Raw genomic sequence first — 57,671 nt, forward strand, 5'->3', positions numbered from 1 at the left:
CGCATGGGCTATGCCAAACGGCTTAGCCCATGCGGCGCGACACAATCAAAGCGTGAAGCGGAGCGGGGCAAAGCGGCTTTGCCCGGCTCAAAACCTCAGTGATAGCGGCGCAGCAGCCCTGCCAGCTTGCCCTGAACCTGCACTTCGGCGGGGGGGTAATATTGCGGCTGATAGGTGGCGTTGGCCGGGTCGAGGCGGATCATGCCGCCCTCACGGCGCAGATATTTCAGCGTCGCTTCCTCGCCGCGCACCAGCGCCACCACGATCTCGCCATCGCGGGCGCTTTCGGTGCGGCGGATCAGCGCCAGATCGCCGTCGAGAATCCCGGCTTCGACCATCGAGTCGCCCGAGACTTCCAGCGCGTAATGGTCGCCCGAGCCCAGCAGGGCGGCGGGCACCGGCAGGGTGGACTGGCCTTCCAGCGCCTCGATCGGCACGCCCGCCGCAATGCGGCCATGCAGCGGGATCTCGATCACATCGTTGGCGGCGCGGGGCGCGGCAACCGGAGCGCCAGTCAAACCTGTGGAGGTCAAAGCGGCGGGGCGGGCGGGCGCTGCAACCGGCGTGCGCGGGGCTGGCGCTGTCCGCGTGCTGCTGACCACGTCCTCGGGCTGGCGCAGCACTTCAAGGGCGCGGGCGCGGTTGGGCAGGCGGCGGATAAAGCCGCGTTCCTCCAGCGCGGAAATCAGCCTGTGCACCCCCGATTTCGACTTGAGGTCGAGCGCTTCCTTCATTTCCTCGAATGAGGGGGAGACGCCATCCTCCTCCAGTCGGACCTGGATGAAGCGGAGCAATTCGTGCTGCTTGCGGGTGAGCATGCGGATGTCCTTCCTGCCGTTCCGTTCCCGAACGAACAAAGAACATTTATGCAACAATGTTGGAGCCGTCAAGCGAGGGAATGCGTGTCCAGCAGATAAATTCCCACCATTGCGCCCATTTCGGCGGCATCGGCATCGATGGGGCGATCGATCAGGCAATTGCTCGCCGCCATCGCCGCCAGAGCGCTGCTGTCACGCATGGGGTTGGGGGTGACGGTTTCGCCATTCCAACTCCCGCGCAGAAATTCCTGACGCTTGCCGCCCGCGGCCACGGGGGCGGTCAGCCGGGCGCTGGCCTTGCGGGGCAGCACAGTGCTGGCGCCCATCATGGCGCGCAACATCGGCAGCAGGAAAAAATATCCGCACACCAGCCCGGAGACCGGATTGCCCGGCAGGCCCAGCACATGGAGCGCGCCGCGCCGCGCATGCATCAGCGGCTTGCCGGGCCGCATCGCCACGCGCCAGAAGGCCAGATCCGCTCCCCATGCTTCCAGCGCCGGGCGGATCAGGTCGTGATCCCCCACCGAGGCGCCGCCCGAGGTGACGATCAGATCGGCGTCCCCGGAGGCCTCCAGAGCGGCGACCAGCGCGGGCAAATCGTCCTGCACGGGGCCGATGCGCGTCACTTCGGCGCCCAAGGCGCTCACCATTGCCGCCAGCATCGCGCCATTGCTGGCGGGGATTTGATGCGGCAGGGGTGTGACGCCGGGCGAGATCAGTTCGTCGCCGCTGTCGATGATGGTGACGCGGGGAAGGCGGCGCAGGCTCACGCTGCCATGGCCGCCCGAGATGGCCAGGGCGATCTGCGCCGGGCCGAGCCGCGTTCCGGCGGGCAGCAACGGCATGCCTTGCGTGAAATCCAGTCCTGCTCGGCGGATATGGCGGCCCGGCGGGTTGGGAGCCTCGCCGGTCAGAGTGAGATGATCGCCATCGCGCGTGACATCTTCCTGAAGCACCATGGCGTCGGCGCCTTGGGGCATCAGCGCGCCGGTGGCGATGCGGATCGCCTCGCCGGGCTGGACGGGGTGAGGCCATGGGTGGCCTGCGGCGCTTTCGCCAACCACGCGCCATGGGCCGGGCAGGTCTTGGGCGCGCATGGCATAGCCGTCCATCGCCGAGAGATCGGCGGCGGGCTGGGTGCGGCGGGCTTCCAAAGGCTCCGCCAGCCAGCGCCCGGCGGCCTGTTCGATGGGGAGGGTTTCGACCGGCAGCGGCGTGACGGTGGAGAGCAGCCTTTGCTGCGCCTCGGCCAGAGGAAGCGGGGGCATCAGGCTTGCCTGCCGGGCGCGTACCAACTGCCCGATTTGCCGCCATGCTTCTCGATCAGGCGGATGCCGGTGATCTCCATCGCTTTGTCGACCGCCTTGGCCATATCGTAGACCGTCAGCAGTGCGACCGAGACGGCGGTCAGCGCCTCCATTTCCACGCCGGTCCTGCCGGTGAGGCTGGCGCTGGCGGTGCAGCGCAAGCCTTGGCCTTCAAAAGTGAAATCCACGCTGACGGCGTCGAGCGCCAGCGGATGACACAGCGGGATCAGATCGCCGGCCTTCTTGGCGGCCATGATCCCCGCGATCCGGGCGGCGGCCAGCACATCGCCTTTGGGGATCGCGCCGTCGCGGATCGCTTCCAGTGCCTCGGCCCCCATCAGGATGCGGCCTTCCGCGATGGCGAGGCGTTTGGTGTCCGCCTTGCCGCCCACATCGACCATGCGGGCATGGCCCTGAGCATCGAGGTGGGTGAGATCGGCCATGGTCAGGCGCCGGTCAGCAGCTGGCGGGTGGCGGCCTCGACATCGGCCTGGCGCATCAGGCTTTCGCCGACCAGGAAGGTGCGGGCGTTGCTCTTGGTCAGACGCACCAGATCTTCATGGCTGTTGATGCCGCTTTCGGCCACCAGCAGCGTGCCTTCGGGCGCCAGCGGGGCGAGGCGTTCGGTGGTGGCGATGTCGGTCTTGAAGCGCTTGAGGTCGCGGTTGTTCACGCCGATGAGGCGCGAGGTGAGGCGCGCGGCGCGCTCCATCTCGGCCTCATTGTGGACCTCCACCAGCACATCCATGCCGCGTTCCAGCGCGGCGGCCTCGATCTCGGCCATCTGGGCGTCTTCCAGCGCGGCGACGATGATCAGGATGGCATCGGCGCCGATCGAGCGCGCCTCGGCCACCTGCCATGGGTCGATCATGAAGTCCTTGCGGATGACGGGCAGGGTGCAGGCGGCGCGGGCGGCGATGAGGAAATCCTCATGGCCCTGAAAATAGGGCGCGTCGGTCAGGATCGAGAGGCAGGCCGCGCCCCCGGCCTGATAGGCGCGGGCGTGGGCTGGCGGATCGAAATCGGCGCGGATCAGGCCCTTGGAGGGGCTGGCCTTCTTGATCTCGGCGATCAGGGCGAAACCATCGGCGGCCTTGGCGCGCAGGGCGGCCTCGAAGCCGCGCGGGGCGGTCTGCTGGGCGGCGCGGGCGTCGAGGTCCGACAGGCTGGCCAGCGGTTTGCGCTGCGCAACTTCTTCAGCCTTGGTGGCGCAGATTTCGGTCAGCTTGTCGGTCATCGTCGTATCCATCTTCGTTGTATCGCTCATCGGACCGCATCGATCCAGCAGTCGAGCAGCGCCTTGGCCAGACCCTTGTCGATCACCTCGGCGGCTTCCTCGACGCCTTCGCGCCAGCTGTCTACCTCGCCCGCCACGCGCAGCGCGGCAGAGGCGTTGAACAGCACGGCATCGCGATAGGGGCCTTCCTCGCCCAGCAACAGGCGCCGCAGGGCATCGGCATTGTAGGCCGCATCGCCGCCGCGCAGGGCGGTGACCGGATGCACCGGCAGGCCAACATCCTCTGCGGACACGCGATGCATGGCGATGGTGCGACCCTGCACTTCGGCGCATTCATTGCCGCCCGCCAGCGAGAGTTCGTCCAGACCCTCGTCGCCCGAGACGATAAAGCTGCGCTGCGTGCCCAAAGCCTCAAATGCCTCGGCGTAGATCGGCACATAGGCGGGGCGGGCGATGCCGACCAGCTGGCGCTGCACATTGGCCGGATTGGCCAGCGGGCCCATCAGATTGAAGATGGTGCGCTTGCCCAAAGCCTTGCGGATCGGCGCGATGGGGCCAAGTTTTGGGTGATGCGTCTGCGCGAAGAGGAAGGCGATGCCGATATCCTCGAGCGTTTCGGCGGCGCGCTCCCCGGCGTTGGCGAGGTTGAGGCCCAACGCCTCCAGCGTATCGGCGGCGCCCGCCTTGGAGCTGGCGGCGCGGTTGCCATGCTTGGCCACCGGCACGCCGCAGGCCGCGACCACCAGCGACACGGCGGTGGAGACGTTGAGCGTATGATGCCCGTCTCCGCCCGTGCCGCAGACGTCGATGGCGCCTTCGGGGCTTTCCACCGGGATCATGCGGGCGCGCATGGCCAGCGCGGCCCCGGCGATCTCGCTGGCGGTTTCGCCCCGGTCGGACAGGTCCGAGAGGAAGGCGGCGATGGTATTGGCATCCACCTGCGCGTCGAGGATGGCGGCGAAGATGGCTTCGGCCTCATCCTGCGCGAAGGGCGCCAACGTCACGGGGGGCAGGGTGCCCTGCGAGAGGATGCTCATGCCGCGCGGATCGGGGTGAGGGTTTCCGGCATGGTCACCGACATACCCGCGCTGCGCAGGAAGTTGGCCAGCATGGCGTGGCCGTGCTCTGTGGCGATGCTCTCGGGGTGGAACTGCACGCCATGGATCGGCAGGGTGGCGTGGCGGAAGCCCATCACATGGCCATCGTCGCTACGGGCGTTGACCTGCAGCGTTTCGGGGATGTCCTCCACGATCAGCGAGTGATAGCGCGTGGCGATAAAGGGCGAGGGCAGGCCGGCGAAGACGCCGGTGTCGTCATGGGTGACGGGGCTGGTCTTGCCATGCATCAGCCCGCCGCGCACCACCTTGCCGCCGAAATACTGCCCGATCGCCTGATGGCCCAGGCACACGCCCAGCAGCGGCTTACCCGCGTCCGCCGCCGCCCCGACCAGATCGAGGCTGATCCCCGCCTCATTGGGGGTGCAGGGGCCGGGCGAGATCAGAAAGCCCTGAGCGCCGGAGGAAATGGCCTGCCCGGCGGAAAGCGCATCGTTGCGCACCACCTCCACCTCGGCGCCCAATTCCAGCAGGTAGTGGACGAGGTTGAAGGTAAAGCTGTCGTAATTGTCGATAACGAGGATCATGACGAAAAACCTAGCAATGGGGGACGCGGGCGGCGATCAGGGCCGACCTCAGCGCGTCGATGATATGGGGAGCGACTTGCGTCTTGGAAATGGCGAAATAGTTGCGCGGCATCAGAACCAGCAGCAGGATGCGGTCATTCTCAAGCCATCGCTCGAACTGGAGCCAGTCCAGATTGGTGGTGGCATGCTGGTTGGCGGTGCGCAGGCCCTGGGCGTCGAAGGTGAACTGTGTGGTCTGCGCCAGCTTGGAGGCTGTGCGGAACAGTTTTCGCACCCGGAACGGCAGCAGAGCGCAGGCCAGCGCCACGCCTATGGCGATCACCGCAAGCGTGATGCCGCTGCCCCATAGCAGGCCATGCTTCACCCATGCGGGGTGCCAGCCATATTGCAGGGCATCGGGAACCACCTCCAACCCGCAATAGAACAGCCAGATCAGCGCAGACACCACGATCAGCCGCTTCCACAGCCAGCGATGCCGCGTCAGCAGCCAGCTCGCCGACAGCCAGTCCTTCTCATCGCTGACGATGGTGAAGGAATGGCTGCCGGCCTGCGGCTCGCTCATTGCCCGAAACCGGCTTCGCTCGCCACGCGCACGGCCTCGCGCGCGGCGGCGAAGAGAGCCCCGGCCTTATGCTCGCATTCGCGCTGTTCGCTGGCCGGATCGCTGTCGGCGACGATGCCCGCACCGGCCTGCACATGCATCACGCCATCCTTCACCACGGCGGTGCGCAGCACGATGCAGCTGTCCAGATTGCCGTCGGGCCCGAAATAGCCGACGCCGCCCGCATAGGCCCCGCGCGTCTCGCTCTCCAGCTCGGCGATGATCTGGCAGGCGCGCACCTTGGGAGCGCCACTGACCGTGCCCGCCGGGAACCCCGCGAAGACCGCATCGATGGCATCGTGCTTCGCCGTATCCAGCTCGCCCACCACATTGGAGACGATGTGCATCACATGGCTGTAACGCTCGATGGTGTAGCTTTCGGTGACCTTCACCGAGCCACGCGAGGCCACCCGGCCCACATCGTTGCGGCCCAGATCGAGCAGCATCAGATGCTCGGCGCGCTCCTTGGGATCGGCCAGCAGGCTGATCTCATTGGCCTTGTCTTCCTCGGCGGTCTTGCCGCGCGGGCGGGTGCCCGCGATGGGGCGGATCGTCACTTCCCCGGCGCGCACGCGCACCAGAATTTCCGGGCTGGAGCCCACCACGGCAAAGCCGGGCAGATCGAGGAAATAGAGGAAAGGCGAGGGGTTCACCCGCCGCAGCGAGCGATAGAGCGCGAAAGGCGGCAGGGTGAAGGGCGCGGTGAAGCGCTGCGCCAGCACCACCTGAAAGATATCGCCCGCCGAGATGTAATCCTTCGCCGCCTTGACCATCTCGCCATAGCGGCCCGGCTGCATCACCGGAGTCAACTGCGGCTCGGGCATCTCGGTGGTGAGATGGGCGGTGTCGGGAGTCGGCCCGGCCAGACGGCGCAGGGCATCGTCGATCCGGTCATGCGCGGCATCCAGCGCGCGTTCGGGCGGGGTGGATGAGGGCCAGATCGGCGCGATCACGAAAAGCTCGTCGCTCAGCCGGTCGAAGACCAGAATGAGGCGCGGGCGCACGAAGAGCATATCGGGCAGATCGAGCTCGCTCTGCGCCGGGCGGGGCAGGTTTTCCACGAGGCCAAAGGTCTCGTAACCGAAATAGCCGACCAGACAGGCCAGCGCCGGAGGCAATTCGGACGGCACATCGATATGGCAGGCCGCCACCAGCGCGCGCAGCTCGGTCAGCGGATCGGCACCCAGCGGCTCGAAAGCGGCGCGGTCATGCTGCCAGATGCGGTTGATCTGCGCCTTCTTGCCGACAGCGCGAAACACCAGATCGGGATCGAGGCCCAGCAGGCTGTAGCGCCCGCGCACCTCGCCGCCCTGCACCGATTCGAGCAGGAAATCGCCGCGACCGCTCTGGATCAGCTTGGCGCCCGCGCCCACCGGCGTTTCGGTATCGGCAATGATGCGACGCCAGACCAGCGCCGGCTTGCCTTCGCGCAGGGCGGCAAGGGCTGCCTCCTGGTTGTCGGGGCGGGCGGTGGTGCTGATCTGGGTCATGGTTCCGTTTTCTTGGGTTGGTGGAGGGAAAAGCGGGCTCAGTTGCCCGCCAGTTGCTTGGCGATGCCGTTGATCGCGGCCTCGTTACGGGTGGCGCCCACATCGGCGCGGATCGCGCGGCGCAGGGAATCGCCATATTCGCGGCCCATCAGGCTGGCCAGTTCGCGCTTGGCGTCGCTCACCAGCTGGTCGTCGGGCTTCACCGGGGTGGTGGTGATGTCCTTCAGCTGCACCACCAGCCAGCCACGGCCGCCCGGCAGTGGCAACAGCTTGGTGCTGCCCTTGGCCATCGAGAAGAACAGGCCCATGGCGGGCGGCAGCTGGCCCTGCTGGGCCTGCAGCTGCTCACGGCCCAGCGAGAGCGCCTGCACCGGAGGCAGCTTGACGCCCAGCCCGGCGACCGTCGCGCCCAGCTCGCCACCATGCTTCACCTTGTCCAGCACGCGCAGCGCGGCATTCTTGGCGGCCTGAGCGCCCTTTTCCATCTGGATCGCGGCGATCACGGCAGGCTTCACGCGGTCGAGCGGCAGCGGGGCGGCCTGCACGATGCTGTCCACATCGAACATCAGGAATTTCTTGCCCGGCTCGATCTCGGCCAGCTGGGGCGCATGGTCACGCTCCATGGCGAAGGCGGCGGCGACAGCCTTGGTCAGCTCGGGCGGGGCCTTCTGCTGGGGGTTGCCGAAGACCGTGCCATCGGCGTTGAGCGCCGGGGTGGCGGTGAGCGTCACGCCCAGCTCCTTGGCGGCATCGCTGAGCGCGCCGCCCTTGGAGAAGCTGTCATCGATCTTCGAGGTCACGCTGGCCAGCGCGGCCTTGCGCTTGTCGGCCAGCAGGGCCGCGGCGATCTCGCCCTTGGCCTGATCCAGCGTGCGTGCGGGCTTCACGATGATCTCGTCCACGCGCACCACGGCATAGCCCAGCAGGCCCTTCACCGGGGCGGGCAGCACGCCCTTGGGCGCGGCAAAAGCGGCGTTGGCGATGTCCTGCGAGGTCTGCGTGGCCAGCGCGGGCTTGGCCACCGGGCCGACATTGGCCACCGAGAGGCCGCGCGCCTTGGCGGCGGCGTCCAGCGTGGTGCCCTTGGCGGTTTCGGCGATCAGCGCCTTGGCGGCGGCCTCGGTCGGCAGGATCAGCTGGCTGATCTTGCGCGTTTCGCTGGCTTCATACTGTGCCTTGTCGGTGTTGTAGCGCTGGGCGATTTCGGCATCGCTCGGCGCGGCCACGTTCTTGGCCACGCTGTCATCGAAGGTGGCATAGCGAATCACGCGGTGTTCGGGCTGGTTGAAGAACAGCTTGTGGTCATTGTACCAGCCGGCCACCTCGGCATCGCTGGGCGGGGTGGTGGGCGCAAAGGCCTGCGAGGGCAGCGCCGCGACCGAGCCGTTGCGATGATCCTTCAGCAGCGTGGCATAGCGCAGCGCGGCTTCCACCGGCGTCACCGTGCCCAGCTGGGCGGGCGAGAGCAGCTCGCGGGCGACCAGACCCTGCGCGATATCCTCACGCACATCCTTGTCGGTCAGATTGCGCTGCTGGAGCATCTGGCGGTAGCTGGCATCGGCGAACTTGCCGTCCGGCCCCTGCAGCGAGGGGATCTTGGCCAGCTCGCTGTCGACCAGACGCTTGCCGGCAACGATGCCGTTCTTCTCGCCGAACGCCAGCAGGGCGGTGCGGTCGACCATCTGGTCGATCACCTGGGTCAGGCCGTTCTGCGCCAGAAAATCGCGCATCGTCACCTTGGGATTGTCCTGACGGGCGATCTCCACGGCCTGCTGGGCCTGTTTCAGCACCTGCGTGCCGGTGATCGTGGTCGAGCCGACCTTGGCGACCGTCTCGCCCGATCCGCCGCCGCTCACCAGATTGCTGGCCACGTCGCTGGCGGCGAAACCGCCCACGATCAGCACCAGAAAGGCGATGGCGATGCCCACACCCAGCGAGGATTTGAAGATGTTGCGAAAGAACTGAAGCATCGGCCAACCTTAATCCAACCGCCCGCCCCGTGCCAGCGGCGCGCGCCCGGCACAGGACGACGCGCCCCGAACCGGGCGAACATATGGCCCGGGGCTTTAGAGCGCCTTGCCCGTTCCCGCAATGGTCTGCCCGCAATGGTCCATTTATGGACTGTGCGCTTGCAGCAAGGACTTGCATTGCGCGCCGTTTGCTGATTATGCATACCTATGCGGAGGCGAATTTCGATGTTATCGCTCCGGACATGCGGTAAATTTTGCGGCAAGGGCCTCACGGCGCTCCACTCTGTGTTGAGCGTTTTCGCCCGCGCCGCGACCACCGGTGTCGGCCAGACCGACGCCCAACCGAGGGAACGACATTCGATGGCGCTCAGGCCGTATATTGTGGGGAACTGGAAGATGAACGGCCTGCGCGGCGCTCTGGCCGAGGCAAGGGCGATCGACCGGCTGGCCCAGCGGCACCCCGGCGTCGAGATCGCCCTCGCGCCGCCTGCCACGCTGCTTTACGCCGTGGCGCATGAGGCGCAGCATATCGGCGTGGGCGCGCAAAATGCCCATACCGGCGAGAGCGGGGCGTTCACCGGTGAGGTCTCCGCCTCCATGCTGGCCGATTCCGGCGCGCGTTTCGTGATCGTGGGCCATTCGGAGCGGCGCTGGCAGCAGGGCGAGGATGATTCGCTGGTGCGCGCCAAGGCCGAGGCGGTGCTGGCTGCCGGCATGCAGGCGGTGGTCTGCGTCGGCGAGAATGAGGACAAGCGGCTCGAAGGTCTGGCCGTGGCGACGGTGACGGCGCAATTGCGCGCCTCGCTGCCGCAGGTGCCCGGGGCCGCGGCGCATCTGGTGATCGGCTATGAGCCGGTCTGGGCCATCGGCACGGGCCGCGTGCCCACGGTGGCGGATGTGGGGGCGATGCACCGCGCCATTCGCGCCACGCTGGTCGAGGTTTATGGCGAAGCGGGGCAGGGCGTGCGCATCCTTTACGGCGGCTCGGTCACGCCCGAGAATGCCGCGCAGCTGCTCGCCGCAGAAGATGTCGGCGGGGCGCTGGTGGGCGGCGCAAGCCTGACGGCGGAGCGTTTTTCCGGCATCATTCTGGCCGCCGCCGCGCTGGTCGAGGCCTGACCGTCACCCGACTGTGCCATAATAGTTGCTAAAATCGCCCGGCCACGCCTTGCGCTTGGTGCGCCGCGCGCCTAGATGCGCCAGCGATTTTAATCCGTTTTTCGCGATGAGAGCCTGTTCATGTCCTCCCTGTTTCTGTTCCTGACGGTCGTGCAGGCCCTGATTACCATTCTGCTGGTCGTCGTGATCCTGATCCAGAAGTCGGAAGGCGGCGGGCTGGGCGTGGGCGGCAGCCCCTCCGGCTTCATGTCGGCACGCGGCGCTGCCGATTTCATGACGCGCATGACCCAGGTGCTGGGCGGCCTGTTCGTGGCGCTCTCGATCATTCTGGCGGCTCTGGCGGTCAAGAGCAGCACGGGCGAGACGGTCGATGATTCGCTCAACCGTGCCGTCCCCACCGCTCCGGTCTCGGCGCCTGCCGATCCGCTGGGCAAGACCCAGCCTTCCGCCACGCCGTCGAGCGCTGCCCCCGCGGCGCCGCTCGATCCGCTGGCCGGCGCGGCCAAAAAGTAAGCATTCCAGCATGATGCCCGCCCGCCCCTCCGACAGTCGGTGGGGCGGGCGGAGCCTTGTGTGCGATACACGGTCCACGCAACTGTGGATTCATTCCCGGGCAGGCGTCGATGGCGCTTGTCTTTCCCCCCTCCTCACGATTAAGGCGCGATTCCCATGACGCGGTATATTTTCATCACCGGCGGTGTGGTTTCCTCGCTCGGCAAAGGCCTTATGGCGGCGAGCCTCGCAGCGCTTCTCCAAGCACGCGGCTTCAAGGTCCGCATTCGCAAGTTCGATCCCTATCTCAACGTCGATCCGGGCACGATGAGCCCGTATCAGCACGGCGAGGTCTTTGTGACCGACGATGGCGCCGAGACGGACCTCGACCTGGGCCATTACGAACGCTTCACGGGGGTTTCGGCCCGCAAGAGCGACAACATCACCTCGGGCCGGATCTATCAGTCCGTCATCGCCAAGGAGCGCCGTGGCGACTATCTGGGCGCGACGGTGCAGGTGATCCCGCATGTGACCGACGCCATCAAGAATTTCGCCCAGGAAGAGACCGAGGGTCTGGACTTCGTGCTCTGCGAGATCGGCGGCACGGTGGGCGACATCGAGGGCCTGCCCTTCATGGAGGCCATCCGCCAGCTGCGCAACGATCTGGGCCGCGAGCAGACCTGCTTTGCCCATGTCACGCTGGTGCCCTACATCGCCGCTGCCGGCGAGCTGAAGACCAAGCCCACGCAGCACAGCGTGCGCGAGCTGACCAGCCTGGGCATTCAGCCCGACATCCTGCTGTGCCGCTGCGAGCATCCGCTGCCCGAGAATGAGCGCGCCAAGATCGCCCTCTTCTGCAACGTGCGCAAGGAAGCGGTGATCCCCGCGCTGGACGCGCCGAACATCTATGCCGTGCCGATCCAGTACCACAATGAGGGTTTGGACGCGGCGGTGCTGCATCACTTCGGCCTGACGGCCCCCACGCCCGATCTGACCGGCTGGGAAGGCATCACCAAGTCCTACGCCAACCCCGAGGGTGAGGTCACCATCGGCGTGGTCGGCAAGTATGTCGTGCTGCAGGACGCCTACAAGAGCCTGAATGAGGCGCTGGTGCATGGTGGTCTGGCCAACAAGGTGAAGGTCCATATCAAGTGGATCGATGCGGAAATCTTCGAGAAGGGTGACGAGGAAATCGCCGCCACTCTGGAGCCGCTTCACGGCGTGCTGGTCCCCGGCGGCTTTGGCGAGCGCGGCACGGAAGGCAAGATCGCGGCGGTGCGCTTCGCCCGTGAGCGCAAGGTGCCCTTCTTCGGCATCTGCCTTGGCATGCAGATGGCCTGCATCGAGGGCGCGCGCAACACGGCGGGCTTCGCTTCGGCCTCCTCGACCGAATTTGGCGAAACGTCCGAGCCGGTCGTCGGCATCATCACCGAATGGATGAGCGAAGAGGGCCTGCAGACCCGCCATGCCGACACCGATCTGGGCGGCACGATGCGTCTGGGCGCCTATGAGGCCAAGCTGGCGGGCAACAGCCATGTCGCCACCATCTATGGCAGCGAGACCATCTCGGAGCGTCACCGCCACCGTTACGAGGTGAACAGCCATTACCGCGAGGCGCTGGAGCAGGGCGGTCTGGTCTTCTCCGGCATGTCGCCCGATGGGCTGCTGCCCGAAATCGTCGAGCGCCCGGATCATCCGTGGTTCGTGGGCGTGCAGTTCCACCCGGAACTCAAGAGCCGCCCTTTCGAGCCGCATCCGCTGTTCGCCGGTTTCATCAGCGCGGCTGTGCGTCAGGCGCGTCTGGTCTGATGGATCGATAAAGGGTTGGGCGTGATCGAAAAAACCTTCGATCGCGCCCATCCGGTCTTTGGCGGCGACGGAACGCGGATCTGCCGCCTTGCCTCACGCCAAAGGCGGCGATAGTTTAGACAAGATATCGCGGGTTTGAGCGGAATTTTCCTGTTCGCTCGTGAAAGAATAAGGCGCATGCAGACGCCGGAAAGATGAAGATCGCCTGGCGATCTTTCGGGAGAGGATGCTTACAAGGTCTGCACCTTCAGCAGGCCGGTGATGAGACGCAATGCGTGGCCACCGCCCGGTTGGCCACGGTTCCATGATATGAGCATTTGAACGGGTTTATGGCTCGTTCCGCGCGAGCGGTCTTTAGCGACCCGGATCGCTCTTGGGGGAACGTGGCGGCGCCAATGCCGTGGGGGTGAGTCTTTCCCGGACTCACCCCCGAATTGTTTCTGGGAAAGATGTAGGGGCCCGAACAGCGCCGGGCCCGGATCGATTTACGCCGCGTCGGCCTCGCTGCTGGCGCCGCCGCCGTCGATCACGCTGAGCGGCTGGGTGCCGCCGATGGCGATCTTGCGGGGCTTCATCGCCTCGGGCACTTCGCGGACCAGGTCGATCACCAGCAGGCCGTCTTCCAGCCCGGCGCTCTCGACGCGGACGAAATCGGCCAGTTCGAAGCGGCGCTCGAAACCGCGCTGGGCGATGCCGAGGTGGAGGAACTGCCCGGTGTTCTGGGCTTCCTCAGCCTTGCGGCCCTGGATCACCAGCAGATTCTGCTGAGCGGTGATATCGATTTCGGCGGATTTGAAACCGGCGACGGCGAGCGTGATGCGATAGGCATCTTCATCGCGGCGCTCGATGTTGAAGGGGGGGTAATTGTCCCCGCTGTTGGCGCGCGCATTGTTTTCCAGCAGGTCGAACAGGCGGTCGAAACCCACGGTGCTGCGGCGATAGGGGGTGAAATCCAGACGGTTCATACGGTAAAATCCTCTTTGCTTTGAGCAATTTCACAAATGTGAGGCCCGAAAGGCGCCTCGATGCTTGTGCCATCCCCGGTGGGCCATGACACACAACGGAAGGTATGATAGCCGCTTGGCATTTCAAGCCCCCCACCTACATGGGGCATGACGATTTTGCTCAAGTGAGGATCTGCCCATGACCGCCAAGGTTGAAATCTACACCCAGTGGGGCTGTGGCTATTGCGTGCGCGCCAAGGCGCTGCTGGACAGCAAGGGCGTTGCCTATACCGAATATGACACCTCGATGGACACGGGCAAGCGCCGCGAGATGGTCGAGCGCAAACCCGATGCGCGCACCGTGCCGCAGATCTTCATCGACGATGCGGCGATTGGCGGATCGGATGATCTCCATGCGCTGGACCGCGCGGGCAAGCTCGACGCGATGCTGGGCCTGTAAGCCATGGCGCGGGTGGCCCTGTTCCAGATGACCTCGGGCATCGACCCGCAGGCCAATGCCGATGCCATCGACCAGGCGGTGGCCGAAGCGAAGGCAGGCGGGGCGGAGATGCTCTTCACCCCCGAGATGTGCGGGTTGATCGACAAGGACCGCACCCGCGCCCGCGCCAGCATCCGCAAGGAAGCCGATGACGTGGTGCTGGCCGCCGCGCGCAAGGCGGCGGCGGAGCATGGGATCTGGGTGGCGCTTGGCTCGCTGGCGATCGACCGCGAGGGTGAGGAAGGCGCGGATGGCCGCTATGCCAACCGCACCTTCGTGATCGACGACAAGGGTGCGATCGCCGCGCGCTATGACAAGATGCATATGTTCGACGTCGATCTCGCCACTGGCGAGCGCTGGCGCGAATCCGCCGCCTATGCTCCGGGCGAGGGGGCCGTGGTGGTGGAGACGCCGCTGGGCCGCCTTGGGCTGGCGATCTGTTACGATCTGCGCTTCCCGGCGCTGTTCGAGGCGCTGGGGCAGGCGCGCTGCGATGTGATCGCCATTCCCGCCGCCTTCACCGTGCCCACGGGTGGGGCCCATTGGCATCTGCTTCAGCGCGCACGCGCGGTGGAGGCCAGCGCCTGGGTGGTCTCGGCGGCTCAGGTGGGCACCCATGAGGATGGGCGCGCCACCTATGGTCACAGCCTGGTGGTCGATCCCTGGGGCGGGGTGGCGCTGGATATGGGCGGAGAGGTGGCGGGCGTCGCCTTTGCCGAAATCGATCCGGCCCGCACCGCCGAGGTGCGCGCGCAACTGCCCAGCCTTGGCAACCGGCGCCCGGTGGGAGCCGCGCAGGTCTCATGATTGTCTACGATCTGCAATGCGAGGATGGCGGCCACAAGTTCGAGGGCTGGTTCGGCTCCTCGGGCGATTTCGACGGGCAGCAGGCGCGCGGGCTGATTGCCTGCCCCGATTGCGGCAGCGCGCGGGTGAGCAAGGCGCTGATGGCGCCCAATCTGGGCCGCAAGGGCAATCAGAAGACCGGGGGCCCCGCAAAGGTTCCTGCCGCGTCTGCTGTGGCGTCGCCGCCCCCTGAGTTGTCGCCCGAAGCCAAGGCCATGCTGCAGGCGGTGGCCGCGCTTCAGGCCGAGGCGATCAAATCCTCGCGCTGGGTGGGCGATGGTTTCGCCAAGGATGCCCGCGCCATGCATTATGGCGAGAAGGAAAGCGCCCCCATCCATGGCCGCGCCAGCGCCGAGGATGTGCAGGAGATGCTTGAGGAAGGCATCGGCATAGCGCCGCTGCTGATCCCGGTCGCGCCGCCGGAAGAGATCAATTGAAACGCCGGGCGGGATCGAAGCGCGACTGAACCGTTGCCATGCGCCTCGCTGATGATTAAGAGGCGCTCAGCGTCCTGCTGTCTGGCAGGGTTAAGCACCCATAGCTCAGCAGGATAGAGCATCAGATTCCTAATCTGGGGGCCACTGGTTCGAATCCAGTTGGGTGCACCAAGCCTTTCAGGGGCTTGGCGGTGATGCGAGGTGGCTCTGGATCGCCGCTTTGCGTTCCAGGCATCTGATAGGCATCAGGCGGAGCAATTTAGCGCGGCTGGGGTGATTCTCTTAAGGCTGCACTCGCACCAGCAGCGTAGCTCTACCTCCGAGCCGGTGCTCGCTACCATGGGATCGATCGATCAGGATCATGCCGGGCACCTGCCCCATCCACATGCCGGCATGTTCCTCGACGCGTGGCAGAGGCCTTCGGGTGATCCCCCTTTCGTCCGCACGGTAGAGCGCATCCTCCCCGACAGCCCACACCACACCATCCTTGGCCTGTTCCATGGCGTATACAGATTCTGTGACGCGCTGGCTGTCTGGCGGCCATCTCGATCCGGCCCAGCCGGCGATGGTTTCCTCAAGCCGCATGATCAGCCGCGTCATCGGGGTAATCGGGGTTTGGGCCGCCACCTCGACCTTTTCGCCGCACAGCCGCAGAATGGCACCATCCATCGGTGACATGGCCCCTGTGGTGGTGGCCAGCACGCAATCGGACCGGCCAGGGTCTTGCGTCATGCCCAAAATGGGGTGGCATGCCCGGTTCAGCGGACCATCGCAAAGGTCCTTGCCGTCGCGTCGCTCGATGGCCTCCACAAGGCCGGTCTGCAGATCGATCCTGTCCGCTCCGCCGAAGAACTCGCCTCCGTCATTGCCGATGTAGAGATGGCGAGGGTCGTTGTGTGGCAGCGCCACGCCGCCGCCTCCCATTTGGGAGAGATCCGCGTTTCCGCTCAAGGGTGTGACCTGCCAATGCCCATCGGGCAGCAAGCGCAGTATCGCGCTCTGGGTGACGATCAAGGGGCGGCCTTGCCAGATCAGCATGCCGAGCGGATAACCACCGGGCTGATAGCGCTGTTTCAGCACAGTCTCTCTTGTTTCACCGCGATAGGAGGCCAACTCCAGCGTGCCGGAAGGCCTTTCGTTCGGGGTTTCGGCATGGGACGGATTTATATCGTAGCGGGCCGACAGAGCCCAGACACGGTCGCCATCCTTCATCAGCACCATGACGTCGCTCTGCGCCATGTCCTGGGCCTGCCAGTTGCTGCGATCATAGCGCAGCAGCGTGTCGTTACGCACCACCCACAGGTTATGCGCATCTGCCACGCCCAGCATCGGCGCGGTGTTGATGGGTGGAAACGCTTCCGGCGGTTTTCGGATGGTGTTCCAGATCAGGCCGGTCAGGGCGGCCATCAGCGTGACGATAATCAGCCAGCCGGCGATTGTGACCCATCGCCGTCTCATTGCCACCACTCGGGAGCGGCGCGCTACAAACCACCAGACCGCGCCCCCAACGCCAGCAGAGAAAATTGCCAGGCCAGTGCCAATGCCGCCGCCTCCCAAGGCAGTCAGAACGGCGAAGACCAGCATGAAGGTGAGAGGATAGGACCACCACTGCTCCCACCGCCGCCAACGCAAGGCGAGCGTGGAAAGCGGAGCCAGCAGCGCCACCACAAGCGCTGCTATGGCCAGATCAAGGTAATGCCCTTCCATGCGCCGGTCATCCAGCGTCAGAAAAAGCCATCCGCTGTCCCACCAGCATAGCAGGATAACCCCGACTATCCCGATTGCAGCTGTAACAGCAGCGCTGGCGATCATGCCCGCCAAAATCCGCAGAAGCGCCAGACCCACCCGGCCCAGCCAATTCAAAATCCGCATTCGATGCCCGCTCCGCCCCTTTCAGGTGAACCTATGGCATAGAGGGCGCCTTCTCAATCGAAACAACGACATCGGACAGGGATCGCCCCACATCAACCTAAGTGCCCGATGAGACAGGATCCAACCTGCGACATCTTGCTCCCAAAGCAAGCGTGCTACCTCGGATGCGTGGTTTTATTGAGCATGCCCGATGCTCTGGCTCGTGCTCTGCTCAAACCCGGTGCGGCAAATCCTGTGGTGGCGACGCGGTTACTGCGGGTTGCCTTATCGACTGGGGCGATTCTGTCGCCTGCTTCAAATTCCCCGTAGAGATCAGAAAGCATCTCTGGTTATACCCTGTCAGATTGTCGCACGGATGGAGGGCGAACTGGTGCTCAATGCGCTGGTGAAGCGCGTGGCCTCGATCAGGCTGGACGGCACGCCGCTGCGTCGCCCCAACAACACCATGTCTTGCATGGCCCATCTGCCGATCGCAATGGAGCCCATCGCCACAAAGGCTCTGGCTGAGCCTGTCTGAACAGGGAGGCGAGAACCGGAACGCCCGGCCACGTTCCGGTTTCTGCCTGACCTTTGATTACGACAGTTCAGGCCGTGCGGCGCTACGCCGGTGGAGCATGGCATTGACGGCCATCGCCACCAGGCCAAGCCCGGCTGCCATGGCGACAGTGCGCGCCGCGCCGAGTGCCGGATCGCCCGACAGGGCGCCGCCCAGCGAACAGATGGCCCCCACCGCCATCTGGGTTGCGCCGTAAATCCCCGAGCCCGAGGCCGTGGCCAAAGGGTTCACGCTGATTGCCAGCGTGAGGGCGGGAGGGCCGGACAGGCCGACGCCGAAGAGAAACAGCCCCATGATGGCGACCAGGGCAGGCACCGTCAGCCAACCCTGGCTGACCAGAAGCAGCAGGCAGAAGGCGCTTGCGCTCACGCACAGGCCTCCGGCCATCAGCAGGCTTTCGGTGCGCAGGCGATGCGCCAGCCGGCTCGCGGCGATGCTGCCGATCCAGATGCCCATGGTGGCAAAGGCCAGCACCGGCCCGATCCGGTCCGCCGTATAGCCGAATTGCCGCACGAGGATGAAGGGCGCCGCCCCGATCAGCGCATACATCGAGGTGGTGAAACATCCCCCCGCCAGCGAATAGGCGACAAAGCGCGGGGTGATGAGCAGGCGCAGATAGTTGCGCAGCACTGTCCTGCCATCCAGGCCGCCGCGATCGCCATCGGGGATCAGCAGCCAGGTCCCGCCCAGATTGAGGCATCCCAGCAGGGCCAGCAGCGCAAAGATCATCCGCCAGCCCCACAGCGATGCGATCATGCCGCCAACCAGCGGAGACAGCGGCGGCCCAAGGGTGATGACGAGGTTCATCATCGCCTGGCGCCTCGTCGCCTCCTGCGGCGCGCAGCCGCGCCGCGCGATGGCGCGGGCCAGCACCAGCCCGCTGCCGCCGCCCAGCGACTGCACCAGCCTGATCGCCACCAGCACCGGCGCCGATGTGGCAAGCCCTGCCGCGATGCTGGCCGCGATGTAGATGGCCAGACCGGCCATCAGGATGCGCCGCTGCCCCAGCCAGTCGGCCAGCGGGCCATAGACCAGCTGCCCGGCGGCCAGACCGGCGATGTAGATGCTGACGGTCAGCTGCATATCCCGCGCGCTGGCCCCCAGCGTATGGGCCGCAAAGGGCAGCGCGGGGATGAAGATATGGGCGGTGACGATCGCGCCCAGCGCGGTGAGCCCCAGCAGCCAGAGCGGGGCAGGCTTCCGCGACCGCTGTCGCCCTATCCGGAAGAGCCCGGGCGCGGCCTGAGGCTGCGCAGCATGGTGCGGCGGGATGCCGGTCAAGATCTTGCTTCTCCGGCTGGGAGGGGGCCTGTGCGATTGGCCGGAACCCCTGGCAGTCTGCCAAAGGCTCCAGCTCAATCCGGTCGTCAGGCGGGGATACGCTGATCCTGTTCGGCTTCCTGGAGGCTGCTCAACAGGCGCCGCGTCTGGTTGACGGCGCCATCGCTGGCAATGCCGACAAAGGCGCGCAGCGGAGCATCGTTGATGCGCAGCTGCTGGGCCTGGAGCGTGACTTCATCCTCGGTGATCGTGTCGAAGAACTGGTCGAACAGCACATCGGGCACGCCGCTTTCCGGCGAGGCGGTGGTGCAGATGGTCCAGAGGTAATGGCTGGTGGTGTCGGTTTCGGGCGTGATGAAATGGTTGTTGGCCAGCATGAAGCCGTTGTCGCGCTTGCCTTCATAGGCCCCGGTGCCCACATCGCAGCCACCGGCATTGACCCGGCAGTTCATGCCGCGCGCGGGTTCAAAGCGCACTTCCTGCCAGCGGTCGACCCGGCCCTTGAAGCCGCCCGCGTCGACATAGGATTTGGGCGGCACCGAATTGGGCATCTTGCGCAGCAGGGTCACCTTGCGGCCGTCGAACTCCACCTTGGTGTCGGCGTTGTAATGCTGTTCCGGATTGCCGCCGATGGTCTTGGCATGGATGTAGGGGACGTGGGTCAGATCCATGATGTTGTCGATGATCAGCTGCCAGTCGGCCTTCACATGGAAGTTGTAGGGGCGCCAGGTCCACTTGGGATCGTCATGCTCGGGATTGTCGATGATCGTGGCGGGATCGGCCAGGGCGGGCTCGCCCATCCAGATCCAGATCAGGTGATCCTTCTCCACCACCGGATAGTGGCGCACATTGGCCGCGGCGGGGATGCGCTGCTGGTTGGGAATGCGCGTGCAGGTCCCCTTGCCGTCGAACTCGACGCCGTGATAGCAGCAGCGGATGATGTTGCCCTCGACATGGCCGGCGCTCAGCGGCATGGCGCGGTGGCTGCAACGGTCTTCCAGCGCGGCGATCTGCCCGTCCTGGGTGCGGAACAGCACGACGGCCTCGTTCAGATATTTGCGGCCCAGCGCCTTGCCGGGGGCGATTTCATCGGCGAAAGCCGCGACATACCACGTGTTGCGAATGAACATGAGGATCTCCCGAATTGATTCTTCAAAGAGGTTTTTGCCCCTTCTGTTGGGGGCGAAAGTATGGCTGGAGGCGGGGGCAGGCCAATTGCAATCACATAAAGCCATAAGAAAAATGGGATGCGATCAGCCCACCCAATGAATGACCCTCAGCGCAGATAAAGCCCGCCGTTCATATCCAGCGTGGCCCCCACGAAGAAACCGCCCCGGTCCGACGCCAGCAGGGCGGTGGCCGCCGCGATCTCACCCACCGCCATAAAGCGGCCGATCGGCACTTCCCCTTCCACGCGGGCGATCTGCTCGGCGCTGAGGCGGGCCTTGGCGGTGTCGATCGGTCCGGGGGCGATGGCGTTCACCGTCACGCCGCTGCCGGCCAGATAGCGGGCGAAATATTTGGTCAGCATGATCGCGCCGGCCTTGGAAGCCGCATAATGCGGCGAGGCCACCGTGCCACCGTTCTGCCCGGCCAGCGAGGTGATGTTGACGATGCGGCCATAGCCATGCTCGCGCATATGTTCGGAAAAGAGCTGGCAGCTCAGGAACACGCTGCGCATGTTGATCTGGACGATCTCGTCGAATTCCTCGGGGGTGATGTCCTGCGTGGGGGTGCGTTTGGCATGGCCTGCATTGTTGACCACAATGTCCACCCGGCCCCATTGGGCCACGATGGCATCACGCGCGGCGATGAAATCCTGCTTGCTGCGCACATCCAGCGTGAGGGCGATGGCCGTGGCGCCGCTCGGGTCGAGCGAGTGGGCCACCGCCTGCGCGGCTTCCAGATTGACATCGCTGACCGCGACATGACCGCCCCCGGCATGGATCTCGCGGGCGACGGCCTCGCCCACCCCGGCGCCCGCGCCGGTGATCAGCGCATTGCGGCCCGCGAAGGAGAAGCTGCCATTGGCGGGAAGGGTGAAGGTGTCGGTCATGAGGCGTTTTCCGTTTGAAATGGGGGACGGAGCGGCCTGTGCCCGCTCCGTCCCGGGGCTGGTCAGGGGCGCAGCGAGACGGTCAGGCCATAGGTGCGCGGCTGGTTGGTGAAGATCTTCCAATAGGTGGCGCCTCGGCCCGGCACCGCCAGGAAGGAGGTGATGTCGTCGGCGTTCACGATCTGGAAGTTGTTGGTGAGGTTCTTGGCCCAGGCGCTGATCTGCCAGCGCTTGTTGGAGGATTCGAAGGTCAGTCTTGCGTTGAGCGTCTTGCCCTCGGTCTTGTTGTAGAGGTTGGAATAGAGGCGCAGCGTGTTGGCGTCATCGGTGGAGATTTTCGCCGAATAGCTGAAATCGGCCTGCGGGGTCAGCGTGGCGCCGCCCTTCAGTTCATAGGCATAGCTGGCGCCCAGGCTGAAGGCATCATGCGGCGCGAATTTGGCCGGGTTGCCCGAATAGTCGACATTGACCAGCGGATCGCGCAGCGAGGTGTAATGGCCCGCCAGATGGGTGTAATTGGCGTTGATGCGGAAGGCCGGGGTGATGCGCAGCACGCTTTCCACCTCGGCGCCGCGCATCTGCAGCGTGCCATTGTAGGTATGGGCGATGCCCCCCGCGCCCGAGAAGTTCTGGAGATTGCTGGTCTTCTGGTCGAAGAGCGAGACGTTGAAATCCAGCCGGTTGTCGAGCAGGCGGGTCTTGGCGCCGACCTCGATGTTGCGGGCCTTTTCGGGTTCGAGCGGAATGGTGGGGTTGCGATAGGCATTGTCCACGAAGCCGCCCGATTTGAAGCCGCGCGCGAAGGTGGCATAGAGATTGACCTTGCGCACCGGCTCATATTTTACGGTGAAGCGCGGGGTGAAGGCATTCCAGGTCTTGCCACCGGAGGCCCGTACCTCGCCGGGGAAGCCGAAGGCGGCGATCGCGCCGGGGTCGGTGTTGCTGTAGGCATGGTAATCGATCTGCTTACGGTCGCTGGTGTAGCGCCCGCCTGCCACCACCGCCAGTGTGTCGGTGAGTTTGAAGGTCGCCTCGCCGAAGACCGCGATCGAGCGGACATTGCCGCTCTGCACGCGCACGATGTTGGTGACGCCCGGATTGGGCCGGATCGCCGTGCCGGTCGAGGAGGTGGAGAGCGGGCTGTAATTGAAGGTGTTGGTGGTGGAAACGTCGGCGGAGAGGAAATAGGCCCCCACCACATAGGACAGGCGGTTGGGCGCCGAGGCGAAGCGCACCTCCTGCGTGAAGCTGCGGTTGCGCACATCCTGCCTGCGGTCGAACACCGGCGTTGTCGTGCCCACCGGCACATCGTCGTTGATCGCGTGGCTGTCATTCATGCGATAGCCGCTGATCGCGGTCAGCGTGCCGCCCAGCAGGTCGAGGTCGCCGCGCGCATAGAAGCCGCGCAGCCGCTGGCTGTAGGGCGAGGGCGCGAAGTCATTGTTGGTCCATTGCGCGTTGGTGAATTTGCCGAAGCTGGCGGGAATGGCCTGATTGCCGCCGATGCCCAGCTGGATCGCGCCGCCATTGCCGGTGGTGTAGGAATAATCGCCCGCCAGCACGATCTTGAGCGTGTCGGTCGGCTTGAAGAGCAGCTTGCCGCGCATGGCATAGCCCTCGGTCTGGCCGTAATGCCCGCTCTGGTTGGGGGTGTTGATCAGGCCATCGCCGCGCTCGGTGCTGAAAGCGAAGCGCGCGGCCACCTTGTCATCGACGATGGGGGCGTTGAACATGGCCTCGGTGCGCAGATAACCGCCATTGCCCCCGGTCACCTCCCCGAAATAGTCTTCCTTCATCTCGGGATTGTTGGTGACGACCGAGATCGCCCCGCCCACCACATTGCGCCCGAACAGCGTGCCCTGCGGCCCGCGCAGCACCTCGACGCGCTGGATGTCGTAGAAATTGGCGTTCAGATCGTTGTTGAACACATAATAGACGTCATCCATGAAATAGGCGACGGGCGTGTCCAGCGTAGCGGTGCGGAAGGTGGAAACATTGCCGCGGATCGCCACGATGGAGAGCGATTTGTCGGCGGTGTTGATGGTGATGCCCGGGATCTGCTGCACCAGCGCGGCAGGGCTGAACACCTGCTGGGTGCGCAATTGCTCACCCCCGAAGGCGGCCATGGAGAAGGGCACTTCACGCACGGTCGATTCGCGGCGCTGAGCTGTCACGATAATATCTTCGGATGATGCCGCATCTGCCTGCGGTGCGGGTTGAGCAGCCTGCTGGGCATAGGCCAGACCGGGCAGAAGGCTGGCAGACAATGCAAAAGCTGCTGAAATATATCTATATTTTCCTGACATCCGAATGAATTCCCCCTATTTGCGGACGGTTTTCCTTCCGCCTCGTGAGGGACACAAGCAGCAAAGCGCGAATGGCTGCAAGAGCATCGTCCCGTTTTTTGAATGGTAAGACCTTATTCCGATTGGGGGTGGGGGCGTTCAACCTTTAGCTAGGATCGGGCAAGGTCACGGTCGGGCCGCGGGGCGGGGGATGCTCCCGGGCAGACCGACCGGACCAGACACCAGCAGAGGAAGATCCTGACAATGCAGTCCAACGACAGTATCGATCTGACCCGGGTGGGCCCTGGCACGGTCATGGGCGCGTTCATGCGCCAATACTGGATGCCGGCCTGCCTGTCGTCCGAAGTCAAGGCCGATGGCGATCCGGTGCGCCTGATGATCATGTGCGAGAAGCTGATCGCCTTCCGCGACAGTTCGGGCCGGGTCGGCATCATGGATCACCGCTGCCCGCACCGCTGCGCCTCGCTGTTCATCGGCCGCAACGAGCAGAACGGCATCCGCTGCGTCTATCACGGCTGGAAGTTCGATGTGGACGGCAAATGCGTCGATATGCCCTCGGTGCCCGCGCGCATGGACTTCAAGGAAAAGGTCCACGCCAAGGCCTACAAGACGCATGAAGCCAACGGGCTGATCTGGGTCTATATGGGCGAGAACCAGGCCAATCCGCCGCCGTTGCCCGAGATCGAGGCGACGATGCATCCGGAGGCCGAAATCTGGTGCCTGCAGCGCGACTGCAACTGGCTCCAGGCGCTGGAAGGCGACATCGACACCAGCCATGTCGGTTTCCTGCATGTCGGCTCGATCGAGGCGGATGATCTGGACGAGGATCACCCGATGCGCCCCACCGTGCTGGACCGCGCACCCGAATATGAGGTTGCCCAGGCCGACTGGGGCGTGATGTATGGCGCCCACCGTCCCAATGACGACGGGCAGAAGTCATGGCGCGTGGCGCATTACATGTTCCCTTTCTGGACGCAGACGCCCAACAACCGCTTCGCCACCCGCGCCATCGCCCGTGCATGGGTGCCGATGGATGACGAGCATTCGATGCTCTTCGACATCACCTGCGGCGTCGATGCCGGCAATCCGGCCTACACCTCGACACTCAAGGACGGCACGCCGCTGTTCGACACGATCCAGTATGCCCCCAACACCACCGACTGGTATGGCCGCTGGCGCTCGGCGGACAGCCAGGCCAATGACTGGGCGATCGACCGCGAGTTGCAGCGCAACGGCACGCAGTTCACCGGCATTCCCAACATCACCATGCAGGATCAGGCGGTGACGGAAAGCATGGGGCCGATCACCGACCACAATTTCGAAAATCTGGCGCCGACCGACCAGATGATCGCCCGTGTGCGCCGCCGCGTGCTGCTGGCCGCCCGCGCTCTGGCCAACAAGGGCACGGCGGGGCCGGGCGTGGAGGATCCCGCGATCTTTTACCGTGCCCGCGCCGGGTCTTTCCTGCACAATCCGGACGATACGCTGCAACAGGCTTACGAGGTGGCGCTGACCAAGGCGGTGCGTTGGCCCGAAAAGGTCGAGGCGGCGGAATAACACAACCGGGTCGGCGCGATCCATGCGCCGGCCCCTCAAACGACAGGCATATCAGGTGACGACACGCATACGGGCAGCGGCAGGCCATCGATCCATGACGGTCCGCCTCCGCCACGAGACGCATCGCGCCAAAAGGAGAGTGTGATGCAGGCACGTATCAAGGCCATCCGCTGGGAGGCCGAGGGCATTCTGGCTTTCGTTCTGGAGCCGCTGGGCGGCGGGCTGATGCCCGCGTTCGAGCCGGGTGCGCATATCGATGTGCAACTGGCGCCGGGGCTGACGCGCAGCTATTCGCTGGCCAACGATCCGGCGATCCGCGGCTCTTACGAGATCGGCGTCCATTTCTCGCCGACCAGCCGGGGCGGCTCGCGCCATATTCATGAGCGCTGGCGCGCGGGCGATGTGATCGAGATTTCCGAGCCGAAGAACAACTTCCCGCTGGTGGAGGATGCCACCCATACCGTACTGATCGCCGGGGGCATCGGCATCACACCGATGCTGCCGATGATCGCGCGGCTCAACAAGCTGGGCCGCAGCTGGGCGCTGCATTACGTCTCCGCCTCGCCCGAACGCGCGGCCTATGTGGCGCATCTGGAAGCCCATGATGGCGTGATCATCGCCTTCGATGGCGTGCCGGGCGGCCAGCGGCTGGACCTCAAGGCGATCTGCGACGGTGCGCCAGCGGACGCGCATCTCTATTGCTGCGGGCCCACGGGCATGCTCGATGCCTTTGTGGCGATCAACAAGGATCGCCCCAAGGACCACGTTCATATCGAATATTTCAGCGCCGAAACCGAAGTGGCCACCGAGGGCGGCTACACGCTCGAACTGGCGCGCAGCGGGCAGACCATCGCGGTGGAAGAGGGCGAGACCATGCTCGATGCCCTGCTCTCCGCGGGGGTCGACATCGGCTTTGCCTGCGGCGAGGGCGTTTGCGGCACCTGCGAGGTCAAGGTGCTGGATGGCATCCCCGACCACCGCGACCATTTTCTGACCGATGAGGACAAAGCGTCCAACCGCTCGATCATGGTTTGCTGTTCGGGATCGAAATCGTCGCGTCTGGTGCTGGATATCTGAGCCCGGCGCGGTGCTGGACACGGACGGACAGAGGGCGGCACGAACCGCCACGCCGGAGAGGAGATGAATGTGACCGGTTACGCGACAGGAGTGACCTCGCCCCGCAAGGGGGCCGCCGGAGCCTATCGGCTTGGGGTGGTGCTGCTTGTCGCCCTGACGGTGGTGCTCGATGGGCTGGACAATCAGATGCTGGGCCTGGCCGCGCCCGCGCTGCTCCACGAATGGGGGCTGGCGCGCGGCGTGCTGGGCGGCATCTTCGCGCTGGGCTTTGTCGGCATGGCGCTGGGCACGCTGGCCGCCGGGCAGATCGGTGACACGCGCGGGCGCCGTATCGCCCTGCTGCTGGGGGTGACGGTCTTCGGTCTGGCCACGTTGGCGACGGGCTTTGCCGCCACGGTATGGCAACTGGCCTTGCTCAAAACACTGGCCGGTGTCGGGCTTGGCGGTGTGCCGGGCACGGCGGCGGCGATGATCGCGGAGTTCTCCACCGCGCGCTGGCGCAGTCTGGCGGTGACCTTCGGCGTGGTTTGCGTCTCGATCGGCGGCATTCTGGGCGGCAGCGCGGCGGCGGCGATCCTGCCCGCGCTGGGTTGGCGCTGGCTGTTCTGGTGCAGCGGCGTGGTGACGCTGGTGGTGGCCCTGGCGCTGATCCGCCTGCTGCCGGAATCACCGGGCTTTCTGGCGCGCCATTCCGGTCGCCGCGCCGAACTGGCACGCGTGCTGGACCGGCTGGGCGAGGTGGCGCCGCCTCAGGCCTCGCGCGACACCGCAGCCCTGCCGCCCCTGAGCCAGCTGGTGGCGCCCGAACTGGCGCGCAGCACGCTGGGCCTGTCCATGGCGATGCTCTCGGGCATGTTTCTGATCTATCTGATGTTCAACTGGGCGCCGACCATGCTGGCGGCACAGGGCATGGCTCTGCGTGACAGCAGTCTGGGTCTCACCTGCTTCAACATCGGCGGCACGGTCGGCGCCTTGCTGGCCGCGCTGGCGATCATGGGCCTGGGATCGCGCGTCACGCTGACGGCGATGGCCGGGCTGGGGGCGGTGGTCTGCGGTGTTCTGGCCTTGATGCCACTGGGCCACGGCGTGCCGCTGATGGTTGGCCTTGCCGCGCTGGGGCTGACGGGCAGCGCGGCGCAATCGGCGATGTTTGCGCTGGGCGCCCATGCCTTTCCGCTGCCTTTGCGGGCGCGCGGCATGGGTGTGATGGGGGCGGCCGGGCGGATCGGGGCGCTGGTCAGCGCTTTGGCCGGATCGTGGCTGGTGGCCGGGCGCGGTGGCTTTTTCGCGGTGCTGGGCGTTCTGTTGATCGTCAACATGCTGAGTTTTCTGGCCGTGCGCGGTCATATTCCCCCGCTGGGCCGGGGTAGAGCCAAGGATCTTTGATGGTGAGCGACACATTCGATTATATCGTCATCGGCTCGGGCTCGGCAGGCAGTCTGATGGCCAACCGGCTTTCCGCCGACCCGGCCAACCGTGTCGCGCTGATCGAGGCGGGCCCGTCTGACCGCCAATGGCCGGTCAACATCAAGACCGCCATGCCGGTGGGCAACATCTTCCTGATCCCCCATGCGCGCTACAATTGGAAGCATACGCTTTCGGGCAATGTCGAAATCGGCGGGCGCAGCATCAACTTTCCGCGCGGCAAGCTGATGGGCGGGTGCAGCGCGATCAATGGCGGCGTCTATATCCGTGGTCAGCGTGAGGATTATGAGGGCTGGGTCAAGGCGGGCAACAAGGGGTGGGGCTACAGCGATGTGCTGCCCGCCTTCACCGCCGTCGAGAATTACGAGGGGCCCAGCAAGCCCTGGCACGGCAAGGGTGGCGAGCTGGACGTGCAGAAGCCGCGCTCCTTCAACCCCATCACCCATGCGATCATCGAAGCCGCGCAACAGGCGGGCCATGCCCGCAACGAGGATTTCGCGGGTGAGAAACAGGCCGGCTTCGGTCCCTACGACCTCAACCAGCGGCGCGGCACAAGGCTTTCCAGCGCGCGGGCCTTTCTCCATCCGGTGCTCAAACGCCCCAATCTGACGGTGCTGTCCGACACGCTGGCGCGGCGCATCCTCTTCGATCGCGGGCGGGCCAATGGGCTGGAGATCGAGCAGGCGGGGCAGCGCCGCACCCTCACCGCGCGGCGCGAGGTGGTGCTGTGCGGCGGAGCCATCAACTCACCGCAGCTGCTGATGCTCTCGGGCATCGGTCCGGCCGATCATTTGCGCGCCATGGGCATCGAGGTGCTGCATGACCTGCCCGGTGTGGGGGCTCATCTGCAGGATCACCCCACGGTCCATCTTTCCATGGAGAACCCCAGCGCGGAATCCTATGCCCTCTCGCGGCGGACCTATGGGCGCATTCTGCTCAGTCCTTTCCGCTATCTGTTGCGGCGCGACGGCATGCTGGCCAGCAATGTGGCGGAATGTGGCGGCTTCCTCTGCACCGACGGCAGCGGGCGGCCCGACATCCAGATCACCTTTCTGGTGGGTCTGAAGGCCAATGCCCGCGTCATTCCGTCAGAGCATGGCTTTATGGCGCTGGTCCAGCTGCTGCGCCCCAAAAGCGAGGGCTCGGTCCGTCTCACCAGCAACCGGCCCGAGGACAAGCCGGTGATCGACCCCAATTTCTTCGCCGATCCCTATGACATGCGTACGCTGATCGCCGGTTTCCGCGAGGCGCGCCGCATTTTCGCCCAGCCTGCTCTGGCCGCCATGACCGGTGCGGAGATCGAGCCGGGCGCCGATGTGCAGAGCGATGCGCAGATCGACCAGGCGCTCCGCAAGATCGTCAACACCGCCTATCACCCCACCGGCACCTGCAAGATGGGGCCCGACAGCGATCCCATGGCGGTGGTCGACGACCGGCTGCGGGTGCGGGGGGTGTCCGGGCTGCGGGTGGTCGATGCCTCGGTGATGCCCGCGATCATCAGCGGCAACACCAGTGCCCCCACCATGATGATCGCCCAGCGCGCGGCCGCCTTCATTCTGGAAGACGCCGCCCGATCCAACATCGCGGCCTGAGCCCGCGCAGACAACCAAGGAGAACACCCGTGGAGATGACCCTGACGCGCAACCGCCCCGCCATGCTGGACCGGCTGGAGCAGGATATGCTGATCGATGGCCAGCGCGTGCCGGCGCTGTCTGGCAAGCGCTTCGAGACCCGTAATCCGGCGACGGGTGCCCTGCTGGCGCAGGTCGCCCATGGCGGCGCCGAGGATGTGGACCGCGCGGTGGCGGCGGCGCGCAAGGCCTTCGAGGGGCCGTGGCGCCGCATGAAGCCCGCCGAGCGCCAACGCATCATGCTGCGCCTGGCCGATCTGGTCGAGGAGCATTACGACGAGCTGGCGATGCTCGATACGCTCGATCTGGGCGCGCCGGTCTCGCGCACGGTACTGGGCAAGACGCGCGCCGGGGCACTGCTGCGTTATTACGCCGGGCAGGCGACGCTGATCGCGGGCGACACTCTGCCCAATTCGGCGCCGGGCGATGTGCTGTCGCATACGCTCAAGGAACCGATCGGGGTGGTTGCGGCGATCAATCCGTGGAACGGGCCCATCGGCATGTCGGTGTGGAAGGCCGGGCCGGTGCTGGCCAGCGGCTGCACCATGGTGATGAAGCCTGCCGAGCAGACGCCGCTTTCGGCGCTGCGCTTTGGCGAGCTTTGTCTTGAAGCGGGCGTGCCGGCGGGCGTCATCAACATTCTGACCGGCATGGGTGATGCGGGCGCGGCGCTCTCGTCCCATCCGGGCATCGACAAGATCGCCTTCACCGGCTCGACCGGGGTGGGCGAGAAGATCCTCCATGCCGCCGCCTCGACCATGAAGCGCGTGACCGTGGAACTGGGCGGCAAGTCACCCAACATCGTCTTTGCCGATGCCGATCTGGATAAGGCCGTGCCTGCCGCCGCGACTGCCGTTTTCGCCAATGCCGGGCAGATCTGCAGCGCGGGCACGCGGCTCTTCGTCCAGCGCGAGATCCATGACGAGTTCATGGCCCGGCTGGCCGAACACACAAGCACCATCCGCGTGGGCGATCCGCTCGATCCGGCCACGCAGATCGGCCCGGTGGTGTCGGGCCCGCAGATGGACAAGATCCTCGGCTTTATCGAGGGCGCCGGGCAGGAAGGTGCTCAGGCGCTGGTCGGCGGCGGACGACTGGTGGGCGCGGGGCTGGACGATGGCTTCTTCATCCAGCCGACCATCTTCACCGGCGTGACCGACGAGATGACCATCGCGCGTGAGGAAATCTTCGGCCCCGTGCTCAGCGCCTTTGCCTTCGACACCGAGGAAGAGGTGCTGGCCCGTGCCAACGCCACCTCCTTCGGCCTTGGCAGCGGGGTGTGGACGCGCGATCTGGCCACCGCCCATCGCATGGCTCGGGGCATTCAGGCCGGTTCGGTCTGGGTGAATTGCTACCAGATGCTCGATCCGGGCGTGCCTTTTGGCGGCTACAAGCTGAGCGGTTTCGGGCGCGAGTCCGGCCCGCATCACATCGAGGAATATCTCGAAACCAAGGCGGTGTGGATCAACCTCGACTAAGGCCTGTCAGACCCAGCCCGTGCTGCGCAGCGCGGGCTGGGTCGCCCCGGGGCGCATCACCGCCGCGGCCTCTTCAAGACATTCGAGGAAATGGCGCTGGGTCGCGGTGGGGCGCCAGCTGCGGCGCGTGCTGATCCCCACCAGGCGGCGGCTGTGCTCCAGCGGCGCGCCGACCTGCGCCAGCAAGCCGCTGCGGATCTGCAAGGCCACCTGATCGGGTGAGAGCAGGGTGAGGAAATTGCCCTCTGTCAGCAGCCTGCCGATGATCATCACCGATCCGCATTCGATCGGCGTCTCGGGCAGCGGGGCGCCGTGGAACAGCTGCTCCCATTGCTCGCGCAGCGGGGAATTGGCCGGGGCCACGATCCAGGGATAGGCGGAAAGCTGCTCCAGCGTGGGCTGCGTAACCGAGACCAGCGGATGCTGGCTGCCCGCCGCGATCACCAGATGATCCTCGTAAAGCGGCATCTGATAGAGGTCGGCGATCTCGAAAGGGCGCAGCGCGCCGACGATCATGTCGATCTCGCCATCGCGCAGGGGCTCGACCAGCTCGCGCCAGCTGCCTTCCAGCACCTTGAAGGCGGCGCGCGGATAGTTGCTGGTCATGCGGGCCATGGCGGCGGGCACCAGATAGGGGCGTGCCAGCGGTAGGGCGCCGAAAGCGATCAGCTCGCCTCCGCTGTCGAAGCCCAGATCGGCCACCGCCGCGATGATCTCGGTCACGGCCAGCCTGGCCCCGCGCGCCAGACGCTTGCCCGCCGGATTGAGCCAGATTGCCCGCCCGCGCCGCTCCACCAGCTGGCCGCCGATCATATGCTCCAGATCGCTGACGGCGCGATGCACGGCGGTCTGCGACATGCCGCTGCTGTGCGCGGCGGCGGCGAAACCACCCGCTTCGGCCAGCGCCAGAAAGGCGCGCAGCTGGGTCATGGTCATCAGCCGCTCGGGGTATTGGAACACCGCCGAAAGGCCCTTGGCGGCATAGGAGAGATGTTCCAGCGCCACGCGCGTGCGCTCGATCACGATGGCGCCCATCGGCGTGGGCACCATGCCGCCCGAGCGCCGCTCGAACATCGTGTAGCCGAACTGGCGTTCCAGCTTGGCCAGGCCTTGCGTCAGCGCGGGCTGGCTGAGGCTGACACTGTCCGCCGCGGCGGTGATGCTGCCTTTCTCCGCGATGGAGAGCAGGGCACGCAGGTGCCGCAGATTGAGGTCGAAAGGATCGGCAGCCATGGGCCTTATAGTAGGCCGGGGCGAGGCCGGCGCAATCGAAAAATGGAATGGACTGACCTTTTGCTTAATGGTACGACCATTTCGAGTCCGGCGCCGAAGCGCTGAGGCTGTTCCCCACAGGAGGATGCCCCATGGATTTTGAACTTCCCGATGAAATCGCCGAATTCCGCGAGGCCACGCGCCAGATCGTGGCCAATCTGCTGACCTATGAGACGGCCTTCCATGAAACCGGCAAGGTCGATCCCATCGTGCGCAAGACGCTCATCGAGAATGGCTATTTCGCCATGGCCCTGCCCGAGGAGCACGGCGGCCTTGGCCTTGGCGCGCTGGCGCAGGCGGTGGTGCAGATCGAACTCGCGCGCCTTCCTCCCCAGTTCTGGACCGAACTGCGCCCGCTGATGGGGCCTGGTGCCCGCAACATCGTGCAGCATGGCAGCGAGGAGCAGAAAGCCCGCCTGCTGCCCGGCATGGCCAGCGGCGAGATCGGCATCGCCTTTGCCCTGACCGAGCCCAATTCGGGTTCCGATCCCGGCTCGATGCGCACCACCGCCGTCCGCAATGCCGACGGCTGGCTGATCAATGGCAGCAAGACCTTCATTTCCAACGGCAAGAACGCCAAATATGTGATCGTCTATGCCTATACCGACAAGAGCGCTGGCCCGCGCGGCGGCATCACCGCCTTCCTGATGCCCGCCGACACGCCCGGCTTTGCGGTCACCGGCACGATCGAGCTGATGGGCACGGCTTCGCCCGGTGTCTATGAACTCTCCTTCGACAATTGCCAGCTGCCCGAGGATGCGGTGATCGGCGAATTGGGGCGCGGCTTCCATTATGCGCTGGAAGGCCTGAACGAGGGCCGCATGAATGTCGGCGCCACGGCTGTCGGCATGGGCGAATATGCGCTGGAGCTGGCCATCGCGGAATCGAAGGTGCGCCCGGCGTTCGGCGGGGTGATCTCCGACTTTCAGGCGATCCGCCATTACATCGCCACCATGGCCACCGATATGCGCGCGGCGCGGCTGATCCTGCTCGATGCCGCCTGGCGCTACGATCAGGGCGAGAAGAAGCGCGAGCTGGCCTCGATGGCCAAGCTGTTCGCCACCGAGGCGGGTAGCCGCACCGTGGACACCGCGTTGCAGATCTTCGGCGGCAATGGCTATTGCAAGGGCTTCGCCATCGAGCGGCTTTATCGCGATATCCGCATCACGCGGATCTATGAAGGGTCTTCGGAGATCCAGCGCAACACCATCGCGCGCGAATTGCTGCGCTAAAGGGAAGGGGCCGGGGGTTGAACCTCCGGCCACTTTGCCATGGCGATCAGAGCAGATCGCCCGAGGCGCGCAGGGCGCTCAAATCCTCGCCTGACAGGCCCAGTTCCGCGCTCAGCACGGCATCGCCATCGGCGCCAAGCTGCGAAACGTGATTGCGCGCCCTGGCCTGCGACCCGCTCATGCGGAAGGGCGGGTTGGGGACGCGGTAGGGGCCAGCGCCGTCGTCGATTTCGGCGAAGGCTTCCCGGGCGGCGAGTTGCGGATCGTCCAGCACCTCATCCATGCTGCGGTAGAGGCCGCAGGGCACGCCGTGTTTCGCAAGGATCGCCTCGGCTTCGGTGCTGCTGCGCTGGCTGGTCCATACCTCCACTTCGGACAGCAGTGCGGCCCAATTGGCGTTGCGATCGGCATTGGTGCGAAAGCGCGGGTCCTGCTGCCATTCGGGATGGCCCACCGCCTCGGTCAGTTGCTCGAAATTGCGCGGGCTGGTGGGGGCGACCATGATAAAGCCGTCGCGCGTGCGCAGCGGCGTGTAAAGCGGACGCCGCGCATCGCCGGGGAATTGCGCCGCCTGGGTTTCATAGACCAGCATGCCCACCATCGCCTCCAGCATGGAGACGTCGATATATTGCCCCTGACCGGTGCGCTCGCGCTGATAGAGCGCGGCCTGGATCGCGCCGAAAGCATGGGTGCCGCCCAGCACATCGCCGATGAAGACGCCGCTGGTGGCCGGGCGCGTGGCATCGTCCTGATAGTGCAGATTGACCATGTCGAAGCCGCTGGCGGCATGGATCACCGGGGCATAGGCGGGTTGATGCGCCTTGGGCCCGCTCTGCCCATAGCCCGAGATCGAGCAATAGATCAGCCGTGGATTGAGTGCGGAAAGCGTGGCGTAATCGAGGCCGAAGCGGGCCATCACGCCGGGGCGGAAATTCTCGATCACCACATCGAAGCGCGGCACCATGCGGTGGATCAGATCGCGGATTTCAGGCGCCTTGAGATTGCAGGCGAGCGAGCGCTTCCCGGCGTTGAGATGGCCGAAATAGGCGCTGTGGCCCTGGCGCATCGGCGGGCGGGCGCGCACCTGATCGCCTTCGAGCGATTCGATCTTGATGACCTCCGCCCCCAGATCGGCCAGCATGCGCGAGGCGAAGGGCCCGGCCATCACGCTGGTGAAATCGAGCACCCGCACATCGCAAAGCGCATCGCGGGGCGGGGTATCGACAGGGGCGGTCATAGGCTCTCCCATTATAAAAGTATAATGGTCCTACCTATTGCATGCGGGTGCATGGCGGTCAATCGCGCAGAACGCGCGGTTGCGGTTGCGCGATGGTGAAAAGGTCAGGCTCCGCCGCGTGCCTTGATGTTCTTGCGCACATGGCGGTGAATGCGCTCCAGATGCTTGCGCATTTCCAGAGCGGCGGCATCGGCATCGCGTTTGCGCAAATGGCGGATCAGGCGCAGGCGCGAATCGATCAGCGTTTCCTGCAAGGTCTCGTAATCGGGGCCCTGCACGAATTGATGGAGGATCGAGGACAGCGAATTGACGAAGATGCCATAGATGCGGTTCTTCGTGGCGCGTGCCAGCACCTCATACCATTGCGCAGCGCATTCATAGCGCGCCTCGACGCCGGTTTCCTGTTTGGTGCGTTCGGCGATCGCCTCCAGTTCGGCCAGATCCGTTTCACTCGCCCTTTCGCAGGCGAGCCGCACGATGATGTCCAGCGTGGCGAGACGCGCTTCGGTCAGTTCCTCCAGCGAGACCTTGCCCAGATGCACATAGTCCTGCATCGCCTGCACGATGCGGTCCGGCTCGGCCGCCTGGATGAAGGAGCCGCCCTTCACGCCCTTGGTGTTGCGGATGATGCCGGAAACCTCAAGGCTGCGCAGCGCTTCGCGCAGGGCGCTGCGGCTCACCTGGAACTCGATGGCCAGGTCGCGCTCGGCGGGCAGCTTGTCGCCCGTCTTGAGCGTGCCCGCCGCCAGCTGCGAGCGGATCTGCTCGCAGATCGCCTCGAAGGCGCGCTGGGTCTTGATCGGGGCGAAATTGGGCTTGGCGGCGGTTGTGGTCGGCATCGCGGGATCACTTTCGAGCAGGATGCATCGTCTATAGCGCCTGCGCAAAAAGGGGCAATGGCCGGACCGTAGCGGCTTGACAGCACGCCCCTCTTTCTTAATGGTAAGACCATTCAAAATTTAGATGACATGGGATGCCGGATATGAAGATTCTCGTGCCTGTCAAACGGGTGATCGACTACAATGCCAAGCCGCGGCTGAAGCCGGATGGCTCGGGTGTGGATCTGTCCAATGTGAAGATGAGCCTCAATCCTTTCGATGAAATCGCCGTCGAGGAAGCGGTTCGCCTGAAGGAAAAGGGCGTTGCCGCCGAGGTGATCGTCCTCTCGGTCGGCCCGGCCAAGGCGGTCGAGGTCTTGCGCACCGCTTTGGCGATGGGGGCCGATCGCGCGATCCATGTGCAGAGCGACGAGGCGGTCGAGCCGCTGGCCGTTGCCAAGATCCTGAAAGCCGTGGCCGGGGAAGAACAGCCCGGACTGATCATTCTGGGCAAGCAGGCCATCGATGATGATTGCAACCAGACCGGCCAGATGCTGGCAGGGCTGATGGGCCGCCCGCAAGGCACCTTCGCCTCGCAGGTGGTGGTGGACGGCGACAGTGTGCTGGTCACCCGCGAGATCGACGGCGGGCTGGAGACGGTGAAGCTGGCGCTGCCCGCGATCGTCACCACCGATCTGCGCCTCAACGAACCGCGTTATGCCAGCCTGCCCAACATCATGAAAGCCAAGTCCAAGCCGCTGGCGACCAGGACGCCGGCCGATCTGGGCGTGGACGTCACCCCGCGCCTCGCCACGGTGAAGGTGGCCGAGCCGCCGGTGCGCGGCGCCGGGATCAAGGTGGCCGATGCCGATGCGCTGGCGGCCAAACTCAAGGATATGGGGGTTGCGTGAAATGACAGTTCTGATCTGGGTCGAACACGACAATGCCGCGGTGAAGGATGCCACGCTGGCCACGGTGACCGCCGCGACGCAACTGGGCGAGGTGGTCGCGCTGGTGGCGGGGCAGGGCTGCGGCGCGGTGGCGGCGGCAGCGGCCAACATCGCGGGCGTCTCGCGCGTGCTGCTGGCCGAGGATGAAGCCTATGCCCATGGTCTGGCCGACAATGTTGCGCCGCTGATCGCCGGGCTGATGGCGGATTACGATGCCTTCGTTGCGCCCGCCACCACCTCGGGCAAGAACATCGCGCCGCGCGTGGCGGCGCTGCTCGATGTGATGCAGGTCTCGGAAATCCTCTCGGTCGAGGGGCCCAGAACCTTCACCCGCCCGATCTATGCCGGCAATGTGATCGCCACGGTGGAGAGCCGCGATCCCAAGCTGGTGCTGACCGTGCGCACCACCGCTTTCGCCAAGGCGGCGCCCACGGGCGGTTCCACAACCGTCGAAACCATCGCCGGGCCGGGCGATGCCGGCCTGTCCAGCTTTGTCGGCGCGCAGATCGCCAGCAGTGAGCGCCCCGAACTGACCAGCGCCAAGGTGGTGGTCTCGGGCGGGCGGGCGCTGAAGGATGCCGCCACCTTCGAGGCGGTGATCCTGCCGCTGGCCGATAAGCTCGGCGCGGGCGTGGGCGCATCGCGCGCGGCGGTGGATGCCGGCTATGTGCCCAACGATTATCAGGTTGGCCAGACCGGCAAGATCGTGGCGCCGGAGGTTTATATCGCTGTGGGCATCTCGGGCGCGATCCAGCATCTGGCGGGGATGAAGGACAGCAAGACCATCATCGCCATCAACAAGGATGAGGATGCGCCGATCTTCCAGATCGCCGACATCGGCCTGGTCGCCGATCTGTTCGAGGCGGTGCCGGACCTGACGGCCAAACTATGAGTGAAGACCAGCCGATGCCTGGACGCGAAGCGATGGAGTATGATGTCGTCATCGTGGGGGGCGGCCCGGCCGGGCTGTCCGCCGCGATCCGGCTCAAGCAGCAGGATGCGGGCATCCGCGTCTGCGTGCTGGAAAAGGGCAGCGAGATCGGGGCGCATATCCTCTCGGGCGCGGTGGTCGATCCGCGCGCGCTCGATGAGCTGATCCCCGATTGGCGCGAGCGCGATTGCCCGCTGGCCGCCGTACCGGTGACGGACAACCGGCACTGGTTTCTGACCAAAAACGGCAAGTTTTCCGTGCCGCACTGGCTCACGCCCGGCTGGATGCACAACAAGGGCACCTACACCGGATCGCTGGGCAATCTGTGCCGCTGGCTGGCGGCTCAGGCCGAGGAACTGGGGGTGGAAATCTTCCCCGGCTTCGCCGCCGCCGAAATGCTCTATGACGAGCATGGCGCGGTGCGCGGCGTGGCGACCGGCGATATGGGCGTGGGACGCGATGGTCAGCCCAAAGATGATTATCAGCCGGGTATGGAACTCCATGCCCGCTACACGCTGTTTGCCGAGGGTGCGCGGGGGCATCTCACCAAACAGGTGATTGCGCATCATGCGCTGGATGCCGCAAGCCAGCCGCAGGTCTATGGGCTGGGGCTGAAGGAACTGTGGGATATTGCTCCTCACAAACATCAGCCCGGGCTGGTGATTCATACGCAAGGTTGGCCACTGAGCGATGCTTACGGCGGGGGCTTTCTCTACCATCAGGCCGACGGGCAGGTGGCGCTCGGCTTTGTGGTGGGGCTGGGCTATCGCAATCCGCATCTCTCGCCCTTCGGCGAGTTCCAGCGCTGGAAGCAGCATCCAGAGATCCGCCGTTGTCTCGAAGGCGGCAAGCGCATCTCCTATGGCGCGCGTGTCATCAACGAGGGCGGCTGGCAGAGTGTTCCCAAGCTGACCTTCCCCGGCGGCGCGTTGGTGGGTTGCGCGGCGGGTTTCGTCAATGTGCCGCGCATCAAGGGCAGCCATACCGCGATGAAAAGCGGCATGCTGGCCGCCGAGGCTGCTGCGGCGGCGCTTTCGGCCGGGCGCGGGGGCGATGCTCTGGACGGTTATGAGGCTGCGCTGCGCTCCAGCTGGGTGGCGAAGGAGTTGCGTATGGTGCGCAACGTCCAGCCGTTGATCGCGCGTTTTGGCGCCATATTGGGCACGGCGCTGGCTGGCGTGGAGATGTGGATGCGCACGCTGGGCATGGGTCTGCCCTATACGCTGGCGCATCATTCCGATCGTGGCTTGAGCCGCAAGGATGCTGCCCGGCCCATCACCTATCCCGCGCCCGATGGGGTGATCAGCTTCGACCGCCTGTCCTCGGTCTTTGTTTCCAACACCAACCACGAGGAGGATCAGCCGGTGCATCTGCATCTGGCCGATCCGGCGCTGCCGATCGACCGGAATCTTCCGCTGTATGGCGAACCGGCGCGGCTCTATTGCCCGGCGGGCGTCTATGAGGTGACCGGACAGGAGGAAGGCGACCCGCGCTTCGTCATCAACCCGCAGAACTGCCTGCATTGCAAGACCTGCGACATCAAGGACCCGGCGGCCAACATCACCTGGGTCACACCCGAGGGCGGTGGGGGCCCCAACTATCCCAATATGTGATCTGGCGAGATTGCGGAAAACCCCGGCCCCTTGAAGGAGTCGGGGTTTTCACGTGGTGGGACAAGAGTGCCCGGCCCCAGGACGGGGCCGGGCCTTGCAAGGTCATTTGAAGGTGAAGCCGAAGGTCACGCCATAGGTGGCCGGCATGCCCGCCAGCCGGGCGGCGCTGTCGGTGGAACTGATCACATTGGTCCAGTAGTATTTGTTGAGAAGGTTCTTGGCCCAGACCATCACGCGCCAGCCATGGCCTGACTCGTAACCCGCCCGCGCATCGACCGTGGCATAGCCGTCGATCACAAAGGGTTGCGTCACGCCGGGCGCGGCGGCGGCATAGCCGAGCCCGGCGAGATAGAGCGGGTTGGTGGCCTGGATACGGCTGGTGGTGAGGTTCTGCGCATTGAAGACGGCATCGGTCTTGGTGCGTGCGGTCACCGTGGTGCCGGCGAAGATCGCGGCATCATTGCCCAATTCGTGGCGCCAGCCGATATCGACGCTGCCGGACCATTTCGGCGTGAAGGGCAGGGGATCGCCCGCGAAATTCTGGTTGGCATTGCCCACCGAATCCACGCCATTGTAGGTCAGCACCCTGGAGTTGAGATAAGTCACGCCGCCGGTGATCGTGATCTCGGGGATCTCGCGGACGGTCAGATCGGCCTCCAGACCCCAGATGCGCGATTTGGGGACATTCACCTCGGCTTCCAGATCGCCGAAGATCGGGTCCAGCAATTTGCCGCGCACCTGCTTGTTGCGATAATCGTAATAGAAGGCGGCGGAGTTGAGGCTCAGCTTGTGATCGGCGGATTGCAGCTTGGCGCCCAGCTCATAGGCCAGCACCGACTCCTGCGTCACGGGAAGCAGCGGGGTGAAGGTGGCCGCCGCCAGGCTGGGGAAGCTGCCGCTCTTGTAGCCCTTTGAAACGGTGCCATAGAGCAGCGCGCGCGGCGTCATCTGAAAGTTGATGCCAGCCTTCCACGAGACATTGCTTTCGTTCAGCTTGGCCACGAAAGGTTCGCCTGGCACGCCCAGCGGGCCCGGGCCATAGGGCGAGATGATGGTCACGCCCTTGGGGATCGGCACGTTGATCGCATTGAGCGTGTAGCAGCCCGCATAGTTGATCGGTGTGAAGCTCTGGCCGGTCAGGCTGCCCAGATAATTGAAGAGCTTGTCATCGTTGCCGCCCGGGATGGTGCTGCCGCAGACATTGGCGCTGTTATGGGAATCGGTATAGCGCACGCCACCGATCAGAGTCAGGCGGTCGATCAACTTGTATTCGGCATTGCCGAAGATCGCCCAATTGGTGATGCTCTGGTGATTGTCGACCGCGCTGCCGTTGATATAGAGATTGCCGGCATTGTCGGCGGTGTTGTCGAAGATGCGCAGCAACTGGTTTTCGTCGGTGACTGTTCGCTCGAAATTGCCGCCCAGGATCCATTTCAGCGCGCCATGGCCGGAATTGGCAAGGCGCAGCTCCTGGTTGAAGGTGCGGATCATGCCGTCGTTGCGCTGAAGCGCAAAGGTCACGATGTCATTGCCGTCACCGCCGACGCGCTGGCGCTGGTCGAAGTGATCGTAGGAGGTCATGCTGGTGAGGGTGATGTCGGGGGTGAGGTCGATGTCGCCGCGCAGCGCGATCTGCCAGAAGGTACGATCGCTGAACTGCCGGAAATCGGAGTAGCTCGCCGTGCCCGGCTGGGTCGAGCCATCGGCATTGATGACGCCCGTTGCCGGATCCAGCGCCTGGTTCACCCAATTGGCGGCCCGGGCATTGTTGGGCGCGAAAGGCGAGGCCAGCAGCCGCGAGATCAGCGCGGGTGAAGCGCCCTTGCCCTGCGGGTTGAGCAGGATCAGCTGCTGCGCCTGGGGCTGCGACGTGTCCTTGTAGCCGTTCACGGACAGCTCGAACCGGGCGGCGGAGGTGGGTTTCCAGTCGAGCAGCAGGCGACCGGCGGCAAAGGAGATATGGCCGTTGGTGTCGTTGGGGCGTGAGATGCTGTATTGCCAGTCATCCATATGCGAGCCGGTGGCCGCAATGCGGAAGCCCAGCGTGTCGGTCAGGGGCCCGCTGATATAGGCATTGGCGTCGATCGAATTGAAGCGGCCATAGCTGATGTCGCCACCGGCCTGCAGGGATTTGGTGGGCTTGGCGGCAATGTAGTTGATCGCGCCGCCCGTGGCATTCTCGCCGAAAAGCGTGCCCTGCGGACCTTTGAGCACCTCGACGCGCTCGAGGTCGAAGGCGGCGTGGCTGGCCATCACCGGGAAGGGCAGCGGCGCCTGATCGACATAGACGCTGACGGCGGGATAGACCCCCAGGGAGCTGTCGTTGAAGCCCACGCCGCGCAGCGTGAAGATCGGTGTGTTGGCGTTGGAAGCCGCAAAGGACAGGCCCGGCACCACCGAGGCCAGATCCGAAAGCGAGACGATCTTGCGCTCCTTCAGGTCATTGCCCGAGACCGCTGTGATCGACAGACCGACCTTGTTGATGTTTTCCTCGCGCTTGTTGGCGGTGACGATGATGTCCTGAATACCCGGCTGCTGTGCCTGTTGCGGCGCAGGCGCATCCTCTGCCATGGCGGGGCCAGCGAAGATTGCCGTGACTGCAAGCACAGAAAGTCCCGAAAGAAGCCTCTTTTTGGCCATCATGATCTCTCCCTTTTTTACGATTATTGTTCTCGCGCAGCCGCCTTTATGGGGTGCGCGTTTCTCGTCCCGGCCAGACGCAGCCCTTCACGGTCAGCCGCCTCTGCTTTTCTTGTCTGATGTGATGTTTCTGCGATCCGGGCAGCGCGCGTTGGAGCTGCGTGCGTGCCGGCCGCTTCACGCGATAACGAAGGCAGGTGGAATTCAAAAATTGAATTAAGGTCCGACCATTCAAAAAGCGGAACCAGGAAGCCTTTTCCCCGCCAACCCCAGCCAGATGCCAGGGCGGCTTGGAAGCATGTTCAACGCTTGGTGAAGCGGATGGGCAGGGTCTTGTAGCCGCCCACGAAATTGGTTTCGACCATGCGTGGATCGCCGGCCAGTTCGATGCTGCCCAGATGCGGCAGCAGCTCCTCGAAGAGCACGCGCATCTCCAGCTTGGCCAGATGCTGGCCCAGGCACATATGCGGGCCGAAGCCGAAGGCGATATGCGGATTGGGCGAACGGGTGATGTCGAAGCGCGCCGGATCGACAAAGACCTCTTCATCGCGGTTGCCCGATGGATAGCACATCATCAGCCGGTCCATGGCGCGGATGGTCTGCCCACGCACCTGCGTGTCTTCCACCGCGTTGCGCATGAAATGCTTGACCGGGCTGGTCCAGCGGATGGCCTCATCCACCAGTCCCTTCACCAGCGCGGGGTCTTCCCGCAGTTTCGTGAGATTCTCGGGGTAGAGCAGCATGCCGTGCAGGCCGCCCGCGGTCGAGGAGGAGGTGGTGTCATGCCCCGCTGTGGCGATGGCGACATAATAGCCATTGGCCTCGTTGCGGGGGATGGGGGCGCCATTGACCTGCGCATTGGCGATCAGCGAAAGCATGTCGTCGGTGGGGTGGGCGCGGCGCTGCGCACTCAGATCGTCGAAATAGGCGTAGAAATCCTCAAGCGTGGCGGCCCACATCTTGGCGGCCACCACCGGATCGGCGGCGATCTCGGGGCGCTGCTCTTCGGGATCATGGACGCCGAAGAACTCCTGCGTTAGCTTGAGCATGCGCGGTTCATCCTCGGGAGGCACGCCGAACAGCGTCATGATGACGCGCAGCGGATAATGCAGCGCAAAGTCGCGCACGAAATCGCATTCGCCATCGAAGTCGAGCAGTTTCCCGACGCTCTGGCGGGCCAGGGCGCGGATCTGATCTTCCAGCTTGGCAATCCGGTTCGGCATGAACCAGCTCTGGGTCAGGTTGCGATAGGCGGCGTGCTCGGGCGGGTCCATATAGGTGAGCGAGGAAATCAGCCGCGTCGAGCCGCCGTTGATCTGGCGCATGAAAGCGTCGGAGGCGCGGTCGTTGAGGATCGGATTGTGATCGGCGTTGTGGAACAGTTTGGCGTTCAGTTCGATCGCGCGAATATCGGCATGTTTGGTCACGATCCAGATCGGATCGTAGCCCTCCACCTCGGCCACACCCAAAGGCATGTTCTCGCGCAGCCATTGGAAGGCGGGATAGATTACGGCGTCATCGGTGTAGGACTTGGGCGAGATGACGATCCGCGCGATATCCTGCGGGATCAGCGGGCGCAGCCCGGCTTCGAGTGTGGTGCTCATGGGGGTCCTCTCCACGCTTTTGTTATTTTGCGTATGAGTTATACGTAATACTTGGAGGATGCGGACGTCAATTGCCCTTAAAGGTCGGACCACAAGCCGCCAGATCCAGGAAAAACTTTATTTCCCTGATGGATGGGGGCTGGGCAGAGGCCGGGATTTGAATAGGGCGCATGAAATTGAATGGCTGGCCGCATGAGAAAGCGTGGTGTCAGCCCTCTGTTGGCGTGTTGCGCAAGGCCTCGACATGGCGAAAAAACGCCTGCTGGCGCAACAGGCCGAAGAAATCGAGCATCAGCGGCAGCGCGCGCTCGACCATGCGGGCGGCCTCATCGACCTCGATCCGGCCGCTGACGCGCTGCAAAAAGGTGGTGGCCTCCCAGCGGCCCACGAAATCGGCGGCTTCGATATAGAAGCCCAGGATCTCGGGCGTGTAATCGAGATGGCCGTCGAAACCGGCCTTGCGCATCTCGCCCCAGATCCGCACGATTTGCGCGCTGGACAGCGAAAGCATGGCGCCCTGCCGCGTTTCGATGATCCTGAGGATGCCGATGCGTGCCAGCGTGCGGGCATCCTCCTCGGCATGGGGATAGGTTTCGAGCAGCGATGCGATGGCGACGGGCGGCCCATCCGCCCCGGAGCGATGGGCAACCAGCTGCTCCAGCTTGTCGAGCGTGCTGGCACCGACCCGCCCCGGCGCCGGGCTGCCATCCATCAGCGCGCCGATCTGGGCCAGAGTCAGCCGGCTGTCCTGCTGCAATTGGCGGATGGCGAGGATCGCCTCGACATGTTTCTCGTCATAATCCGCGACATTGCGCCCGGAGCGATGCGGCTCGGGGATCAGTCGATGGCGCAGATAGACCCTTATCGTCTCGCGGTGGACCCCGGTCCTGGCTTCCAGATCGCGCATCTTCATCGCGATGATTTAGAGCATCACAGGGTGGTGCGGGCAATCGTTCATTTCCCACAGGGTCTGCGCGGCGACGATCGGGGGAGCGCCGCCGCGCATCACGCTCAGTCGCCCAGCAGGGCGGTGACGGTCTTGGTTTCGGTGTAGGCCAGCACGCCCTCCTCGCCCACTTCACGCCCCCAGCCCGATTCCTTGACGCCGCCAAAGGGCGCCGAAGGATCGTTCATGCCATGGGTGTTGATCCAGACCGTCCCGGCCTGAAGCTTGCGGGCGGTGAGATGCGCGCGCGACAGGTCATTGGTCCAGATGTTGGCGGCCAGGCCATAGCGCGTGTCATTGGCGAGCTTGACCACCTCTTCCACATCGTCGAAGGGCGTGGCGACCAGCACCGGGCCGAAGATTTCCTCACGCACAATGCTGGCATCGGCGGCAGGGTTGGCGAAGATGGTCGGCTCCACGAAATAGCCTGTATCGGAGCCTGTGCCGCCGCCGGTCACCACCTCGGCCCCGCTGGCGCGGCCCTGGGCGATGTAATCCAGCACGCGCTCCTGCTGATTGCGCGAGACCAGGGGCCCCAGCATCGTGTCGGGATCGCGGCCATGGCCCAGCTTGAAGGTCTTGGCCACGGCGGCCACGCTTTCGAGCACCCGCTCATAAACGGGCCGCTCAATGTAGAGGCGCGAGGCGGCCAGACAGACCTGACCCGAATTGAAGAAGATGGCCAGCGCCGCGCCGATGGCCGCCTTGTCCAGATCGGCATCGGCAAAGATCAGCGAGGGCGACTTGCCGCCCAGCTCCAGCGTGATGCGCTTGAGATCGCGCGCCGCCGTCTGCACGATCTGCTTGCCCACCCGGGTCGAACCGGTGAAGGCGATCTTGTTCACGCCGGGATGTTCGACCAGCGCCTGCCCGGCCTCATGGCCATAGCCGGTCACCACATTGAGCACGCCCTCGGGCAGGCCCGCCTCCAGCGCCAGTTCGGCCAGCCGCAGCGCGGTGAGCGGCGTGACCTCCGAAGGCTTCAGCACGATGGTGCAGCCCGCCGCCAGTGCCGTCGCCACCTTCCAGGCCGCCATCGCCAGCGGATAGTTCCAGGGCACGATCTGGCCGACGACGCCGATGGGCTCACGCAGCGAATAGGAGTGATACTGCCGCCCGTCACCCGAGATGGGGTTGACCTGCCCGTGAATTTTCGAGCACCAGCCCGCCATATAGCGGAAGATGTCCACCGCCGCCGGGACATCGACCGCCAGCGCGTGATGCACCGCCTTGCCATTGTCATAGCTTTCGAGCAGCGCCAGCTCATGGGCATGCTCCTCGATCTTGCGGGCGATGTTTTCGATGATCTTCGCGCGGTCGAGCGGACGCATGCGTGACCAGGCGGCGGATTCGAAGGCCTTGCGCGCCTGGGCGACCGCGCGGTCGACATCCTCGGCCCCGCCGGCCGGAACGCTGGCGATCAGCTGGCCGGTGGCGGGATCTTCCACATCGATCGTCTTGCCGCCGGCGGCCTGCTGCCAGTCGCCGCCGATCAGCATGCGTGTGGTGGGCAAGGCGACCTCATGGCCAGCCTCGCCGTAACGGGCCGATGTTGCGTGTTCAGTCATGGTGCTCTCCATCTTTATCGGGGTATGGGGCCGCAGGTCAGTCGAAGGAGGTGATCACGCTGCGGGCGATCGCGCCGCCTTTCAGTTCGCGGTAGGCATCGTTGATCTGCGACAGCTCGATCTCGCGCGAGATCAGATCGTCGAGGTTGAGCAGCCCCTGCAGATAGAGGCGCGCATACATCGGAATGTCATGCTTGATGTTGGAGGAGCCCATATAGACCCCGCGCACATCGACCTGGTTGGTCAGAAGATCGATGGTGACGTTGACATCGATGGTGGCATCGGGTGCGTGAACCCCGATCAGATAGGCGGTGCCGCCCTTGCGCGCCATCTTGATCGCCTGCTGCGAGGTGGCCTTGATGCCCACCACCTCGAAGGCGTGATCGACCCCCACCTCGCTCAATGCCCTGACGGCGGCCACGGCATCGCCCTGCGAGGCATCGACGAAATCGGTGGCGCCGAACTTGCGGGCCAGCTCTTCCTTCTTGGCCTGCGTGTCGATGGCGATGATCCGCGCCGCCCCGGCCAGCTTCGCGCCGGAGATGACGTTCAGCCCCACGCCGCCGATGCCGATCACCGCCACCGTATCGCCGGGGCGCACTTTTGCGGCGTTGATCGCCGCCCCCGCGCCGGTGATCGTGCCGCAACCCAGCAGCGAGGCCTGGGCAAAGGGGATTTCCCTTGGCACCTTGGCCAGCTGATGCTCATGCACCAGCGCCTGTTCGGCAAAGGCCCCGGTGCCGAACACCTGGCTGACAGCCTGCCCCGCGCGGGACAGGCGCTGGTCCTCCTCGCCGCCGCGCAGGGTTTCCTCGGGGTGATCGCATTGCCAGGTCCGTCCGCCGATGCAGGAGGAGCAATGGCCGCAGAACTGGATCAGCGAACCCACGACATGATCGCCCGGCGCGAATTCCCGCACCTCGGGCCCCACGGCGGTGACGATTCCCGCCAGCTCATGGCCCAGCACGGCGGGCAGCGGCACGCCAAAATCCTTCTCGGCGAAATGCAGGTCGGAATGGCACAGGCCTGAGGCCTTGACCTGCACCAGCACCTCTTTCCCGCGCGGCTGATCGATTTCGATCTGCTCGATCTGGAAGCTTCCATCGATGGTGTTGAGAACGGCTGCTTTCATTTTCATGTCTTCGCTCCGCAGGGAAGGGATGGTCAGGCCGTCATGGCCCGCACGATGTCATTCATATCGGTGACGGTTTCGAGCTGCTCGCAAAGCTGGCGCAGCCGTGTCAGCTGCACGCCGGGCAGGGGGCGGGCCGCGAAAGCCGCGCAGCGCGCCAGCTTCTCGCCCAGATCGTCCCAGTTCATCGGGTTGCGTGTGTGGCCCTTGGTGTAGGGGGTGACATGCTCGAAGACGCGCCCGTTCGTCAGGGTGATGCGGACGCTGAAACCCTCGAACTGATCGGTGATCGCGGGATCGGCGCGGATATGGATGCGCTTCATGAGCGCCTGCCGGTCCGCGCGCAGGATCTGGTCGGCGCGCAGATCGCCCAGAAAGAAGCCGCCCTCCAGCGCGGCGGTGGCTATGGTGTAGGGGGCGCTGAACATCGCCTCGGGCGTGGTGCGGGGGTGCCATTTGGCGGCGGCCGGCTCGAAGGTCATGCGCGCGCTTTCGCTGCCGACGCAGTCGATCCGCTCGATGTCGGCGGCGTCTAGTGCGTTGTCACGCATGATGGCGACGGTGCTGGCAATGAAGGAATGGGTGAATTTGCAGGCCGAATAGGGCTTCATCGACAGCCCCTCAGCCAGTTGCCAATGGCTGCCGAGCCCTTCGGTGAGCAGTTCGGGCCGCACATCCTCCCAGGCGATATGCCGCAGGATGCCGCTTGGCACGCCCTGGAAGATGCCGCGCGGCGCTGTCACCCCGCGCTGGGTCAGCAGCACCGCCTTGACTGCCGTATCGGCGGCAAAGGCATGCTGCACCCGGGGCATCTGCGTGCCTTCCGAATATTTGTTGTACTCGGACATGCCATGGACGGTGTAAGCCATGCCAAGCGCGTTCCATGTCTGATCGGCATCCAGCCCCAGCAGCCGCGCCACCGAGGCGGTGGCGCAGAGCGGGCCGTTCCATTCGCCCGGCATGCCCCAATTGGTGTGATAGCGCACCAGGTTGAGCGCGGCACTGGCCCGCACCCCCACCTCGCCCCCGGTGACATAGGCCGTGATGAAGTCGCGCCCGGTTATGGCACGCTCGCCCAGATCCAGCACCGAAAGCATGGCGGGCACATTCCATTCGGTGATATGGCCGCCGGTCTCATGCACATCGCCCATATCGATGGCGCGGGCCATCACGCCATTGGCAAAGGCGGCCATGGGTGCGGGCACCTTGTGGCCATAGACCAGCACGCTGGCCTGAGGCGCGCCCCCCCATTCGGCAACCAGATCGGCGATGGCCGGGCTGACCTCCCAGCCCGAACCGGCGATGGTGACGGCCAGCGTGTCGAAGATGGCGCGCTTGGCCAGATCGATGACCGGGGGCGGAAGGTCCTCGAAGCGGGTGTCCGCCACCATCCGGGCCAGCGGCCCTGAGGGATCGTCCTGCGGCAGCACGGGGTTTTCATGCTTCACGTTTGTTCTCCGGGGGGTGAGAGAGGGTGTCGATCAGGGTGGTGAAGGACGGCAGGTCATGGCGATCGGGATCGAGCGCATTGCCGGCGAACCAGATCCTTTCGCGCCGTGCCTGTTCCTCGCCATAGGTCAGGATCGCCTCGCGGGCGGGGGCGGAGAGGGCGATGGTGCCGTTCTCGCCCAGAATGATGCGGTCGATGATACCGCCCAGCGCACGGATGGCGGCATTGGCATCGCCAGTGCCCGCCTGCTCCAGCCCGGCGGACAGCGCATCGTGGAAGGCGTGATCCACACAGGGCAGCAGCTGCCGGCCCAGCGCGATCATCGCCGCCAGCGAGGCCGCCTCGAAAGCCTCGGCCCAGCGCCATTGCTGGCCGATCATCTGGAGATGGCCGATGCACAGCCTGATCTGATCCCGCGCCAGGCGTTCGCGCGTGGGCAGGGCGGGCAGGATCGCCTGTTCAAGGGCCTTGACGATGCAGGCGATGCGAAGGTCGATATCCGGCAGCATGGCTCAGCCCTCCCGCAGCAAACGGACGATATCGCCCAGAAACACCGCGCCGGCCGAGCCCAGCCAGGTCAGCACCACCTCCTGATGGTTGTTGCCCTCGATCGAGGCGCGCATCGCTTGCCCCAGATCCATCACCGCGCATTTGTAGGCGTTGAGCACCTCGTAATAGCGCAGGCGCACCGGATCGATGATGTTGCCCGAGGCCTGCTGATAGTGCTCGACAAACTGCTGGCGCGGCAGCAGGCCGCTGACCAGAAAGACGCCATCCTCGCGCCATGATCCGAACAGCTTCTGCATGGTCCAGGCGATGTCTTCATGGAAGTCGCCGATATGGGCCAGCTCCCAGTCGAGGATCGCGGTGAAGGTGCCGCTGGCCTCCTCGAACATGAAATTGCCCATGCGCAGATCGCCATGCACCAGCATGGGCGCTTCGCAGACCGGGGCATTCTCGCGCAGCCAGCGCTCGGCTAGCGTGACGATCGGCACCGGTTCGACCAGACAGTCCCACCACACGCGCGACCACCAGTTGACCTGCCAGATCGCCGCCTGAAGGGTGCCGGGGGGCGGGGCGGCAAAGAAAGTCCAGTCCTGGGCACGCCAGTCGAAACGGTGGGTTGCGGCCAGGGCATGGATGTATTGCGGCGCCAGACTGGCGGCCAGATCGCCCAGATGCGATCCCATGCCGGACACACCCTTGCCGCTGCTGACCGTGGGTTCCGTCACGCCATGCACGAAATCGAGGATCACCGCCGGTTGCCCCAGCACATCGCCGTCGGCATCGACATGGCGGACCTTTGCCACCGGGAGCGTGCCCGCGATCTTCTGCTGCACCTCTGCCTCCCGGCCCCGGCAGGTCTGCGAGATCGCCTCCAGCGGGTCCATGCGCAGGATCAGCCTTTCGGGCGCCTGGCGGCCTGCATGGCGAAGCGTGAAGGCGAACTGCTCCTTGGAGGCCCCCCCGGCCATGCGTTCGACCTCGGTGATGACCGGGCGGTCCAGACCTCGGGCGGTCAGGAAGTTGCCGAGCATCGCGGCAACCTCGGGCGCTGATTTGGGGCGGTAAGGCCCGGAGGATCGCAGCCTGAGCGTGCGATCCAGAACATGGCGGATGCGCGGCTCGATCTCATCGCGGTCCCATAGATCGACGGGCGCCGGTGCGGTCGGCGGGAAACGATCCGACAGGGTTATGCCGTTATCCGCCATCATCCGAACCGCCGGACATAGGGTTTGGCGAATTTCAGATAGTCGCGGTTCCAGCAGAACTCGCACCAGCCGGTTCCCGCCTCGCCATCGATGGTGGCGGTGACCACCGATTCATTGAGAAGCACCTTGGGATCGAGGTCGAGCTGATATTTCGCGAAAGCCTGGCAATCGACGAAGACACTGCGACCGTCGGTGTCGGTCACTGTGACCTGGAAGCGGTCGTGCATCATCCGGCTATCATAGTCGATCTCGTAATCGACCGAGCGGATGTGCCGCATCACGCCATTCTTGTAGAGATAGCCGCGCAGCTCCACCCGCCCGAAGGACTGCATCTCGAAGAAATGCACCGAGGCGCCGGCCGTGGTGGCGTGGATCCATTTGTAATGCTGGTTGAGCCCCCAGACCCTTGGCCCCCAGCTGTGATCGCGGATCATGAAATTGTTGAGCGGATAGTTCCGCCCATCGACGCAGAGATTGCCCTTGACGATGCCATGCTGCTCGGTGCGGTCGTCGCCATAATAGGGCGGATTGCCCTTGGGGTGCGAGCTGAAGGCATAGGGCGGATGCAGCGCTTCCCACCGCCCCTCGAACTGGATGCGGTCACCCGACCAGCCCAGATCCACCACCTTGTGGGGTTCGCGCACCGCCATCAGCAGCGGGCCGAAACGCCAGTCGTCGAAATCGAGATCGTCAGCCACCTGCGTTTCGACCTGCTCCTCGATGGGGGCGTCGAAGGCCGGGCCGAAGAGGAACAGCCGGCCCTTGGCATGGCCATTGGCCCGAACGGTGGGATAATAGAAACCCGCGATGCCGTAATGGGGCAGGACGAACTGATGGGTCAGCGATTCCCGGCCGTCCTCGCTCAATCTGTGGCGAAAGGCGTCCTTCGCGGGGCAATCGGCGATGGGCTGTGTGATCTCGGGCATGGCTCGAACCTCCTTGCGGCACGAATGGGGATCAGCGGTATTTGAACGCGAAGGTGACGCCATAGGTCACCGGACGGCCGGCAAAACGCGCGGCGGAATCATTGCCGGGGTTCACATTGGTCCAGTAGTATTTGTTGAAGAGGTTCTTGCCCCAGATCGTCACGCGCCAGCGATCATGCGGCGCGGCATAACCGATCTGGCCATCGACGGTGGCATAGCCGTCAAGCTGGAAGACATTCTGCACGCCCGGCTTGTAGATGGTGGTGGCGCTGGCCGGTACGGAGATGCGCTCGCCGCCCAGCACGGCATAGGAGGTGCTGCGCGCGGTGACGCCCAGACCCAGGAAAGGCGCGCCGCCATCGGCCAGCTCATGCCGGTAATCGAGGTTGAACGAGCCCGACCATTGCGGCGTGAAGGGCAGGGGATCGCCACGGAACTGGTCCGACTGGCCCAGCACATTGACGCCCTGATACTCCAGAACCTTGGAGTCGAGATAGGTCACGGCGCCGGTCAGGGTCAGGCCCTTGACGGGGCGCAGCGTGGCATCGCCCTCGAAGCCCTGAATGCGCGAGCGCGGCACGTTGATCAGAATGTCGAGCGTGCCGAAAATCGGGTCCAGTGTTTTTCCGCGCACCTGCTTGTCGCGATAGTCGTAGTAGAAGGCGGCGGCGTTGAGGCTCAGCTTGCGGTCGAACAGCTGGGTCTTGATGCCGGCCTCATAGGCGGTGACCGATTCCTGAGTCACCGGCCGCAGCGCGCTCTGGATCGCTGCCGCCAGGCTCGGGAAGGAGCCTGCCTTGTAGCCGCGCGAGACATTGGCATAGAGCAGCATGCGCGGCGTCATCTGGAAATCGGCGCCCGCCCGCCACGAGACATTGTCCTGCTTCAGGGTCTGCATCACCGGCACGCGCCCGGGCACATTGTTGGCGTTGAGCGTGTAGCAGTCGCTCGCAGTGATGGGCGTGAAGGGCACCGTGCCCAGCAACCCGCCCAGTGCATTGAACAGGGTGGCGACATTGCCATCGCCCGCCGCATAGCCGCAGATCGCCGATTGATTGCGGGTGGAGGTGTAGCGCGCGGCGCCTTTCAGCGTCAGCCTGTCGATCGGTTTCCATTCGAGATTGCCGAAAGCGGCATAATTCTCGATGCTCTGATGGTTGGTCACGCCGCTGGCGTTGATGAAGAGATTGGCGGGGTTGTTGTTGGTGCCGTCGCGATAGAGCAGGACCTGCCGCTCGAAGGTGTTGCTGCGCTCGTAATTGCCGCCCACGATCCAGCGCAGTGTGCTCGTCTGGTCATTGGCGAGGCGTACTTCCTGGTTGAAGGAGTTGATATGCCCGTCATTCTGCCCCAGGTCGAAGATCAGCAGTGACATGCCGTCGCCATCGGTGACCTGCGTCTGCTTGTAGCGGTCGTAGGAGGTGAGCGAGGTGAGGGTGAGCCCGCCGCCCAGCTCGACATCGCCGCGCAGCGAGGCCTGGAAGAAGCCGCGATCGGCGCGGGGGCGGTCGACACCGGTCGACCAGTCCGCCGCCCGCGCATTGTTGGGCGCGAAGGGATAGTTCAGCAGTGCGGGTGAGGCATATTGCGGAATTTGCGCGAAGATCAGCGTGAGCTGCTGGGCCTGAGGGTCGGAGGTGTCACGCCAGCCATTGACGTTGAGCAGGAGATGGGCGGCATCGAAAGGCTTCCAGTCCAGCAACAGCCGCCCGGCGACATAGCGCTGCTTTCCAAGCCTGTCGTTGCGGGTGTAGCTGTATTGCCAGTCGTCGGAGCGCAGCGCGGTGCCGGCCAGCCTGAAGCCCAGCCTTTCGGTAAGCGGCCCGCTGATATAGGCGTTGCCATCGAGCTGGTTGAAACGGCCATAGGAGATATTGCCGCCCGCGCTCAGCGACGAGGTGGGCTTGGCGGCGATGTAGTTGATGGCGCCACCGGTCGAATTTTGTCCGAAAAGCGTGCCCTGAGGCCCCTTGAGCACTTCGAGGCGTTCAAGATCATAGGCGACATGGCTGGCCATCACCGGAAAGGGCAGTGGCGTCTGGTCGAGATAGACGCTCACCGCCGGATAGACGCCCAGCGAGCTTTCGTTGAAGCCCACGCCGCGCAGGGTGAAGATCGGCGTGTTGGTGGCCGAAGGCGCATAGGCCAGCCCCGGCACCGAACTGGCGACATCTTCCATGCTGGTCAGCTTGCGGTTGGTGAGCGTATCGCCCGAGATCGCGGTGATCGACAGGCCGACCTTGCTGATGTTCTCGGAACGTTTGTTGGCGGTGACCACGATCTCGGCCCCGTCGGGCACCCTGGATGCCGCGGCATCCGGCACCGATGCGGTCGTTTGGGCCATGGACGGCGCGGTCAGAACCAGTCCGCCCGCGCTGGAGACACAACACAACAGGGTCGCCCGCCAGTTCATACACTCTCCCCTTTATCGGCACCGTTCATGCGGTGCTGTTTCTGACGGGGAGGCTATCTGCCGGAAATTTTTGGGACAAATCCAATTCGCGGGGCATCATTCAAAAAGTATAATGGTATGACCTTAATGTGATTGATAGATCAGCACTTCTTTGATGCCGCATGGCGCGGGCAGTGTTATCGGGCGGCGTTTGCTGCTTTGATGGCATCCCGGCCTGAAAAACGGGCTGCCGGACCCGTTGCACCCGTCTTGCGGGTGAGTGGATGCACCGGAGCTTAAATCCCTGTTTTCCAATAGCATGATCGAAATCCTATTTGGGCTGCGGCAACGGTGTTGCTAGCCGGTGCATCGCTGGATGGTTAATCCATTCAACCATTTAAGAATGAAAGCTTCCGCTTCGCGCATGACGAGGATGAAGGAAGCAACCGCCCGGGACGCACAGATGGACAGGCGCCGCATGGCCAGCACTCCCGCTTTTTCGCCGCCGATGATGGGCATGGCGACAGCGCGAGGACTGGCAGATGGCATCCCGGGATCAAGACGGAGGATGCCATGAAGTCGACTGCTCTGGTTTTATTGATGATTCTTGCGCCCTCCGTGGCTTTTGCGCAGACCGGACAGGAGCATGATCCTGCCAGCACGCCCCTCTCGCCATCCAGTCCTTCTGTGGAGCCCGGCACCAATGCCCCGGCACAAGGCACTCTGCCCGGCACAGTGGCACAGTCCCCCACCACGGATTATGCACGCTTCGAGGCGCTCCGCCCCAAAGGCTGGGACATTCCTTTCCCCCGCATTCAGGATACGATCGCCCAGGATGCGGGCGGTGTCCGCTCCGCGCTGGCCGATGCCGGTATCGGCATCATGGGCTTGAGCGCGAACACGGGTGTTTACAATCTGCGCGGCGACAGCACGCCCGGCGCCAGCTACAACGGGCGCAAGCCGACCTATGAGGTGGGCATCCAGTGCATCTTCCTCAGCTTCGACACCGGCAAGATCGGTCTGGAGGGCGGGCAGTTTCTGGTGACCGCGGCCTCCGTGACCAACGGCCTGCGGCAGATCGACGGGCCGCGCTTCACCCGCATCACCAACCTCGCCTATTATCAGGCGCTTGCCCATGGCCATGTCGAGGTCAAGGTGGGCTATCTGGACAATCTGCAGGAATTTGTCGGCACGGCGGTGGCGGGCAGTCTGGCCTCGGGCAATCTCGGGCCCCAGGCGCAGATTCCGGTGCAACTCGGCTTTGGCTACAATGGCATTGGCGCCCCCGCGATCAATGTGCGCCTGAACGCCAGCAATGGCCTCTACACCAAATTCGGCGCCCAGCGCAGCCTGCCGCCGGGCGGGGCCAATGCCGAGGTGCCGCTCAATGGCGGGCTGGGGTTGCGCTTCAATCTGCCGGGCGCGCGGGCCCTGTTCGTCGATGAGGTCGGTCTGCACCGCGAGGCGGAGGCGGGGCAGCGCTCACTGTGGTTTCGTGCGGGCGTGATCTACAACACGACCCGTTTCACGAATTATAAGACCGGCGGAACAAGCGAGAATTACGCCCTTTATGCCGCCGTTGATCGGCAGTTGACCCAGACCGACAAGGACAGGCCATTTCGCGGGGTCTATCTCGGAGCCTCGGTGAATTACGCTCCTTCGAGCCGCAATCTCTACAGCCAATATTACGAGGCGCGCGTTTATGGCATCGGCCTGATCAAGAAGCGGCCTTTCGATCTGGCATCGATTGTCGCCTCCTACAACAAGCTGTCGAATTTTGCCCTGGATGCGATTGTGCCCAATCAGAAATCCCAGGACTATGCGGCATCGGTGGTGGCCAGCTATGCCTATCGGGTGACGCACGGGCTCTATCTTCAGCCGGGTCTCGGACTGGTGAAAAATCCGACCTATGCGCCCAAGGTGCCCCTGGCGGTGAACGGCTATCTGAGCCTGTCACTGCTGATTTGAGCCAGGTTGCACATACCAGCCTGGCTTGATGCCTACGAGCCTTTGATTCTGGAGTTTCAGGCGCATCTGCTCTGATGCGCCATGATACTCTAGGTTTTTTGTCCGCATTGGCTAAGCTTGAACGCTATGTCTGGATGAAAGACAATGATTGACCCAGATTATCGCCCCCACCGCAGCGCGCGATAGGTGGCAACGGTCGTTCAATTTCTCCGGTCATGAAAAATTTCCCAATGATGTGAGTGCCCATCCCGTTCAGCCTTGGGCGCCAAAGCGCCTGATATTCGGGCCTCCGGCAAACCCGGGGCGATTCACATCCGGTGCTTGCTCCTTGGGGGCTCAAGATCTGGCGGAGGCCCACTCAACCGCTGCATCGAACAGGCGCAGCCCGGCCGGCGACAGGTTGGTGAAGGTGTCATTGTTGAGGAACATCATCACCCGGCGGGCCGGGGCCAGGGCCTCGTAATCCATCGTCGCGCCCTTTTCATAGCCGAAGATCGCCGCCTTCTCGGGCTGGCCGTAGAGTGTGGCGATGGTGGTGGCGCCAAGGCCGGGCTTGCCCCAGCTCATCGGCGCCTGTTTGACATAGACATTGGCCAGCCCCGCCGGCAGGCCGCCCGCCATGGGATGCGGCGCGTTGACGATCCAGAGATAACGCTCCTTCTCGGCCTCGCCGAAATCGGCATCGTGGCGCTTGCCGGTCATCGCCAGATCGTCGAGGCAGTCGTTTTCCCAGGTGAGCAGCGGCACAGGGGATTGGCGCCAGCCCGGATCGACATCCTTGGCCGACACCGTGGAAGAAAGGATCACCAGATCGAAACCCTTGGCGGCGTAGGGCGCGGCGCGCTGGTCGGCGATGTCCACGGCGTAACCAGCGGCGTGCAGATGATCGCGCACCTTCAGGTCGATGGGCAGATTGGGGCCTGCCTGCTGCACCACCAGCAGGATGCGTCTGGCCGCCCCCGCCGCGAAGGTGGGCGAGGCGGCCAGCGCCGCCGTTGCGGCAAAGCCCAGAGCAAAGCTGCGACGGTTCATCATCCTGTCACAGGGCGATTGAAGCGGTGAGCGAGACACGGCGCGGATCTCCGATCGAGATGAAATAGAGGTTGACCGCCGACTGGTAATAGGTTCGGTCGAACAGGTTTTTCACGTTGAGCTGGAAGCTGGTCTTCTTGCCCATGACCGGCAGATCATAGGTGACGAAGGCGTCGGCCACGACATAGGAAGGCAGGAAGAAGCTGTTGGCTGAATCCCCGGCGCGTCGCCCGACATAGCGCGGGCCCCCGCCGATGCGCAGGCGCCGCCCGCCCGCGATCCGCCCCAGATCATAGACCGCTGAAAGCGAGGCGGTGTTCTTCGCCACATTGGCCAGCTGGTTCCCGGCATAGAGCGGGTCTTCGGTGGTCCTGGCGTCGGTGTAGGCATAGCTGGCGATGGTGCTGAGATGGTCGGTGATCTGGCCGGCCAGATCCAGCTCCACCCCCCGCGAACGGGCGCGCCCGGCGGTGCGGTAATCTGTCAGGCCCGTCGCGGCATTGTACTGCGAGACGATCACATTGCGCTTGTCGATGTCATAGAGCGCCAGCGTGCCGGTGATGCGATGCGGAATCTCCACCTTCAGTCCGCCCTCGAACTGACGGCCACGCTCGGGCTGGAAGCTGGAATCCAGCACCAGGCCCGAAGACAAAGGCGCGATGGTCGAGGCCGGTTTCAGCGACTGGCTATAGCTGAAATAGGCCGAGGCAAAGCTGGTGGCCTTATAGACCAGCCCCGCGCGCGGCAGGAATTTGTCGCCCTCGATGTTGGTGTTGGCCACGAAGGGGCGGCCCTTGCCTGCCACCTGCCGGTAATGGAGGAAGCGGCCGCCCGCCACCACGATCCACTTGTCGCCCAGATGCAGCGTGTCCTGCCCGAAGAAGGAATAGTCGTGCAGATTGTCTGTCTGGTCGCTGTCGCTGGCCGAGACGGTGGTGGAGATGGGGTTGAGGCCATAGACCGGCTTGAGATAGTTGAAGCCCACGCTGGGTGTCTGGCGCAGCAGATCGCGGCGATAGATGCGGCGGTGTTCGTCCTCCACGCCGATCTGGATGTCGTTCCTGAGGCCCGCGACCGTCACCGAACCATCGACATAGGCCGTGCCGTAAAGATCGGTGCTGAGCGCGCCATTGGTGCCATCGTTGCTGCGCGTGACCGCGCCTGTGGTGGTGTTGACGCCCGCCACACGGAACTGGCCAGCATCGTAGAATTCGGCATTGTAGCTGCCGCTGAAATGGGCGGCCCAGCCATGGCCCAGCTGATGATCGATGGAGATCTGGCCCAGATGGGTCTGGCCGATCATCGTGTTGGAAGGTTCGTCCAGACGCTCGCGCGGATCGATGGCCAGCGGCTTGCCGGTCTTGCTGTCGATCGAGGTGCCGCGATCGAAAGGCGCGTTGTAGCGGCGGAATTCATACCACAGCACCACCTGCGTTTTCGGCCCGTACCAGGCGAGCGAGGGGGCCACCAGCGTCTCATGCCGGGCGCCGAAATTGCGCCAATAGGCTTCGTCATCCTGATCGACCACCAGGCGATAGGCCAGATTGCCCTTGATGGCCCCGGTGGTGTCGAGCATTTCCTCGGCGCCATTGCGGCCATGGGCATAGGTGTCGCCCGTGACCGACAGCATGGTGGCCGATTTCGTCAGCGGCTTCTTGCTGACGACATTGATCACCCCGCCCGGGTCCATGATGCCATAGAGCAGCGAGGAGGGCCCTTTCAGCACCTCCACGCTTTCCGCCGCCGCATTGAAGCCGCGTCCCTGCACCAGCGGCATGCCATTGTGCATGATCGATCC

General features: G+C 64.8%; 48 protein-coding genes and 1 tRNA gene (1 of these 49 running past the window's edge). 18 read left to right on the forward strand and 31 right to left on the reverse strand.

Annotation, left to right across the window (positions count from 1 at the left end):
* Nucleotides 1-95 precede the first annotated feature (95 nt).
* The 9 genes from lexA to SR3_RS09265 all read right to left on the reverse strand — a co-directional run bounded on the left by lexA (nt 96) and on the right by SR3_RS09265 (nt 9,065).
* On the reverse strand, nt 96-818 hold the full coding sequence (lexA, locus tag SR3_RS09225; RefSeq protein WP_068084211.1) for a transcriptional repressor LexA: 723 nt from the start codon (nt 816-818) through the stop codon (nt 96-98).
* Between the two features lie 68 nt (nt 819-886).
* Complete coding sequence (locus tag SR3_RS09230; protein ID WP_068084214.1) at nt 887-2,086, reverse strand: molybdopterin molybdotransferase MoeA; 1,200 nt, start codon at nt 2,084-2,086, stop codon at nt 887-889.
* Nucleotides 2,086-2,568, reverse strand: coding sequence for a cyclic pyranopterin monophosphate synthase MoaC (gene moaC / locus SR3_RS09235; protein WP_068084217.1), 483 nt, complete (start codon nt 2,566-2,568; stop codon nt 2,086-2,088). The genes SR3_RS09230 and moaC overlap by 1 nt, the downstream gene beginning before the upstream one ends.
* A gap of 2 nt (nt 2,569-2,570) precedes the next feature.
* Nucleotides 2,571-3,362 carry an indole-3-glycerol phosphate synthase TrpC gene (gene trpC, locus SR3_RS09240; protein WP_068084220.1) on the reverse strand — a complete coding sequence of 264 codons (792 nt, stop codon included), beginning with the start codon at nt 3,360-3,362 and terminating at the stop codon, nt 2,571-2,573.
* Between the two features lie 26 nt (nt 3,363-3,388).
* The gene (gene trpD, locus SR3_RS09245) at nt 3,389-4,399 is read right to left on the reverse strand and encodes an anthranilate phosphoribosyltransferase (protein ID WP_068084223.1); all 1,011 of its coding nucleotides are present in this window, start codon (nt 4,397-4,399) and stop codon (nt 3,389-3,391) included.
* On the reverse strand, nt 4,396-5,004 hold the full coding sequence (locus tag SR3_RS09250; RefSeq protein ID WP_068084226.1) for an anthranilate synthase component II: 609 nt from the start codon (nt 5,002-5,004) through the stop codon (nt 4,396-4,398). The genes trpD and SR3_RS09250 overlap by 4 nt, the downstream gene beginning before the upstream one ends.
* Before the next feature lie 10 nt (nt 5,005-5,014).
* The gene (locus tag SR3_RS09255; RefSeq protein WP_068084229.1) at nt 5,015-5,566 is read right to left on the reverse strand and encodes a YcxB family protein; all 552 of its coding nucleotides are present in this window, start codon (nt 5,564-5,566) and stop codon (nt 5,015-5,017) included.
* Entirely contained in the window at nt 5,563-7,095 is a 1,533-nt protein-coding gene (gene trpE / locus SR3_RS09260) for an anthranilate synthase component I (RefSeq protein ID WP_068084232.1), read from the reverse strand. The genes SR3_RS09255 and trpE overlap by 4 nt, the downstream gene beginning before the upstream one ends.
* Before the next feature lie 38 nt (nt 7,096-7,133).
* The gene (locus SR3_RS09265) at nt 7,134-9,065 is read right to left on the reverse strand and encodes a peptidylprolyl isomerase (RefSeq protein ID WP_068084235.1); all 1,932 of its coding nucleotides are present in this window, start codon (nt 9,063-9,065) and stop codon (nt 7,134-7,136) included.
* Between the two features lie 360 nt (nt 9,066-9,425).
* On the opposite strand from SR3_RS09265, the gene tpiA reads away from it, so the two are divergent.
* The 3 genes from tpiA to SR3_RS09280 all read left to right on the forward strand — a co-directional run bounded on the left by tpiA (nt 9,426) and on the right by SR3_RS09280 (nt 12,485).
* Nucleotides 9,426-10,184, forward strand: a complete 759-nt coding sequence (gene tpiA, locus SR3_RS09270; protein ID WP_068084238.1) for a triose-phosphate isomerase — start codon at nt 9,426-9,428, stop codon at nt 10,182-10,184.
* A 129-nt stretch (nt 10,185-10,313) separates the two neighbouring features.
* Nucleotides 10,314-10,697 carry a preprotein translocase subunit SecG gene (gene secG / locus SR3_RS09275; protein WP_068084434.1) on the forward strand — a complete coding sequence of 128 codons (384 nt, stop codon included), beginning with the start codon at nt 10,314-10,316 and terminating at the stop codon, nt 10,695-10,697.
* A 156-nt stretch (nt 10,698-10,853) separates the two neighbouring features.
* On the forward strand, nt 10,854-12,485 hold the full coding sequence (locus SR3_RS09280; RefSeq protein ID WP_068084241.1) for a CTP synthase: 1,632 nt from the start codon (nt 10,854-10,856) through the stop codon (nt 12,483-12,485).
* 485 nt (nt 12,486-12,970) lie between these two features.
* Here the strand turns inward: SR3_RS09280 and SR3_RS09285 are convergent, their stop codons facing one another.
* The gene (locus SR3_RS09285) at nt 12,971-13,450 is read right to left on the reverse strand and encodes an Hsp20 family protein (RefSeq protein ID WP_068084244.1); all 480 of its coding nucleotides are present in this window, start codon (nt 13,448-13,450) and stop codon (nt 12,971-12,973) included.
* Between the two features lie 178 nt (nt 13,451-13,628).
* Here SR3_RS09285 and grxC point away from each other — a divergent pair, with 178 nt between their 5' ends.
* The 4 genes from grxC (at nt 13,629) to SR3_RS09305 (ending at nt 15,382) form a co-directional block, all read left to right on the forward strand.
* Nucleotides 13,629-13,889 carry a glutaredoxin 3 gene (gene grxC / locus SR3_RS09290; protein WP_068084247.1) on the forward strand — a complete coding sequence of 87 codons (261 nt, stop codon included), beginning with the start codon at nt 13,629-13,631 and terminating at the stop codon, nt 13,887-13,889.
* A gap of 3 nt (nt 13,890-13,892) precedes the next feature.
* Nucleotides 13,893-14,735: a carbon-nitrogen hydrolase family protein gene (locus tag SR3_RS09295; protein WP_068084250.1), complete on the forward strand. Its 843-nt coding sequence runs from the start codon at nt 13,893-13,895 to the stop codon at nt 14,733-14,735.
* On the forward strand, nt 14,732-15,211 hold the full coding sequence (locus SR3_RS09300) for a DUF1178 family protein (RefSeq protein WP_068084253.1): 480 nt from the start codon (nt 14,732-14,734) through the stop codon (nt 15,209-15,211). The genes SR3_RS09295 and SR3_RS09300 overlap by 4 nt, the downstream gene beginning before the upstream one ends.
* Before the next feature lie 94 nt (nt 15,212-15,305).
* A tRNA-Arg gene (locus SR3_RS09305) sits at nt 15,306-15,382 on the forward strand.
* Nucleotides 15,383-15,493: 111 nt separating this feature from the next.
* Here SR3_RS09305 and SR3_RS09310 read toward each other — a convergent pair.
* Entirely contained in the window at nt 15,494-17,023 is a 1,530-nt protein-coding gene (locus SR3_RS09310; protein ID WP_157098742.1) for a hypothetical protein, read from the reverse strand.
* 415 nt (nt 17,024-17,438) lie between these two features.
* On the opposite strand from SR3_RS09310, the gene SR3_RS31225 reads away from it, so the two are divergent.
* Entirely contained in the window at nt 17,439-17,600 is a 162-nt protein-coding gene (locus SR3_RS31225; RefSeq protein ID WP_157098743.1) for a hypothetical protein, read from the forward strand.
* Between the two features lie 57 nt (nt 17,601-17,657).
* Here SR3_RS31225 and SR3_RS09315 read toward each other — a convergent pair whose 3' ends face one another.
* The 4 genes from SR3_RS09315 to SR3_RS09330 all read right to left on the reverse strand — a co-directional run bounded on the left by SR3_RS09315 (nt 17,658) and on the right by SR3_RS09330 (nt 23,150).
* Nucleotides 17,658-18,920, reverse strand: a complete 1,263-nt coding sequence (locus SR3_RS09315) for an MFS transporter (protein WP_068084259.1) — start codon at nt 18,918-18,920, stop codon at nt 17,658-17,660.
* A gap of 86 nt (nt 18,921-19,006) precedes the next feature.
* Nucleotides 19,007-20,050 carry an aromatic ring-hydroxylating dioxygenase subunit alpha gene (locus SR3_RS09320; protein WP_068084262.1) on the reverse strand — a complete coding sequence of 348 codons (1,044 nt, stop codon included), beginning with the start codon at nt 20,048-20,050 and terminating at the stop codon, nt 19,007-19,009.
* 146 nt (nt 20,051-20,196) lie between these two features.
* Nucleotides 20,197-20,976 (reverse strand): SDR family NAD(P)-dependent oxidoreductase, encoded by a 780-nt coding sequence (locus tag SR3_RS09325; RefSeq protein WP_068084266.1) that lies wholly within the window; start codon nt 20,974-20,976, stop codon nt 20,197-20,199.
* 62 nt (nt 20,977-21,038) lie between these two features.
* The gene (locus SR3_RS09330; RefSeq protein WP_245653838.1) at nt 21,039-23,150 is read right to left on the reverse strand and encodes a TonB-dependent receptor; all 2,112 of its coding nucleotides are present in this window, start codon (nt 23,148-23,150) and stop codon (nt 21,039-21,041) included.
* Between the two features lie 375 nt (nt 23,151-23,525).
* Between SR3_RS09330 and SR3_RS09335 the strand changes: the two genes are divergently transcribed.
* From SR3_RS09335 to SR3_RS09355, 5 genes are all read left to right on the forward strand, one after another.
* Entirely contained in the window at nt 23,526-24,839 is a 1,314-nt protein-coding gene (locus SR3_RS09335; RefSeq protein WP_068084272.1) for a Rieske 2Fe-2S domain-containing protein, read from the forward strand.
* Nucleotides 24,840-24,983: 144 nt separating this feature from the next.
* The gene (locus tag SR3_RS09340) at nt 24,984-25,916 is read left to right on the forward strand and encodes a PDR/VanB family oxidoreductase (RefSeq protein WP_068084275.1); all 933 of its coding nucleotides are present in this window, start codon (nt 24,984-24,986) and stop codon (nt 25,914-25,916) included.
* Nucleotides 25,917-25,985: 69 nt separating this feature from the next.
* On the forward strand, nt 25,986-27,302 hold the full coding sequence (locus SR3_RS09345) for an MFS transporter (RefSeq protein WP_245653839.1): 1,317 nt from the start codon (nt 25,986-25,988) through the stop codon (nt 27,300-27,302).
* The gene (locus SR3_RS09350; RefSeq protein WP_169805595.1) at nt 27,302-28,933 is read left to right on the forward strand and encodes a GMC family oxidoreductase; all 1,632 of its coding nucleotides are present in this window, start codon (nt 27,302-27,304) and stop codon (nt 28,931-28,933) included. The genes SR3_RS09345 and SR3_RS09350 overlap by 1 nt, the downstream gene beginning before the upstream one ends.
* Before the next feature lie 35 nt (nt 28,934-28,968).
* Entirely contained in the window at nt 28,969-30,450 is a 1,482-nt protein-coding gene (locus SR3_RS09355) for an aldehyde dehydrogenase family protein (RefSeq protein ID WP_068084282.1), read from the forward strand.
* A 6-nt stretch (nt 30,451-30,456) separates the two neighbouring features.
* Here the strand turns inward: SR3_RS09355 and SR3_RS09360 are convergent, their stop codons facing one another.
* Complete coding sequence (locus tag SR3_RS09360) at nt 30,457-31,683, reverse strand: LysR family transcriptional regulator (RefSeq protein WP_068084285.1); 1,227 nt, start codon at nt 31,681-31,683, stop codon at nt 30,457-30,459.
* Between the two features lie 131 nt (nt 31,684-31,814).
* Here SR3_RS09360 and SR3_RS09365 point away from each other — a divergent pair, with 131 nt between their 5' ends.
* Nucleotides 31,815-32,954 (forward strand): acyl-CoA dehydrogenase family protein, encoded by a 1,140-nt coding sequence (locus SR3_RS09365; RefSeq protein ID WP_068084289.1) that lies wholly within the window; start codon nt 31,815-31,817, stop codon nt 32,952-32,954.
* A gap of 46 nt (nt 32,955-33,000) precedes the next feature.
* Here the strand turns inward: SR3_RS09365 and SR3_RS09370 are convergent, their stop codons facing one another.
* Together SR3_RS09370 and SR3_RS09375 are read right to left on the reverse strand one after the other, a co-directional pair.
* Nucleotides 33,001-34,191, reverse strand: coding sequence for a CaiB/BaiF CoA transferase family protein (locus SR3_RS09370; protein WP_068084292.1), 1,191 nt, complete (start codon nt 34,189-34,191; stop codon nt 33,001-33,003).
* Between the two features lie 104 nt (nt 34,192-34,295).
* A complete protein-coding gene (locus tag SR3_RS09375; RefSeq protein WP_068084295.1) occupies nt 34,296-35,030 on the reverse strand; it encodes a FadR/GntR family transcriptional regulator in 735 nt (244 codons plus the stop codon).
* 143 nt (nt 35,031-35,173) lie between these two features.
* Here SR3_RS09375 and SR3_RS09380 point away from each other — a divergent pair, with 143 nt between their 5' ends.
* From SR3_RS09380 to SR3_RS09390, 3 genes are read left to right on the forward strand one after another with little or no spacing between them, the layout of a single operon-like run.
* Complete coding sequence (locus SR3_RS09380; protein WP_068084440.1) at nt 35,174-35,920, forward strand: electron transfer flavoprotein subunit beta/FixA family protein; 747 nt, start codon at nt 35,174-35,176, stop codon at nt 35,918-35,920.
* A 1-nt stretch (nt 35,921) separates the two neighbouring features.
* On the forward strand, nt 35,922-36,851 hold the full coding sequence (locus SR3_RS09385) for an electron transfer flavoprotein subunit alpha/FixB family protein (RefSeq protein ID WP_068084297.1): 930 nt from the start codon (nt 35,922-35,924) through the stop codon (nt 36,849-36,851).
* 14 nt (nt 36,852-36,865) lie between these two features.
* A complete protein-coding gene (locus SR3_RS09390) occupies nt 36,866-38,503 on the forward strand; it encodes an electron transfer flavoprotein-ubiquinone oxidoreductase (protein ID WP_068084300.1) in 1,638 nt (545 codons plus the stop codon).
* Nucleotides 38,504-38,605: 102 nt separating this feature from the next.
* Here the strand turns inward: SR3_RS09390 and SR3_RS09395 are convergent, their stop codons facing one another.
* The 11 genes from SR3_RS09395 to SR3_RS31230 all read right to left on the reverse strand — a co-directional run bounded on the left by SR3_RS09395 (nt 38,606) and on the right by SR3_RS31230 (nt 53,392).
* Entirely contained in the window at nt 38,606-41,110 is a 2,505-nt protein-coding gene (locus tag SR3_RS09395; protein ID WP_169805596.1) for a TonB-dependent receptor, read from the reverse strand.
* 335 nt (nt 41,111-41,445) lie between these two features.
* A complete protein-coding gene (locus SR3_RS09400) occupies nt 41,446-42,747 on the reverse strand; it encodes a cytochrome P450 (RefSeq protein WP_068084307.1) in 1,302 nt (433 codons plus the stop codon).
* Between the two features lie 208 nt (nt 42,748-42,955).
* The gene (locus tag SR3_RS09405; RefSeq protein WP_068084310.1) at nt 42,956-43,660 is read right to left on the reverse strand and encodes a MerR family transcriptional regulator; all 705 of its coding nucleotides are present in this window, start codon (nt 43,658-43,660) and stop codon (nt 42,956-42,958) included.
* 98 nt (nt 43,661-43,758) lie between these two features.
* A complete protein-coding gene (locus tag SR3_RS09410) occupies nt 43,759-45,261 on the reverse strand; it encodes an aldehyde dehydrogenase family protein (RefSeq protein ID WP_281198714.1) in 1,503 nt (500 codons plus the stop codon).
* Nucleotides 45,262-45,298: 37 nt separating this feature from the next.
* Entirely contained in the window at nt 45,299-46,393 is a 1,095-nt protein-coding gene (locus tag SR3_RS09415; protein WP_068084313.1) for a zinc-binding dehydrogenase, read from the reverse strand.
* 32 nt (nt 46,394-46,425) lie between these two features.
* On the reverse strand, nt 46,426-47,841 hold the full coding sequence (locus SR3_RS09420; RefSeq protein WP_068084316.1) for an MmgE/PrpD family protein: 1,416 nt from the start codon (nt 47,839-47,841) through the stop codon (nt 46,426-46,428).
* The gene (locus SR3_RS09425; RefSeq protein ID WP_068084319.1) at nt 47,831-48,352 is read right to left on the reverse strand and encodes a hypothetical protein; all 522 of its coding nucleotides are present in this window, start codon (nt 48,350-48,352) and stop codon (nt 47,831-47,833) included. The genes SR3_RS09420 and SR3_RS09425 overlap by 11 nt, the downstream gene beginning before the upstream one ends.
* A 3-nt stretch (nt 48,353-48,355) precedes the next feature.
* Nucleotides 48,356-49,558, reverse strand: coding sequence for a phosphotransferase family protein (locus SR3_RS09430; RefSeq protein ID WP_245653840.1), 1,203 nt, complete (start codon nt 49,556-49,558; stop codon nt 48,356-48,358).
* A complete protein-coding gene (locus tag SR3_RS09435) occupies nt 49,555-50,481 on the reverse strand; it encodes a DUF7064 domain-containing protein (RefSeq protein WP_068084322.1) in 927 nt (308 codons plus the stop codon). The genes SR3_RS09430 and SR3_RS09435 overlap by 4 nt, the downstream gene beginning before the upstream one ends.
* A gap of 31 nt (nt 50,482-50,512) precedes the next feature.
* On the reverse strand, nt 50,513-52,894 hold the full coding sequence (locus tag SR3_RS09440) for a TonB-dependent receptor (RefSeq protein ID WP_068084325.1): 2,382 nt from the start codon (nt 52,892-52,894) through the stop codon (nt 50,513-50,515).
* A gap of 336 nt (nt 52,895-53,230) precedes the next feature.
* Entirely contained in the window at nt 53,231-53,392 is a 162-nt protein-coding gene (locus SR3_RS31230; protein ID WP_157098744.1) for a hypothetical protein, read from the reverse strand.
* A 54-nt stretch (nt 53,393-53,446) separates the two neighbouring features.
* Between SR3_RS31230 and SR3_RS09445 the strand changes: the two genes are divergently transcribed.
* Complete coding sequence (locus tag SR3_RS09445) at nt 53,447-54,841, forward strand: carbohydrate porin (RefSeq protein ID WP_084455271.1); 1,395 nt, start codon at nt 53,447-53,449, stop codon at nt 54,839-54,841.
* A gap of 336 nt (nt 54,842-55,177) precedes the next feature.
* Here SR3_RS09445 and SR3_RS09450 read toward each other — a convergent pair whose 3' ends face one another.
* A complete protein-coding gene (locus SR3_RS09450) occupies nt 55,178-55,873 on the reverse strand; it encodes a hypothetical protein (protein ID WP_068084331.1) in 696 nt (231 codons plus the stop codon).
* Nucleotides 55,874-55,880: 7 nt separating this feature from the next.
* Nucleotides 55,881-57,671, reverse strand: the 3' portion of a protein-coding gene (locus SR3_RS09455; protein ID WP_084455273.1) for a TonB-dependent siderophore receptor. 360 nt of this gene lie beyond the right edge of the window; the window shows 1,791 of its 2,151 coding nt (coding positions 361-2,151); its start codon lies beyond the right edge, outside the window; the stop codon is at nt 55,881-55,883.

Source organism: Novosphingobium rosa NBRC 15208 (assembly GCF_001598555.1).
GTDB lineage: Bacteria > Pseudomonadota > Alphaproteobacteria > Sphingomonadales > Sphingomonadaceae > Novosphingobium > Novosphingobium rosa.

Coding starts and splice junctions, on each gene's coding strand:
- SR3_RS09410 (WP_281198714.1), bottom strand. CDS start 45,261: ATGACTGAACACGCAACATCGGCCCGTTACGGCGAGGCTGGCCATGAG.
- SR3_RS09325 (WP_068084266.1), bottom strand. CDS start 20,976: ATGACCGACACCTTCACCCTTCCCGCCAATGGCAGCTTCTCCTTCGCG.
- SR3_RS09355 (WP_068084282.1), top strand. CDS start 28,969: ATGACCCTGACGCGCAACCGCCCCGCCATGCTGGACCGGCTGGAGCAG.
- SR3_RS09350 (WP_169805595.1), top strand. CDS start 27,302: ATGGTGAGCGACACATTCGATTATATCGTCATCGGCTCGGGCTCGGCA.
- SR3_RS09280 (WP_068084241.1), top strand. CDS start 10,854: ATGACGCGGTATATTTTCATCACCGGCGGTGTGGTTTCCTCGCTCGGC.
- SR3_RS09360 (WP_068084285.1), bottom strand. CDS start 31,683: ATGGCTGCCGATCCTTTCGACCTCAATCTGCGGCACCTGCGTGCCCTG.
- lexA (WP_068084211.1), bottom strand. CDS start 818: ATGCTCACCCGCAAGCAGCACGAATTGCTCCGCTTCATCCAGGTCCGA.
- SR3_RS09320 (WP_068084262.1), bottom strand. CDS start 20,050: ATGTTCATTCGCAACACGTGGTATGTCGCGGCTTTCGCCGATGAAATC.
- SR3_RS09450 (WP_068084331.1), bottom strand. CDS start 55,873: ATGAACCGTCGCAGCTTTGCTCTGGGCTTTGCCGCAACGGCGGCGCTG.
- SR3_RS09435 (WP_068084322.1), bottom strand. CDS start 50,481: ATGCCCGAGATCACACAGCCCATCGCCGATTGCCCCGCGAAGGACGCC.
- SR3_RS31230 (WP_157098744.1), bottom strand. CDS start 53,392: ATGCCCATCATCGGCGGCGAAAAAGCGGGAGTGCTGGCCATGCGGCGC.
- trpC (WP_068084220.1), bottom strand. CDS start 3,362: ATGACCGACAAGCTGACCGAAATCTGCGCCACCAAGGCTGAAGAAGTT.
- SR3_RS09445 (WP_084455271.1), top strand. CDS start 53,447: ATGAAGTCGACTGCTCTGGTTTTATTGATGATTCTTGCGCCCTCCGTG.
- SR3_RS09255 (WP_068084229.1), bottom strand. CDS start 5,566: ATGAGCGAGCCGCAGGCCGGCAGCCATTCCTTCACCATCGTCAGCGAT.
- SR3_RS09295 (WP_068084250.1), top strand. CDS start 13,893: ATGGCGCGGGTGGCCCTGTTCCAGATGACCTCGGGCATCGACCCGCAG.
- moaC (WP_068084217.1), bottom strand. CDS start 2,568: ATGGCCGATCTCACCCACCTCGATGCTCAGGGCCATGCCCGCATGGTC.
- SR3_RS09365 (WP_068084289.1), top strand. CDS start 31,815: ATGGATTTTGAACTTCCCGATGAAATCGCCGAATTCCGCGAGGCCACG.
- SR3_RS09405 (WP_068084310.1), bottom strand. CDS start 43,660: ATGAAGATGCGCGATCTGGAAGCCAGGACCGGGGTCCACCGCGAGACG.
- SR3_RS09385 (WP_068084297.1), top strand. CDS start 35,922: ATGACAGTTCTGATCTGGGTCGAACACGACAATGCCGCGGTGAAGGAT.
- trpD (WP_068084223.1), bottom strand. CDS start 4,399: ATGAGCATCCTCTCGCAGGGCACCCTGCCCCCCGTGACGTTGGCGCCC.
- tpiA (WP_068084238.1), top strand. CDS start 9,426: ATGGCGCTCAGGCCGTATATTGTGGGGAACTGGAAGATGAACGGCCTG.
- SR3_RS09390 (WP_068084300.1), top strand. CDS start 36,866: ATGCCTGGACGCGAAGCGATGGAGTATGATGTCGTCATCGTGGGGGGC.
- SR3_RS31225 (WP_157098743.1), top strand. CDS start 17,439: ATGGAGGGCGAACTGGTGCTCAATGCGCTGGTGAAGCGCGTGGCCTCG.
- SR3_RS09440 (WP_068084325.1), bottom strand. CDS start 52,894: ATGAACTGGCGGGCGACCCTGTTGTGTTGTGTCTCCAGCGCGGGCGGA.
- SR3_RS09430 (WP_245653840.1), bottom strand. CDS start 49,558: ATGATGGCGGATAACGGCATAACCCTGTCGGATCGTTTCCCGCCGACC.
- SR3_RS09335 (WP_068084272.1), top strand. CDS start 23,526: ATGCAGTCCAACGACAGTATCGATCTGACCCGGGTGGGCCCTGGCACG.
- SR3_RS09380 (WP_068084440.1), top strand. CDS start 35,174: ATGAAGATTCTCGTGCCTGTCAAACGGGTGATCGACTACAATGCCAAG.
- SR3_RS09230 (WP_068084214.1), bottom strand. CDS start 2,086: ATGCCCCCGCTTCCTCTGGCCGAGGCGCAGCAAAGGCTGCTCTCCACC.
- SR3_RS09310 (WP_157098742.1), bottom strand. CDS start 17,023: ATGATCGCCAGCGCTGCTGTTACAGCTGCAATCGGGATAGTCGGGGTT.
- SR3_RS09400 (WP_068084307.1), bottom strand. CDS start 42,747: ATGAGCACCACACTCGAAGCCGGGCTGCGCCCGCTGATCCCGCAGGAT.
- SR3_RS09285 (WP_068084244.1), bottom strand. CDS start 13,450: ATGAACCGTCTGGATTTCACCCCCTATCGCCGCAGCACCGTGGGTTTC.
- SR3_RS09300 (WP_068084253.1), top strand. CDS start 14,732: ATGATTGTCTACGATCTGCAATGCGAGGATGGCGGCCACAAGTTCGAG.
- SR3_RS09340 (WP_068084275.1), top strand. CDS start 24,984: ATGCAGGCACGTATCAAGGCCATCCGCTGGGAGGCCGAGGGCATTCTG.
- SR3_RS09425 (WP_068084319.1), bottom strand. CDS start 48,352: ATGCTGCCGGATATCGACCTTCGCATCGCCTGCATCGTCAAGGCCCTT.
- SR3_RS09375 (WP_068084295.1), bottom strand. CDS start 35,030: ATGCCGACCACAACCGCCGCCAAGCCCAATTTCGCCCCGATCAAGACC.
- SR3_RS09370 (WP_068084292.1), bottom strand. CDS start 34,191: ATGACCGCCCCTGTCGATACCCCGCCCCGCGATGCGCTTTGCGATGTG.
- trpE (WP_068084232.1), bottom strand. CDS start 7,095: ATGACCCAGATCAGCACCACCGCCCGCCCCGACAACCAGGAGGCAGCC.
- SR3_RS09265 (WP_068084235.1), bottom strand. CDS start 9,065: ATGCTTCAGTTCTTTCGCAACATCTTCAAATCCTCGCTGGGTGTGGGC.
- grxC (WP_068084247.1), top strand. CDS start 13,629: ATGACCGCCAAGGTTGAAATCTACACCCAGTGGGGCTGTGGCTATTGC.
- SR3_RS09415 (WP_068084313.1), bottom strand. CDS start 46,393: ATGAAAGCAGCCGTTCTCAACACCATCGATGGAAGCTTCCAGATCGAG.
- SR3_RS09250 (WP_068084226.1), bottom strand. CDS start 5,004: ATGATCCTCGTTATCGACAATTACGACAGCTTTACCTTCAACCTCGTC.